51 protein-coding genes and 1 pseudogene (1 of these 52 only partly in view) are annotated in these 55866 nt (G+C 73.5%); 22 read left to right on the plus strand and 30 right to left on the minus strand.

Going from position 1 to position 55866, the window contains the following annotated elements; translation table 11 throughout:
* Positions 1-247 precede the first annotated feature (247 nt).
* From prfB to Q1V71_RS20045, 4 genes and pseudogenes are all read right to left on the minus strand, one after another.
* Positions 248-1369 carry a peptide chain release factor 2 gene (gene prfB, locus Q1V71_RS10215; protein ID WP_300643488.1) on the minus strand — a complete coding sequence of 374 codons (1122 nt, stop codon included), beginning with the start codon at positions 1367-1369 and terminating at the stop codon, positions 248-250.
* Between the two features lie 34 nt (positions 1370-1403).
* Positions 1404-1847: a CAP domain-containing protein gene (locus tag Q1V71_RS10220; RefSeq protein ID WP_300643490.1), complete on the minus strand. Its 444-nt coding sequence runs from the start codon at positions 1845-1847 to the stop codon at positions 1404-1406.
* A 250-nt stretch (positions 1848-2097) separates the two neighbouring features.
* Positions 2098-3432, minus strand: a complete 1335-nt coding sequence (locus Q1V71_RS10225; RefSeq protein WP_300643492.1) for a cation:proton antiporter — start codon at positions 3430-3432, stop codon at positions 2098-2100.
* A gap of 103 nt (positions 3433-3535) precedes the next feature.
* Positions 3536-3697: pseudogene (locus Q1V71_RS20045) on the minus strand (DUF4394 domain-containing protein); the annotation flags it as partial.
* A gap of 99 nt (positions 3698-3796) precedes the next feature.
* Between Q1V71_RS20045 and Q1V71_RS10230 the strand changes: the two are divergent.
* Both Q1V71_RS10230 and Q1V71_RS10235 read left to right on the plus strand, forming a co-directional pair.
* Positions 3797-4891, plus strand: coding sequence for an LLM class flavin-dependent oxidoreductase (locus Q1V71_RS10230; protein ID WP_300643494.1), 1095 nt, complete (start codon positions 3797-3799; stop codon positions 4889-4891).
* A gap of 108 nt (positions 4892-4999) precedes the next feature.
* Positions 5000-5167 (plus strand): hypothetical protein, encoded by a 168-nt coding sequence (locus Q1V71_RS10235; protein WP_300643496.1) that lies wholly within the window; start codon positions 5000-5002, stop codon positions 5165-5167.
* 43 nt (positions 5168-5210) lie between these two features.
* Here the strand turns inward: Q1V71_RS10235 and Q1V71_RS10240 are convergent, their stop codons facing one another.
* Entirely contained in the window at positions 5211-6062 is an 852-nt protein-coding gene (locus Q1V71_RS10240) for a hypothetical protein (RefSeq protein WP_300643498.1), read from the minus strand.
* 190 nt (positions 6063-6252) lie between these two features.
* Here Q1V71_RS10240 and Q1V71_RS10245 point away from each other — a divergent pair, with 190 nt between their 5' ends.
* The 7 genes from Q1V71_RS10245 (at position 6253) to Q1V71_RS10275 (ending at position 11198) form a co-directional block, all read left to right on the plus strand.
* A complete protein-coding gene (locus tag Q1V71_RS10245; protein ID WP_300643500.1) occupies positions 6253-7578 on the plus strand; it encodes a CpaF family protein in 1326 nt (441 codons plus the stop codon).
* Positions 7578-8441 (plus strand): type II secretion system F family protein, encoded by an 864-nt coding sequence (locus tag Q1V71_RS10250; protein WP_300643501.1) that lies wholly within the window; start codon positions 7578-7580, stop codon positions 8439-8441. The genes Q1V71_RS10245 and Q1V71_RS10250 overlap by 1 nt, the downstream gene beginning before the upstream one ends.
* Positions 8438-9382, plus strand: a complete 945-nt coding sequence (locus tag Q1V71_RS10255; protein WP_300643503.1) for a type II secretion system F family protein — start codon at positions 8438-8440, stop codon at positions 9380-9382. The genes Q1V71_RS10250 and Q1V71_RS10255 overlap by 4 nt, the downstream gene beginning before the upstream one ends.
* A 40-nt stretch (positions 9383-9422) precedes the next feature.
* Positions 9423-9617, plus strand: a complete 195-nt coding sequence (locus Q1V71_RS10260) for a hypothetical protein (protein ID WP_300643505.1) — start codon at positions 9423-9425, stop codon at positions 9615-9617.
* Positions 9617-10015, plus strand: coding sequence for a TadE/TadG family type IV pilus assembly protein (locus tag Q1V71_RS10265; protein WP_300643507.1), 399 nt, complete (start codon positions 9617-9619; stop codon positions 10013-10015). The genes Q1V71_RS10260 and Q1V71_RS10265 overlap by 1 nt, the downstream gene beginning before the upstream one ends.
* Positions 10012-10614, plus strand: coding sequence for a hypothetical protein (locus tag Q1V71_RS10270; protein WP_300643509.1), 603 nt, complete (start codon positions 10012-10014; stop codon positions 10612-10614). The genes Q1V71_RS10265 and Q1V71_RS10270 overlap by 4 nt, the downstream gene beginning before the upstream one ends.
* A 62-nt stretch (positions 10615-10676) precedes the next feature.
* On the plus strand, positions 10677-11198 hold the full coding sequence (locus tag Q1V71_RS10275) for a Tad domain-containing protein (RefSeq protein WP_300643511.1): 522 nt from the start codon (positions 10677-10679) through the stop codon (positions 11196-11198).
* A 68-nt stretch (positions 11199-11266) separates the two neighbouring features.
* On the opposite strand, the gene Q1V71_RS10280 is transcribed toward Q1V71_RS10275, so the two are convergent.
* From Q1V71_RS10280 to Q1V71_RS10295, 4 genes are all read right to left on the minus strand, one after another.
* Positions 11267-12397, minus strand: coding sequence for a hypothetical protein (locus Q1V71_RS10280; RefSeq protein ID WP_300643513.1), 1131 nt, complete (start codon positions 12395-12397; stop codon positions 11267-11269).
* A 195-nt stretch (positions 12398-12592) separates the two neighbouring features.
* Positions 12593-13777, minus strand: coding sequence for a zinc-dependent alcohol dehydrogenase (locus tag Q1V71_RS10285; RefSeq protein ID WP_300643515.1), 1185 nt, complete (start codon positions 13775-13777; stop codon positions 12593-12595).
* Entirely contained in the window at positions 13774-14814 is a 1041-nt protein-coding gene (locus tag Q1V71_RS10290) for an SDR family oxidoreductase (protein WP_300643517.1), read from the minus strand. Before Q1V71_RS10290 ends, Q1V71_RS10285 begins: the two co-directional genes overlap by 4 nt.
* A gap of 163 nt (positions 14815-14977) precedes the next feature.
* Positions 14978-15916 (minus strand): oxygenase MpaB family protein, encoded by a 939-nt coding sequence (locus Q1V71_RS10295; RefSeq protein ID WP_300643519.1) that lies wholly within the window; start codon positions 15914-15916, stop codon positions 14978-14980.
* Between the two features lie 46 nt (positions 15917-15962).
* Here Q1V71_RS10295 and Q1V71_RS10300 point away from each other — a divergent pair, with 46 nt between their 5' ends.
* The gene (locus Q1V71_RS10300) at positions 15963-16598 is read left to right on the plus strand and encodes a TetR/AcrR family transcriptional regulator (RefSeq protein ID WP_300643521.1); all 636 of its coding nucleotides are present in this window, start codon (positions 15963-15965) and stop codon (positions 16596-16598) included.
* On the opposite strand, the gene Q1V71_RS10305 is transcribed toward Q1V71_RS10300, so the two are convergent.
* The 4 genes from Q1V71_RS10305 to ligD (Q1V71_RS10320) all read right to left on the minus strand — a co-directional run bounded on the left by Q1V71_RS10305 (position 16573) and on the right by ligD (Q1V71_RS10320) (position 19852).
* Complete coding sequence (locus Q1V71_RS10305) at positions 16573-17262, minus strand: response regulator transcription factor (RefSeq protein WP_300643523.1); 690 nt, start codon at positions 17260-17262, stop codon at positions 16573-16575. The genes Q1V71_RS10300 and Q1V71_RS10305 overlap by 26 nt on opposite strands.
* 126 nt (positions 17263-17388) lie before the next feature.
* Positions 17389-17877 (minus strand): hypothetical protein, encoded by a 489-nt coding sequence (locus tag Q1V71_RS10310; RefSeq protein WP_300643525.1) that lies wholly within the window; start codon positions 17875-17877, stop codon positions 17389-17391.
* A 137-nt stretch (positions 17878-18014) separates the two neighbouring features.
* Positions 18015-18920 carry a non-homologous end-joining DNA ligase gene (gene ligD, locus Q1V71_RS10315; RefSeq protein ID WP_300643526.1) on the minus strand — a complete coding sequence of 302 codons (906 nt, stop codon included), beginning with the start codon at positions 18918-18920 and terminating at the stop codon, positions 18015-18017.
* On the minus strand, positions 18917-19852 hold the full coding sequence (gene ligD, locus Q1V71_RS10320; protein WP_300643528.1) for a non-homologous end-joining DNA ligase: 936 nt from the start codon (positions 19850-19852) through the stop codon (positions 18917-18919). The genes ligD (Q1V71_RS10315) and ligD (Q1V71_RS10320) overlap by 4 nt, the downstream gene beginning before the upstream one ends.
* A 67-nt stretch (positions 19853-19919) precedes the next feature.
* Between ligD (Q1V71_RS10320) and Q1V71_RS10325 the strand changes: the two genes are divergently transcribed.
* Positions 19920-20879, plus strand: coding sequence for a Ku protein (locus Q1V71_RS10325; RefSeq protein ID WP_300643530.1), 960 nt, complete (start codon positions 19920-19922; stop codon positions 20877-20879).
* Positions 20880-20889: 10 nt separating this feature from the next.
* Here Q1V71_RS10325 and Q1V71_RS10330 read toward each other — a convergent pair whose 3' ends face one another.
* Positions 20890-21759: an SDR family NAD(P)-dependent oxidoreductase gene (locus Q1V71_RS10330; RefSeq protein WP_300643532.1), complete on the minus strand. Its 870-nt coding sequence runs from the start codon at positions 21757-21759 to the stop codon at positions 20890-20892.
* A gap of 210 nt (positions 21760-21969) precedes the next feature.
* Here Q1V71_RS10330 and Q1V71_RS10335 point away from each other — a divergent pair, with 210 nt between their 5' ends.
* Genes Q1V71_RS10335 through Q1V71_RS10350 form a run of 4 tightly spaced genes read left to right on the plus strand, consistent with a single transcriptional unit; the run spans position 21970 to position 25092 of the window.
* Positions 21970-22389 (plus strand): lycopene cyclase domain-containing protein, encoded by a 420-nt coding sequence (locus Q1V71_RS10335; RefSeq protein WP_300643534.1) that lies wholly within the window; start codon positions 21970-21972, stop codon positions 22387-22389.
* Entirely contained in the window at positions 22389-22763 is a 375-nt protein-coding gene (locus Q1V71_RS10340; RefSeq protein ID WP_300643536.1) for a lycopene cyclase domain-containing protein, read from the plus strand. The genes Q1V71_RS10335 and Q1V71_RS10340 overlap by 1 nt, the downstream gene beginning before the upstream one ends.
* Positions 22760-23491 (plus strand): class I SAM-dependent methyltransferase, encoded by a 732-nt coding sequence (locus Q1V71_RS10345; RefSeq protein ID WP_300643538.1) that lies wholly within the window; start codon positions 22760-22762, stop codon positions 23489-23491. Before Q1V71_RS10340 ends, Q1V71_RS10345 begins: the two co-directional genes overlap by 4 nt.
* A complete protein-coding gene (locus tag Q1V71_RS10350) occupies positions 23488-25092 on the plus strand; it encodes an FAD-dependent oxidoreductase (RefSeq protein ID WP_300643539.1) in 1605 nt (534 codons plus the stop codon). The genes Q1V71_RS10345 and Q1V71_RS10350 overlap by 4 nt, the downstream gene beginning before the upstream one ends.
* A 9-nt stretch (positions 25093-25101) precedes the next feature.
* Here the strand turns inward: Q1V71_RS10350 and Q1V71_RS10355 are convergent, their stop codons facing one another.
* From Q1V71_RS10355 to Q1V71_RS10385, 7 genes are all read right to left on the minus strand, one after another.
* A complete protein-coding gene (locus Q1V71_RS10355; protein WP_300643541.1) occupies positions 25102-27030 on the minus strand; it encodes a DUF5914 domain-containing protein in 1929 nt (642 codons plus the stop codon).
* 1 nt (position 27031) lies between these two features.
* Positions 27032-28561 (minus strand): NAD(P)/FAD-dependent oxidoreductase, encoded by a 1530-nt coding sequence (locus Q1V71_RS10360; RefSeq protein ID WP_300643543.1) that lies wholly within the window; start codon positions 28559-28561, stop codon positions 27032-27034.
* The gene (locus Q1V71_RS10365) at positions 28558-29754 is read right to left on the minus strand and encodes a polyprenyl synthetase family protein (RefSeq protein ID WP_300643545.1); all 1197 of its coding nucleotides are present in this window, start codon (positions 29752-29754) and stop codon (positions 28558-28560) included. Before Q1V71_RS10365 ends, Q1V71_RS10360 begins: the two co-directional genes overlap by 4 nt.
* Entirely contained in the window at positions 29751-30407 is a 657-nt protein-coding gene (idi, locus tag Q1V71_RS10370) for an isopentenyl-diphosphate Delta-isomerase (protein WP_300643547.1), read from the minus strand. Before idi ends, Q1V71_RS10365 begins: the two co-directional genes overlap by 4 nt.
* Positions 30408-30521: 114 nt before the next feature.
* Entirely contained in the window at positions 30522-31595 is a 1074-nt protein-coding gene (locus Q1V71_RS10375) for an ABC transporter permease (RefSeq protein WP_300643549.1), read from the minus strand.
* Positions 31592-32491, minus strand: coding sequence for an ABC transporter ATP-binding protein (locus tag Q1V71_RS10380; RefSeq protein ID WP_300643551.1), 900 nt, complete (start codon positions 32489-32491; stop codon positions 31592-31594). Before Q1V71_RS10380 ends, Q1V71_RS10375 begins: the two co-directional genes overlap by 4 nt.
* A gap of 32 nt (positions 32492-32523) precedes the next feature.
* Positions 32524-33915, minus strand: coding sequence for an amidase (locus Q1V71_RS10385; protein ID WP_300643553.1), 1392 nt, complete (start codon positions 33913-33915; stop codon positions 32524-32526).
* 412 nt (positions 33916-34327) lie between these two features.
* Here Q1V71_RS10385 and Q1V71_RS10390 point away from each other — a divergent pair, with 412 nt between their 5' ends.
* Positions 34328-35791: an HNH endonuclease signature motif containing protein gene (locus Q1V71_RS10390; protein WP_300643555.1), complete on the plus strand. Its 1464-nt coding sequence runs from the start codon at positions 34328-34330 to the stop codon at positions 35789-35791.
* Between the two features lie 558 nt (positions 35792-36349).
* Here the strand turns inward: Q1V71_RS10390 and Q1V71_RS10395 are convergent.
* From Q1V71_RS10395 to Q1V71_RS10410, 4 genes are all read right to left on the minus strand, one after another.
* Positions 36350-38236, minus strand: coding sequence for an ABC transporter ATP-binding protein (locus tag Q1V71_RS10395; protein WP_300643557.1), 1887 nt, complete (start codon positions 38234-38236; stop codon positions 36350-36352).
* Positions 38233-40044, minus strand: coding sequence for an ABC transporter ATP-binding protein (locus Q1V71_RS10400; protein WP_300643559.1), 1812 nt, complete (start codon positions 40042-40044; stop codon positions 38233-38235). Before Q1V71_RS10400 ends, Q1V71_RS10395 begins: the two co-directional genes overlap by 4 nt.
* Positions 40045-40125: 81 nt before the next feature.
* The gene (locus tag Q1V71_RS10405; protein WP_300643561.1) at positions 40126-45000 is read right to left on the minus strand and encodes an NAD-glutamate dehydrogenase; all 4875 of its coding nucleotides are present in this window, start codon (positions 44998-45000) and stop codon (positions 40126-40128) included.
* 396 nt (positions 45001-45396) lie between these two features.
* The gene (locus tag Q1V71_RS10410; RefSeq protein WP_300643563.1) at positions 45397-46257 is read right to left on the minus strand and encodes a tryptophan 2,3-dioxygenase family protein; all 861 of its coding nucleotides are present in this window, start codon (positions 46255-46257) and stop codon (positions 45397-45399) included.
* Positions 46258-46299: 42 nt separating this feature from the next.
* Between Q1V71_RS10410 and Q1V71_RS10415 the strand changes: the two genes are divergently transcribed.
* The 3 genes from Q1V71_RS10415 to Q1V71_RS10425 all read left to right on the plus strand — a co-directional run bounded on the left by Q1V71_RS10415 (position 46300) and on the right by Q1V71_RS10425 (position 47609).
* Positions 46300-46788, plus strand: coding sequence for a DUF2505 domain-containing protein (locus Q1V71_RS10415; RefSeq protein WP_300643565.1), 489 nt, complete (start codon positions 46300-46302; stop codon positions 46786-46788).
* Complete coding sequence (locus tag Q1V71_RS10420; protein WP_300643567.1) at positions 46785-47264, plus strand: DUF2505 domain-containing protein; 480 nt, start codon at positions 46785-46787, stop codon at positions 47262-47264. The genes Q1V71_RS10415 and Q1V71_RS10420 overlap by 4 nt, the downstream gene beginning before the upstream one ends.
* A gap of 63 nt (positions 47265-47327) precedes the next feature.
* The gene (locus Q1V71_RS10425) at positions 47328-47609 is read left to right on the plus strand and encodes a hypothetical protein (RefSeq protein ID WP_300643569.1); all 282 of its coding nucleotides are present in this window, start codon (positions 47328-47330) and stop codon (positions 47607-47609) included.
* Positions 47610-47667: 58 nt separating this feature from the next.
* Here the strand turns inward: Q1V71_RS10425 and Q1V71_RS10430 are convergent, their stop codons facing one another.
* Positions 47668-47877 (minus strand): hypothetical protein, encoded by a 210-nt coding sequence (locus Q1V71_RS10430; protein ID WP_300643571.1) that lies wholly within the window; start codon positions 47875-47877, stop codon positions 47668-47670.
* Between the two features lie 132 nt (positions 47878-48009).
* Between Q1V71_RS10430 and Q1V71_RS10435 the strand changes: the two genes are divergently transcribed.
* Positions 48010-48171, plus strand: a complete 162-nt coding sequence (locus Q1V71_RS10435; protein ID WP_300643573.1) for a hypothetical protein — start codon at positions 48010-48012, stop codon at positions 48169-48171.
* 90 nt (positions 48172-48261) lie between these two features.
* On the opposite strand, the gene pruA is transcribed toward Q1V71_RS10435, so the two are convergent.
* The 4 genes from pruA to Q1V71_RS10455 form a co-directional block, all read right to left on the minus strand.
* Positions 48262-49899: an L-glutamate gamma-semialdehyde dehydrogenase gene (gene pruA, locus Q1V71_RS10440; RefSeq protein ID WP_300643575.1), complete on the minus strand. Its 1638-nt coding sequence runs from the start codon at positions 49897-49899 to the stop codon at positions 48262-48264.
* 116 nt (positions 49900-50015) lie between these two features.
* On the minus strand, positions 50016-52367 hold the full coding sequence (locus tag Q1V71_RS10445; protein ID WP_300643577.1) for a zinc ribbon domain-containing protein: 2352 nt from the start codon (positions 52365-52367) through the stop codon (positions 50016-50018).
* 139 nt (positions 52368-52506) lie between these two features.
* Positions 52507-52833, minus strand: coding sequence for a hypothetical protein (locus tag Q1V71_RS10450; RefSeq protein ID WP_300643579.1), 327 nt, complete (start codon positions 52831-52833; stop codon positions 52507-52509).
* On the minus strand, positions 52830-54377 hold the full coding sequence (locus Q1V71_RS10455; RefSeq protein ID WP_300643581.1) for a wax ester/triacylglycerol synthase family O-acyltransferase: 1548 nt from the start codon (positions 54375-54377) through the stop codon (positions 52830-52832). Before Q1V71_RS10455 ends, Q1V71_RS10450 begins: the two co-directional genes overlap by 4 nt.
* Before the next feature lie 75 nt (positions 54378-54452).
* Between Q1V71_RS10455 and Q1V71_RS10460 the strand changes: the two genes are divergently transcribed.
* Positions 54453-54908: a hypothetical protein gene (locus Q1V71_RS10460; RefSeq protein WP_300643583.1), complete on the plus strand. Its 456-nt coding sequence runs from the start codon at positions 54453-54455 to the stop codon at positions 54906-54908.
* Positions 54909-54910: 2 nt separating this feature from the next.
* On the plus strand, positions 54911-55866 hold the 5' portion of the coding sequence (locus Q1V71_RS10465) for a hypothetical protein (RefSeq protein WP_300643585.1). The gene runs 445 nt beyond the window's last position; the window shows 956 of its 1401 coding nt (coding positions 1-956); the start codon lies at positions 54911-54913; the stop codon falls past the right edge of the window.

Genomic DNA, 55866 nt, shown 5'->3' on the forward strand with positions numbered 1-55866 from the left:
ACCTCGCAGCAGCAGCCGTCAACCTCCAGCGACTTCACAACAACGCACTGACCACCTGAGCACCGCTCCGGGCACCCCCGTGCCCGCCACGTCCCAACACCCATCAGGCAAAGCCCAACAGCCACCTGCTTGAACCGGAACTCCACACAGAGCGCTGTCACCACCCGGCGCGCGCCCCGCGGGGGTCGCGAGGAGGCGCGCGGGTGCGCCCCACACGCCTGGCCCCCGTCGTACGCCGGGAGCGGGCTCAGCCCTCGGCGCCGGCCTTGTCGGCGCTGCGGCGCCAGCGGATACCGGCCTCGAGGAAGCCCTCGATCTCGCCGTCGAAGATCGGCTGCGGGTTGCCGGACTCGTAGCCGGTGCGCAGGTCCTTGACGATCTGGTAAGGGTTCAGCACGTAGTTGCGCATCTGGTCGCCCCAGCTGGCGGCGACGTCGCCCTTGAGGTCCTTCTTGAGCGCGGCCTCCTCGGCCTTCTTCTTCGCCAGCAGCTTGGCCTTGAGGACGATCATCGCGGCGGCCTTGTTCTGCAGCTGCGACTTCTCGTTCTGGCAGGACACGACGATGCCGGTGGGGATGTGCGTGAGGCGCACTGCGGAGTCGGTGGTGTTGACCGACTGGCCGCCCGGGCCGCCAGAACGGAAGACGTCGGTGCGGACCTCGTTCTCGTCGATCTCGATCTCGTCGGTCTGCTCCAGCTGGGGCACGACCTCGACGGCGGCGAAGGAGGTCTGGCGGCGGCCCTGGTTGTCGAAGGGGCTGATCCGCACGAGGCGGTGGGTGCCGACCTCGACCGAGAGCGTGCCGTAGGCGTAGGGGGCGTGGATCGCGAACTCGGCCGACTTGATGCCGGCCTCCTCGGCGTAGGAGACGTCGTAGACCTCGACGGGGTACTTGTTGCGCTCGGCCCAGCGGGTGTACATCCGCATGAGCATCTCGGCGAAGTCGGCGGCGTCGACGCCACCGGCGCCGGAGCGGATGGTCACGATCGCCTCGCGGGCGTCGTACTCGCCGTTGAGCAGGGTGCGGACCTCCAGGCTCTCGACCGCGGTCCTGATCTTGCCCAGCTCGCGCTCGGCCTCGGCCAGCGAGTCGGCGTCGCCCTCCTCGGTGCCGAGCTCGACGAGGATGCCGAGGTCCTCGATCCGACCGGAGAGCGCCTCGAAGCGCTCGACCTGGCCCTGGAGGTCGGAGAGCCGGCCGGTCACGCGAGTGGCGTTGGCCTGGTCGTCCCAGAGGTCGGGCGCGGCGACCTGCTCGCCGAGGTCGGTGATCTCGGCCTTCATCGCGTCCAGGTCGAGCACCTGCTCGATGGTGCGCATGGTCGCCTGGAGCTGCTTGATCTCGACGTCGTAATCGGGGCCTGCCACAAGCAGGCAGCCTACGACCCCGCGCCGCGGAGCCCTACTTGCGGCCGAACACCTGCGCGACGTACCAGACGCCCTCGTCGCTCTTGCGCGCCCCAACCCCGAGCTGGCGGTACCCGGGCGTGAGGATGTTGGCACGGTGGCCGGGTGAGTCCATCCAGGCCTTGATCAGGGTGCCGGCCTTGGTGAACCCGTAGGCGACGTTCTCCCCGACCATGGTGAGGCCGCACTTGTCCGTGATGGGGCCGAGGTCCTGGTGGAACATCTCGCCCTCGGTCGCCATCTTCTTGGCCTGGCGGTTGGCGAACCGGTCGATGCAGCCCTTCTTGCGCAGCTTCCCTAGGTCGTGGTCGACGCGGACCGTGTTCGTCGCCGCATGGACCGCTGACTCGAAGTCCGCGGCGGTGCGTGCAGCTGCGCCCGGCGCAGGAGCGAGCAGTGCCGTGAAGGCGAGAAGCAGGGACACCGAGACGAGACGCACGTCACCACGGTAGGTCACCGTCCGCGATCGCGCAGGTCCTCCGGCTCCCTGCGGCCAGGGACAGCACCCGGACTTCGTGGGTCGCCTTCCTGGACCCCGATGGAGCCTTGGCCGGCGTCCTGGCCCCCGCCGGTGGCCGGTCCGTCGTCGGTGACCTGGCCGGGGGTGATTCCCTTGCCGGCAGCGCCGCTCTGCTCCTGCCGGGCTTCGCGGACGTCTCGTGCGGACCCGCGGCCTTGAAGAACCTCCCCTACTCCGCACCCTGGCCGTTGTCACCGGGGTCGGCACCTGTCGGCCCGGCTCGAAGGCACTCCAGCCGCGCCATCACCGGTCCGGCAAGCGCGCCGTGCACGACGACGGAGAGCACGATGGTGAACCCGACCGTCGACCAGAGCCAGTCGTCCTGGAACGCCTCGACCTCGCCGCCGGCGTAGGCCAGGTAGTAGACCGACCCGACGCCGCGGACCCCGAAGAACGCCGTGGCGATCCGCTCCCCCGGCAGCAACCGGCCGGGTTCCTCCCCGGCCGGTCGCACGCTGAGCGCCAGCCACGCCGCCGTCGGACGCAGCACCGCGATCAGGGCCACCCCTACCAGGACGCCGCGCCAGTCCAGGGCCTCGAGCAGTCCGCGCGTGAGCGCGATGCCGAGCACCAGCAGCACGAAGAGGGTCAGCAGCCGCTCCAGCCGCTCCACGACCTCGTGCATGTCGCGGTGGTAGGAGTGCCGCCGCTCCGCGGCCCGGATCGTCATGGCGCAGACGAAGACGGAAAGGAACCCGTAGCCCTGGGCGACCTCCCCGACGCCGTACGCCGTCACCAGGGCCGCCACCGCCAGCAGGGGTTCCCCGCGGTCGGCCACGCGCAGCGCGGGGTTGTCGGAGCGGAACGCGACGCGGGCCAGCAGCGCGCCGACCGCGATGCCCGCGGCGACACCGATGACGACCTTGGCGAGCAGCTCCCAGGCGACCCAGCGGGCACCCCAGTCCACGGCGCTGCCGCCGGCGAGCAGGATCGCGGCGTACACGAACGGGAACGCCAGGCCGTCGTTGAGGCCGGCCTCGGAGGTCAGGGCGAACCGCACCTCGTCGCTCTCGGTCTCGGCCTCGGTGTCCTCCTCGTCCTCGGTGACGCTGGGGCCGCCGACCTGGACGTCGGAGGCGAGCACGGGGTCGGTGGGAGCCAGCACGGCACCGAGCAGCAGCGCCACGGCCGGGGCTGCGCCGAGGGCCCAGCCGAGCAGTGCCACGGTGGTGATCGAGAGCGGCATGGCGACCCCGAGCAGCCGCCACGTCGGTGACCAGGCTCGCCAGGAGCTCCGACGGCGCAGCGACAGCGGCCGGTCGATCGCCAGTCCCACGCCCATCAGGGCGACGATCACCGTCAGCTCGGTGACGTGCTCGATCGCGGCGCGGTTGTCCTGCGGGTCGAGGGGCAGCCCGTCGGGCAGCGGGGTCAGGCCGAGCAGCATCCCCAGCCCGATGAGCAGCATCGGCGAGGTGACGGGCGCGCGGTGCAGCACCGCCGGCAGCACGACGGCGAGGATGAGGCTCAGGCCTGCGACGAGGTAAACGAGGTCTGCTGCCATGACCGGGCCAGGCTCTCCCATCCGGCTCGTCGGCCGCTTCACCCCGCCGCCCGAGCCGGTGCCGGCTCCAGGGGGTCGGGCTGGAGGGTCGCTGCGTGGGCGAGGCCCCGTCGACCTCGCTGTTGAGGGGCGCGTCCTCGGTCGTCGTACCGGTGGCGAAGGCGTAGCGCAGGTTCTGGCCGCGGTCGCCGACGATCCGCAGCGCGTCGGCTGCGGCGTCGACGTCCACACCGAAGCTGTTGCCCTCGAGCAGGGTCGTGGGCCGCCCCGCGAGGGAGACCGAGCGGTCGCTGGTGTCGAACTATGTGGTTCGACAGAGCCCTGGCCGCGGAACACCGACCAGCCCCGCCTGGTTGTGGCGGGCATGGCCACGACTCCCCCGACGCCCGTCGACCCGCCCTTCGACCCCGCCGTGCTGGGCACGCCCGAGCACCCGACGTTCGGCCTGGACACCTTCGGCGACACCGGCATGACCGCCGACGGCGGCTGGCGCTCGCAGGCCGAGGCGTTGCGCGAGGTCGTCGCCGAGGGCGTGCTGGCCGACCAGGTCGGGGTGGACTACCTCGGTCTCGGGGAGCACCACCGCGAGGACTACGCCGTCAGTGCGCCCGACGTGGTGCTCGCCGCGATCGCCGGGCAGACCGAGCGGATCCGGCTCGGCACCGGCGTGACCGTGCTCTCCTCCGACGACCCGATCCGGGTCTTCCAGCGCTTCTCCACCCTCGCGGCACTCAGCCACGGCCGCGCCGAGGCGCAGCTGGGCCGCGGCTCGTTCACCGAGTCCTTCCCGCTCTTCGGCCACGAGCTGTCGGACTACGAGGTGCTGTTCCACGAGAAGCTCGACCTCTTCGCCCACCTGCAGCAGGAGCAGCCGCTGACCTGGCGCGGCAGCATCCGCCCGCCCCTGGAGCAGCAGGAGGTCTTCCCCCGCACAGAGGCTGGGCTGCCGGCGTGGATCGCGGTGGGCGGCACGCCCCAGTCGGTGATCCGCGCGGCGGCGTACGGCTTCCCGCTGGTGCTGGCCGTCATCGGCGGCTCCCCCGCGGGCTTCGTGCAGTTCGCCGACCTCTACCGGCGCGCGCTGGAGGAGTACGGCCGGCCGCTGCTGCCCATCGGGATGCACTCCCCCGGCCACGTCGCCGCGACCGACGAGCTGGCGCGCGAGCAGATGTTCCCGCACCAGGCCGAGGCGTTCGGGAGGATCGGTCGCGAGCGCGGCTGGGGCCCCTACTCCCGCACGACCTTCGACCAGGGCGCCTCGCCCGAGGGCTCGATCTTCGTCGGCTCTCCCGAGACCGTGGCGCAGAAGATCGCCTGGGCGGTGCGCTCGCTGGGCCTCTCGCGCTTCCAGCTGAAGTACGCCGTCGGCTCGCTGCCCCACGAGCAGCGGATGGAGTCGATCCGGCTCTACGGCACCGAGGTCATCCCGCGCGTGCGGGAGCTGCTGGCCGCGGGCTGAGGCCCTGGCCCCTCCCACTCACCTCGGCCACCCGGCAGGCATGAACCGGGCAGTAGTGGGCAGCATGGCCCCCGGACGACACGGCCCCGTGTTCCAGCAGGAGGGATCATGACGACGACGGCGCGCGTGCTGGTCGTGGCCCTAGGGGCGGTCCTCGTGGCGTGGACGCTGCTCGACCTGAGGCGCGCGACCTCGACGAGCGCACGGGTGCGTGCGGTCCTGCCCCCGGTCGTCGGCGTCCTGGGCGGCCTCCTCGCGGCGATGACGCTCGACTAGCGCCGGACCGGGCACGGCCGGGCGATCCGGTAACGCGTCACGCTCACCCCTCGAGCTCGCCAGCCTGCTCCTCGGAGATCACCTCGACGAAGAAGTTGTATCCCCATTCCGAGCCCGGCACCGGGTCTCCTGCTAGCACGCCCTGCCGGGGGATGTCACGGGGCTGGGGCCGGGAACCGACCACGAGCACGTTCCACTTCTGACCTACCTGGTCCTCGGTCGGCGTCAGGGTGAGCGCGGGCTCTGCCGCCCCCTCGGTCCAGGGCAACGGGTAGTCCTCGTCCTCGTAGTAGCCCCCGAAGGTCCCGTCGGCGGCGATCCAGCGGTCGATGCCCTTCGCGAACTGCACGCCAGCGCCCCACGCCCCCTCGAAGGTCACCGTGTGGGTGCGCCCGGCCACGAGGTAGCTGGTCCCTGCGGCGTCGACGCTGTCGATGACGGCTCGGTCGGGGTGCTGCACTGGGATCGGGATGGTGTACCTCCGAGGCTCCGTGGAGCGAACCAGCTTCTTCCGCTTGAACTCGTGGACCACGAAGCGGTAGGTCCGTCCCTCCACCCACCCGAAGGTGCTGCGTGGCAGGATCGCGACGACGCCGTCGACCGGGGCCGTCTGCCTCTCACCGCCGCCGGTGACGACGGTCTTGTAGGTGTGGCCAGGACGGGTGCCCTCGACGAAGAAGAACACCACCGACCAGCCCCACAGGTACCCGGCACCTCCGCACTCGCAGGAGACACCCGGTGCGCTGATGCTGAGCGCCTTGCCCCGCTCGAGCGCTGACCGGCTGGGCTCCTCGGCGACCGACGGGACGGTCGCCGACGCCGCGGGGACAGTGAGGCCGGTGGCCAGCAGGCTGGCGGCGAGGCCGAGCAGCAGGATGCGGAGCGTGGGACGCATTGATTCTCCTGACGTGGGGGGCCGCCAGCGTCGCGGAACCCAAGGCCTGGCGGCGCCCTTCCGGCGGATCCCGGACAACCCCGAACACGAACGAGCCGGTTATCCACAGATTGAGCCCGGCCCGCCCTGGGTAGACCTGCGAGCACCTAGCCTCGACGGCACCTTCATCCATCTCGGGAACGGAGCGGCCATGGCAGTGAGCCCTGCCTCGGCGTACGCCGGTCGGCGCAGCGATGCGCGCGACGACCGCCGCGGCGCCGCCCCCGCCAGCGGCACCCACTCGACCCACGACGCGCTGGTCGAGGGGCTCGACCAGGAGCTCCGGGCCCTGGTGCGCGCCGAGGGCGTGGACCCCCAGCGCGACGCCGACGTCGTGCGCCGGCTCGCCGAGGGTGTCGTGCGCCGCCACGACGACCGCAGCCTCACCGGCGCCGTCGCCCCGCTGGCCGACCCCGGCGCGATGGTCGGTGAGCTGCTCGCCCGGGTCAGCGGCTTCGGCCCGCTCCAGCCGCTCCTCGAGGACCCCACCGTCGAGGAGATCTGGATCAACGACCCCTCCCGGGTCTTCGTCGCGCGCCGCGGCCGGCACGAGCTCACCAACCTCGTGCTCACCCGCGCCCAGGTCGACGAGCTCGTCGAGCGGATGCTCAAGTCGAGCGGCCGCCGCATCGACCTGTCCCGCCCCTTCGTCGACGCCATGCTCCCCGAGGGCCACCGGCTGCACGTGGTGCTCGAAGGCATCTCGCGCGGTTTCTCGGCGGTCAACATCCGGAAGTTCGTGCTGCGCGCAGCGCGGCTGTCCGACCTCGTCGAGCTGGGCAGCCTCACGCCCCAGGCCGCCGCCTTCCTGGAGGGTTCCGTGCGCGCCGGGCTCAACATCCTGGTCACCGGAGGAACCCAGGCCGGCAAGACCACCATGCTCAACTGCCTCGCTGCGGCCGTCCCGGGCGGCGAGCGCGTGGTCAGCGCCGAGGAGGTCTACGAGCTCCGCTTCCCGCACCCGGACCACGTGGCGCTCCAGACCCGGCAGTCAGGCCTCGAGGGCACCGGCGAGATCCGGTTGCGCGACCTGGTCAAGGAGAGCCTGCGCATGCGGCCCTCGCGCATCATCGTCGGCGAGGTGCGCGCCGAGGAGTGCCTCGACCTGGTCCTCGCGCTCAACGCCGGCCTCCCGGGCATGTGCACGCTGCACGCCAACTCCGCGCGCGAGGCGCTGGTGAAGATGTGTCTCCTGCCGCTGCTGGCCGGCGAGAACATCTCCGACCGATTCGTCGTGCCCACCGTCGCCAGCTCCGTCGACCTCGTCGTGCACCTCGGCCTCGACCCGCGCGGTCACCGGCAGGTCCAGGAGATCGTGGCCGTGCCCGGCCGGGTCGAGGGCGGTGTCATCGAGTCCGAGCCGGTCTTCGTGCGACGCGACGGCGAGCTGCGCCGCGCCCACGGCAGCCCGCCTCGACCGGAGCGCTTCGAGCGGGTCGGCCTCGACCTCCGGCTGCTCCTCGGGGAGGCCGGCTGATGGGTGCGCTGGTCGGGCTCGGCGTGGGGGTCGGGCTGCTGCTGGTCTGGTCGGCCTTCGCCGTACCCCGGGCGACGCGCTCCGGCGACGCCGAGGCCCCGCGGTCGGGACGCTGGCAGCGCACGCTGGCCGCCGCCGGGCTCGGCGGCGTGACGCCCGGCGCCCTGGCCGCCCTCTGCGCGATCAGCGGCACCTCGGCGGCGCTCGTCGTCCAGGTCGCCTCCCGCACCCCCACGGTCGCGATCGCCTTCGGGCTGATCGCCGCCTACCTCCCGGTCGCGGTCGTGCGCGGTCGCGCCGTACGCCGCCAGCGCGAGCTCGCCGAGGTCTGGCCCGACGCCGTGGACAACCTCGCCTCGGCCGTCCGCGCGGGCATGTCGCTGCCGGACGCGCTCGCCGCGCTCGGCGAGCGCGGCCCGGTCCCGCTGCGGGACGCCTTCACCGCCTTCGGGCTGGACTACCAGGTGAGCGGGCGCTTCGGCGACTGCCTCGACCGGCTCAAGGTCCGGCTGGCCGACCCGGTCGGCGACCGGGTGTGCGAGAGCCTCCGGGTGGCCCGCGACGTCGGTGGCGGTGACCTCGGCCGGCTGCTGCGCAACCTCTCGGGCTACCTCCGCGACGACGCCCGCACCCGCTCGGAGCTGGAGTCGCGGCAGGCCTGGACCGTCAACGGGGCCCGGCTCGCCGTGGCCGCACCGTGGCTGGTCCTGCTGCTGATGTCCTTCCAGACGGAGGTGATCCGCCGCTACGCCTCGGGCGCCGGGGTCGTCGTCCTCGCCGTCGGTGCCGCGCTCTGCCTGGTCGCCTACCGGTTGATGATGCGCCTGGGCCGGCTCCCCGTCGAGCAGAGGATCCTCTCGTGACCCCCGCGTGGTGGGGCGCTCTGCTCGGTGCCGCCGCCGGCGCCGGGCTGCTCCTCGTCGTGGCGCGGCTGCGGGTGATGGGTCGCGCCCAGCTCTCCGACCGGGTGCTGCCCTACGTCCGCGACCTGCCGCAGGTGGGCTCCCGGCCGACCCCTCGTCGGACCGACGGCTCACCGCTCCTCGGCGCAGCCGTCGCCGTCTACGGCCCCGTGCTCCGGACCCTCGCCGACAGCGTGGAGCGGGTCCTCGGCGGGGCGACCTCGGTGCGGCGGCGCATCGAGCGCGCTGGTCTCGACCTGACCGTCCAGGACTTCCGGGTCCAGCAGGTCGTCTGGGGGCTCGTCGGCCTCGGCACCACCGCGGCCTGGGGGCTGCTGCGCACCCTGGGCGGCAACGGCGGGGTCCTCGGTCACGCCCTCGTCTCGCTCGTCGCCTTCGCCTTCGGGGTGCTGGCCCGCGACACCCACCTGACCTCCCAGGTGCGCACCCGCGAGCGCCGGATCGTCGCGGAGTTCCCCACCATCGCCGAGCTCCTCGCCCTCTCGGTGGCCGCGGGCGAGAGCCCGGTCGGCGCCCTCGACCGGGTCGTCCAACGCTCGCGCGGCGAGCTGAGCCGCGACCTCGGCGCCGTGCTCGCCGCGATCCGCACCGGCGAGCCGGTCGGCGCCGCCTTCGACCGGCTCGCTGCCACCACCGGCGTCCCCGTCGTCGCCCGCTTCGCCCAGGGCGTCGCGGTCGCCGTCGAGCGGGGTACGCCGCTGGCCGACGTCCTCCACGCGCAGGCCGCGGACGTCCGCGAGGCCGGACGCCGGGAGCTGATCGAGACCGCCGCCCGGCGCGAGGTGCTGATGATGGTGCCCGTCGTCTTCCTCGTGCTGCCGGTGACCGTGCTCTTCGCCTTCTGGCCCGGCCTGGTCGGGCTCAGCCTCACCGCCCCCTGACTCACCCCCTCCTGCTCACGCCCTCTCGGAAGGAAGTCCCATGACCCACCTGCAGCTCTTGGTGCTGACGTTGGTCGGCGCCCTGCCCTCCGCCCGGTCCCGTGACGACCGCGGCGACGTGCCGGGCTGGGTGCTCGTGACCGTCATGACGGCCGGGCTGGTCGCGGCACTCACCACCGTCGCCCAGGACGAGCTGGCCTCCCTGCTGCGCCGGGCGCTCAACCAGGTCCAGTAGTGCCCGGCACCCGACGCCGCACCCGGTCCGAGGGCGGCGCCGCCGTCGTCGACTTCGTGCTGGTCGTCGTGGTGCTGGTGCCGCTCGTCCTCGGCGTCATGCAGGTCTCGCTGGTCCTGCTGGTGCGCAACACGCTCACCGCCGCGGCCTCCGACGGAGCGCGGTACGCCGCCACGGTCGGCCGCGGTCCTGCCGACGGTGTCGCCCGCACCCGCGAGCAGATCGCCGGGGCACTTGCGGCCCGGTTCGCCGAGGACGTCGACGCCCGGGTCGTCAGCATCGACGGCGCACCCACGGTCGTCGTGACGGTCCGCGCCTCCGTGCCCGCCCTCGGGCTCGGAGGTCCCGGCGTCGACCTGCAGGTCGACGGGCACGCCGTGCAGGAGGTCCAGCCGTGAGCCACGCCTGGTTCCCGGGTCGCAGGCGTGCCCGACGTACGGCGACTGAGGGACGCCCGGGACACGCAGGACGTCGGGCGCGCACGGGGGTCGCGACCACGGCGGGCAGCCACGACGCAGCCGGGAGGTCGGGAGGCCACCTCCGGGCCGTCCCTGCGGGGCGGCGCAGCGACGAGCAGGGCAGCGCGCTCATCGAGGTGGTGTGGCTCGGCGTCCTCCTGCTGCTGCCGATGCTGTGGATCGTGCTGAGCGTCTTCGAGGTGCAGCGCGGTGCCTTCTCGGTCGAGGCCGCAGCCCGCTCGGCTGCCCGCGCGTACGCCCTGGCCGGCGAGGACGCGTTGGGCCGCTCCCGGGCCGAGGCGGCGGCCCGCCAGGCGCTGGCCGACCAGGGCCTCGAGGACGCGCCGCTGGACGTCCGGGTCAGCTGCACCACGCCGCCCGCCTGCCACAGCGGCACCTCGGTGATCACCGTGGTAGTCGGCACCCAGGTGGATCTCCCGCTGCTGCCCGACGTGCTGGGGGCCGGGCAGCCGACGTTCGCCCTCGACGCGACGCACACCGTGCCGATCGGGCGGTTCCAGGAGGTGGAGGCACCGTGACCGCCGCCGGCCCCCGGGGTCGAGACCTGGGTCGAGGCCGGAGTCGAGGTGCGGGTCGAGGCATGAGCACGCGCAGGAGCGCGTCGTGGGGCCTCGACCCACACCTCGACCCACACCTCGAGCCGCACCTCGACCCAGCCGCCCGTCGACGCACCGACCGCGGCTCGGTAACACCGCTGATCGTCGGGTTCGCCGTGGTGCTCGCGCTCGGGATCGCGCTGGTGACCGATGCGACCGCGGCGTACCTGCAGCGATCGGGCCTGAGCACCCTGGCCGACGGCGCCGCCTTGTCGGGAGCCGACGCGGGCGCCAGCGGGCGCAGCACCTACACCCAGGGCGTGCCGGCCGACGAGTTGCCCGTGGACCTGGCGGCGGCACGCGCCGGGGTGGCGGACTACCTGCGGCAGGTGCGCGCGTTCGAGGAGTACCCCGGGCTGCGCTGGTCGGTGCGGGTCGATGCCGCGACCAGCAGTGTCTACGTCCGCCTCACCGCCCCGCTCGACCTGCCGCTCGCGATCCCGGGCGGCCCCGAGGAGGCGCTGGTCAGCGCGGAGGGCGAGGGCTCGACCTCCGTGGACGACTGAGCCCGGCCCGGCACGAGCTGGAGGTCCTGTCCGGCACCTGGTGCCGGACAGGACCTCCAGCCCGAGGGTCAGCGACCCTCCGGGACCTCGAAGGCCTGGGGTCGACCTCTGCCCAGCGTCCAGGCCAGGACGCCGTCGTCGGCTGCCACGGAGTAGAGCGTCGCGCCGTCTGGGGCGAAGGCCAGGGCCCCGGGCTCGTCGAGGTGACCGACCAGCTCGGTCACCTCCGCGCCGCCCAGGTCGGCCGCCCCGCCGCCGACGGTCCACAGCCGGACCACGGTCGTGTCGAGCGCGGTGAGCGCGAGGGTCGTGGAGTCGGGCGAGAACGCGAGGTCGTGCAGGCGGACCCCCGGCAGCCGCGCGACCTCGGTGCCGTCCGCGGCGTCCCAGACGACCGGCACGCCGTCGTCGCCCGCCCCGGCCAGCCGGCGACCGTCGGGGCTCCACGCCACCGCCGGGGAGAGACCGTTACCCAGCTCGAGGACCTCCTCGGCGGCCAGGTCGTGCACCTCGACCGGACCGCCGCCGGCGGTGGCCAGCCGGGTGCCGTCGGGGCTGAAGGCCAGCTCCTCGGGCGCGTACGACGCCGTCATGCTCGCCACGACCTCGCCCTCCTCCACCGACCAGACCAGCACCTCGGCGCCGGGGCCGGCCGCGGCGACCCGGCTGCCGTCGGGGCTGAACGCGACCGCGGTCACCGGCGACGCGTCCGTGACCTCGGCGTCCTCGAGCCCCTCGAGGGTCTGTTCGGGGCCCTCGGCCTCCAGCGGCTGGAGCACCACGGTGCCGCCGCTCACGGTGGCGACCCGCGACCAGTCCGGTGCCACGGCGACCTGGTTGCGGTCGGGGACCAGGGTCAGGGCCCCGGTCGAGGCGTCCCAGGTGCAGATGCCGTTCCAGCAGTCGGCGAGCACCCGCTCGCCGTCGGGGCTCACCGACAGCTGGTCGTCGAGCACCAGCTGGAAGGGCACGTCCTCGGCGCCGGTCCCGGTCGCCGAGCCGGTCCCGGTCGGGCCGGCCGGCTCCTCGGGGGCCTCGGAGCACCCGGCCAGCAGGCCGACCAGGAGTCCGGCGGCCACGGCACGTGGCAGCCGGGGGCGCGCCGGGGCGACACGCCGCGGAGGGGCCGCCCGCGACACGCAGCAGAGTGCTGCGGCGGCGGAGCGCATGTCGGCCGGGGACACGTGCATCTCGCTCATCGGGTCCTCCGGGGTGGGGTCGCCAGTCTGGCCGCACCCGCGGTCTACCACCGGACCCCGGTCCTCAACCGTCGACGAGCCGTGCGCGACGGCCCCGGGGTCGAGGTGCGGGTCGAGGCCCGTGGACGCGTCGGCGCGCGTCGTGGCACCACGACCCCCACCTCGACGCCACGCGCCGGTGCCCCTCTGCGGGGATCAGGGGGTGAAGACGACCTTGACCATGCCCTCCTCCTTGGCCCGGAAGTGGGCGTAGGCCTCCGGTGCCTCGTCGAGGGGCATGCGGTGCGTCGCGAACCCCTCGGTGCCCAGCGGGTCCTCGTCGTCGAGGAGCAGCGGCAGGATGTCGTCGGTCCAGCGGCGTACGTTGGCCTGGCCCATCCGCAGCTGGATCTGCTTGTCGAACATCGTCATCATCGGCATCGGGTCCAGCTGCCCGCCGTAGACGCCGGAGACCGACACGGTGCCGCCGCGGCGTACGGCGTCGATGGCCGTGTGCAGGGCGTCAAGGCGCTCGATGCCGGCGTTCTTCATCAGCGGCTTGGCCAGCGCGTCGGGCAGTAGGCCGACCATCTTGGCGGCGGTCTCGGCGACGGGGTTTCCGTGCGCCTCCATGCCGACCGCCTCGAGCACGGAGTCGGGGCCGCGGCCGCCGGTGGTGCGCGAGCGGACCTCCTCCCCGACCGAGTCGACCTCGTCGAGGTTGATCGTCTCGGCTCCGCGGGCGGCCACACGGGCCAGCCGCTCGGGCACCCGGTCGACCACGATCACCCGGTGGCCGCGGTGCATCGCGATCCGCGCGGCCATGTCGCCGATAGGTCCGGCGCCGATGACCAGCAGCGTGCCGTCCTTCGGCAGGTCGGCGTACTCGACGCCCTGCCAGGCGGTCGGCAGCACGTCGGAGAGGTAGACGAACCGGTCGTCGGAGGGCCCCTCGGGCACCTTGACCGGCAGGAAGTCGGCGAACTGCACGCGGAGGTACTCCGCCTGCCCGCCCGGCACCGCGCCGTAGAGGCTGGAGTAGCCGAGCAGCTTGGCGCCGGTGCCCTGGTCGCGGTTCTGCGTGGTCTCGCACTGGCTGTAGAGCTGCTGGTCGCACATCCAGCACGAGCCGCAGGAGATGTTGAAGGGCACGACGACCCGGTCGCCGGGCTTGAGGTTCGTGACCGCGCTGCCGACCTCCTCCACGATGCCCATCGGCTCGTGGCCGATGATGTCGCCGGGCGTCATGAACGGCGCGAGCGGCTCGTAGAGGTGCAGGTCCGAGCCGCACAGGCCGGTGGTGGTCACCTTGATGATCGCGTCGGTCGGCTCCTCGATCCGGGGGTCGGGCACCTCCTCGACCGAGACCTTCCGGGGACCCTGCCAGGTGACTGCCTTCATGTCGTGCTCCTCTCGCTCGTGCTCGTGCGCGCCACCACCGGGTCGGTGGCGGAGCGGGGGTGCGGGACGTGCTCGTCGGGGGTCGTGGCGGCCGGCGCGGCTCCGGCGAACCGGCGGCGCAGGTTGGCCAGGACGCCGGCCACGGTCGGTCCAGCGGTCCCGCGCAGGGCGTTGCCCGCGGCGCGCGGCTCCAGGACGTTGCCCGTCGTCGGGCCGGTGGGCCGGGTCAGGTCGGTGGCGATGACGCCGAAAAGCGGCCCGACCAGCCGGTCGTAGATCCAGGGCAGCGCGGTGGCGCCGAACCGGATCAGCTCGTTGGCCGGGTTCAGCTGGGCGGGCAGCCAGGCGCGGTGGGCGCGGCGCAGCAGCTGGCGGGCGGTCAGCTCCGGGGAGAAGACCGGCGGCGGGGGCCGGCCGACGAACCCGGCGTACGACGCGGCCTGCTGGTAGATCGGGGTGTCGACGCCCCCGGGCGCGGCGTAGGCGATCCGGACGCCGGGCAGGTCGCGGTTCTCGATGCGCAGGTGGGCGGCCAGGGCGCGCACGCCGTGCTTGGAGACCGCGTACGCCGCCATACCGGGCACCCGGATGTGGCCGATGACCGAGCCGACCAGGACCAGCGACCCGTGCTCCTGGCGCCGCAGCACCGGGACGACGTGACGGGCGAGGTTGGCCGAGCCGAGCAGGTTGGTGCGCAGGACCCCGTCGAAGACCTCGGCCGGCACCTGGTCGATCCGGCCGTAGGCGACGACGCCGGCGGCGTGCACCGCAAGGTCGATCCGGCCGTGCCGACGTACGACGGACTCGACCATCGCCCGGACCGCCTCGTCGTCGCCGACGTCGAGGGCATGCACGGTCACCGACCCGGCACCGTGCAAGCGGCACTCGGTCGCGACCTGCTGCAGGGTCTTCTCCGACCGGGCCACCAGGACCAGGTCGTCACCGCGCTCCGCCGCGGCCAGGGCGGTGGCGCGGCCGATGCCGCTGGAGGCACCGGTCACGAGGACGGCGGCAGGGCGGGGAGTCGGCGGAGGCATGGGGACCCGGTGCCCGGGGCTCCCGGACCGACCCCCACCTGTCGGGGGGAGGCGGCGCCCGATGCTCGAGGCAGCGCCGAGTCAGGCTCGAACCAGCGCCGAGTCAGGCTCCAACCGGCGCCGAGTCACGCTCGAACCGGCGCCGAGTCACCGGGTGGCGGCCTCAGGCGGGGGTGGCGTCGGTGGCATCGTGACGGACGGGGCAGCCGGCGACGCCGGGGACGGGGAAGGTGCCGAGCTGGGTGACGTCGTGGCCGTCGGGGTAGGAGCGGACCCAGCGCAGGTCGGCGACACCCTGCACGGTCATCCGGGCGGGGAAGACCCGCAGCATCCGGCCGCGGGCACGCAGCGCGCCACGCATCAGCTTCTCGACCCGCGGCGGGGGCGCGGCGTACCCCAGGGCCTCGCGCAGCGGCGCGTCCATGAGGGCGCGGGAGAAGATGTCGACGGCCGGACCGGCGACCTTGGGGTACCACGTCAGCATCAGCCCGAGGGTGGAGTCGGCCACCCGGCGCGAGCCCTCGTCGTACGCGAAGTGGGCGCGCTCGTAGGAGTCCATGAGGTGCGCGAACGCGTCGTAGGTCTCGGGGATGTCGGGGATGCCCATGTGCCTGCCGAGGGCGCGGTAGTAGTTCACCGAGGCGCGCAGCTCGGTCTCGGTGAAGGGCCGCTTGCCGTAGGCGTCGAGCCAACGCTTGGGCACCACCACAAAGGTCGAGAGCACGTACCGCATCTCGTGGTCGGGGATGTCGTAGGCGCGGTGCATCTGGTTGATCCGGCGGATCGCGGCCCGCGCCTCGGGGTCCTCGAACCCCTTCTCGGCGGGCACCTCGAGGAGCAGCGCGGTGTCGTCGTACCTCTTCTGGACCGCGCCGGTGAACTGGCCGGTCGCGTCAAGCAGCGCGCCGATGCCGGGCACGGCGTAGGTGCGGAAGAGCGCGAAGGAGAGCGCCTGGTTCATGTCCCAGGGGAACTCGTGGGCCACCGCGTTGCGGTAGATCTCGCGGTAGTCGGTCTCGGGGTCGAGCCGCTCGTTGGCCTTCCGCCAGTGGTCCCGCGGCACGCCGCCGAACGTCTTGCCCCGCACTCGGAACTCGCGCATGGACGACAAACTAGAGCAACCGCTCCACTCTGGCTAGGGTGCCCGCATGCGTACGCCGCTGCAGACCCGCTCGGAGTCCTCGGCCGACCGGATGCTCGCCGCGACCTTGGCGCTGCTCGACGAGGGCGGGCCGGCCGCGGTGACCGTGGCGGCGGTCGCCCGGGCCGCGGGCACCAGCAACGGCTCCCTCTACCACCGCTTCGGCGACCGGCAGGGGCTGCTGCTCGCCGCGCAGTCCCGGGTGCTGGGCACGATCGAGGCCGAGACGGCGCAGGCCTTCGCCCTGGCCGACACCGAGCCCGACGACGAGCGGGCCGTGGCCCTGCTGGCCGCGGCGGCGGTGGACCTCTTCGTGCGCCACCGCGGCGGGATGCGCGCCTTCCTCGTCGAGGTCGACTCCCCCGAGCTCGAGGCCGCCAGCACGGCCTTCACGCACCGGCTCGCTGCGACGGTGACGCAGTGGCTGCGCGGGCGCTTCGGGTGCCCGGTCCCCGACGCGGAGGCCGCGTGGCGGCTGCTCTTCGCGCTCGGCACGAGCCGGGCGCTGTTCGACGACGAGGCGGTCTCACCCGTGCCGCTCGCTCCCGAGGCCCTCGCGGGCTCGCTGGCGAAGGCGGTGCTGGCGGTGGTGCGACCCGGCAGCGCCGGAGGCCCGCTCAGGCCGGGACCGACTCCAGCCTGAACCCGACGCCGCGCACGGCGACGACCTTCTCGCCGACGCCGGCGCCCTCGAGCTTCTGCCGCAGCCGCCCGATGGTCACGTCGAGGGTCTTGGTCGAGCCGTACCAGTTCTCGTCCCACACGTCGGCCATCAGCCGGCCGCGGGAGACGACCTTGTCCCGGTTGGCGACCAGGATGCTCAGGACGTCGAACTCCTTGCCGGTGAGTGCCACCTCGGTCTGCCCGGCGTAGACCCGGCGGGCCGCGACGTCGACGTGCAGGCCGTCGGGGTCGCCGTGGGTCTCGTCGCGCCCGGGCACGTTGAGCCGGCGCAGCAGGGCGCGCACCCGCGCCTGCAGCTCGGCCAGGCCGAACGGCTTGGAGAGGTAGTCGTCGGCGCCGGTGTCGAGCCCGACCACCCGGTCGAGCTCCCCGGCGCGCGAGGTCACGATCATGATCCCGCCGGTGAAGCCGGCCTCACGAGCGCGCTTGCAGACCTCGAGCCCGTCGATGTCGGGCAGCCCGAGGTCGAGGATGACCAGCTCGGTGGGGGTGGCGGCCACGTCGTCGAGCGCGCGCTGGCCGGTGTCGACCCAGGCGACGTCGTACCCCTCGCGCTCGAGGGTGCGCACGAGGGGGAACGCGATGTCCTCCTCGTCCTCGACGACGAGCACCCGCTGAGCCATGGCCCGAACAATAGGACACCGGCCGGACGGGGACAGGGGATCTCGCAGGTCACCTGACGACTGGCCGCCCGGGCGGGCCCTTGGTCCCGAGCGGTCGGGCCGGCACGACGCGGCCGCGACCAGCGCTCAGGAGGCGGTCTCCCAGGTGTAGGACAGCTCGGCCCGGGAGGCCAGCGGCGGCGCCTCGTCGGGTAGGGAGACGGTGAAGGTGAAGGTCACCCGACTGCCCCCGGCGATCCAGCCCTGGTCGGCAGCCACGTCGCTCATGGCACCCATCGGGCCGGCGTACAACCGCACGCCCTCGCGCTCGACGACCAGCTGCAGGGCGTCCTCGACCACACCGCTGCTCGGGACCACGGTGTCGCCGTGCTCGGTCATCGACAGCCGGGTGGGCTCCGAGCCGGGGTTGCTGATCGAGATGCTGCGCTCGGCGGACTCCCCCGGCGCGAGGTCGGTGACGACCAGCGTCGCCTCGGTGCCCTCCGAGACCAGCCGCACCCCCTCGTCGGTGCCGCCGGCGTTGCTCAGCGGGATGCCGGAGAGCCACAGGACACCGCCCAGCAGCGCGGCGCCCGCGGTCGGGACGACCAGGAGTCTCACGTGGTGCGGCCTCATGTCTCCACGCTAGGGAGTCGGCTGCCCGGGGCGTGCACGTCGCCTGCACGCCCGTTCCACGGTCTGGTAACAGCCGAACCGGCGCGTCCTTCCGGAAGGATGCGCCGGCTCGAGCACCCCGGTCAGCCGCGGACCGGTCAGGCGAAGAGGTCCCCCAGGTCCGCGACCCGCTCCAGGACCTCCTCCATCCGCAGCTGTTCGAGGCCGTCGTCAGCCTCGGCGCCGGCCTCGACCTCGGCCCAGGAGACGGGGGCGGCGACCATGGGCTTCTCGCGCCCGCGCAGGGAGTACGGCGCGATCGTGGTCTTGGACGAGGCGTTCTGCGACCAGTCGAGGAACACCTTGCCGCTGCGCCGCGCCTTCGTCATGGTGGCGGTCACCAGCCGCGGGTGCTCGCCCTGCAGCTCCTCGGCGACCTCCTTGGCCATGGCGGTCGACTCCTCGCCGGCCAGCCGCGTGGGCAGCGTGGCGTAGAGGTGCAGGCCCTTGCTGCCGCTGAGCACCGGCCTCGCGGGCAGGTCCCGCTCGGCGAGCTTGTCGCGGACCAGCAGCGCGACCTGGCAGCACTCGTGCAGGGCCGCGGGCTCGCCGGGGTCGAGGTCGATGACGAGGCGGTCGGCGTTGCGGGGCCGGCCGTTGCGCCCCACCCGCCACTGGTGGACGTGCAGCTCGAGGGCGGCGAGGTTGACCAGCCACGTGAGCGTCGCGAGGTCGTCGACCACCGGGAAGACCAGCCGGTCGCCGTGCCTCGAGGAGCCGCGCGATCCGGTCGTGGGGACGGAGACCGTGCGCACCCACGACGGCGTGCCCTGCGGGACGTTCTTCTCGAAGAAGCTCTCCCCCTCGACCCCGTGCGGCCACCGGATCCGGGTCACGGCCCGGTCGGCGAGGTGCGGCAGCAGCGTCGGCGCGACCTGCGCGTAGTAGTGCAGCACCTCGCCCTTGGTCGTGCCGGTACGCGGGAAGAGCACCTTGTCGAGGTTGCTCACCGTGAGCGTGCGGCCCTCGACGTCGACCTGGATCCGTTCACCGGCGGCGCTCACGACTGCTCCGCCAGCGCGCTCGGGTCCAGGTCGGGACGCAGCCCCTGGTACGACGGCTGGCGCAGCCGCGCGTAGCCGACCCCGTGCGTGTCGACGTCGACCACCAGCACCGGCTCGACCCAGGTGGTGCCCGTCGCGTCGGCCCGCGGCACCTCGTCGGCGAACGGGCTCGACCCGCGCGTCAGGTCCGCCACGGCCTCGGCCAGCTGGCGCGAGACCTTCCCGCCGATGCCGCTGCCGACCCGGCCGCGGTAGAGCAGGCCGTCGGAGGTCGGCTCGCCCACGAGCAGGCTGGCGAGCCGGTCGGTCGTCCCCTCCTGGGGGCGCCAGCCGCCCACGACGTACGACCTGCGGTGGCGGTGGGCCAGCTTGCGCCAGTGCGGGCTGCGGGAGTCCGGCACGTAGCGGCTGTCCAGGCGCTTGCTGACCACGCCCTCCAGCCCCTGGGCGCGGGTCGCCTCCAGCAGCATCGCCCCGTCGTCGTACGCCGTCGGCACCTGCCACCCGCCCAGCTCCAGCGCGGCCAGCCGCGAGCGGCGCTCGGCGAGCGGGAGGCCCGTGAGGTCCTCGCCGTCGAGGCGGAGCAGGTCGAAGACCATGTAGGTCGCCGGGAGGGACTCGGCAAGCCGGGCTGCCGTGCGGGCGCTGCGCACGTGCATCCGGTCCTGGAGCACCCGGAAGTCGGGGAGCCCGCGGTCGTTGAGGGCGATGACCTCGCCGTCGACCAGCAGGTCGCGCGGGCGGTCACGGTCGTCCGCGACGTCCGGCCACGCGGTGGTGACCTCGTTGCCGTTGCGGCTCCAGAGCCTCGTGCGCCCGTCGAGGACCTCGGCCAGGACCCGTACGCCGTCCCACTTCACCTCGTGCGACCACTCCGACCCGACCGGCACGTGGTCGGTCTTGGTGGCGAGCATCGGACGCGGGGCGGACACCCTCGCCATCCTGCCCCAACCGGTCGAGCGATGACTTCCACCGCTCGGACGGGTCAGACTGTGCACCATGCGTGCGATCTGGAAGGGCTCGGTGTCGTTCGGGCTGGTGAGCGTCCCCGTGAAGCTCTATGCCGCGACCGAGTCCCACGACGTCTCCTTCCGGCAGGTGCACGTCAAGGACGGCGGGCGGATCAAGTACCAGCGGGTCTGCTCCCTCGACGGCGAGGAGGTGCCCTACTCCGACATCGCCAAGGGCTACGAGACCGAGGACGGCGAGATGGTCGTCCTCACCGACGACGACCTCGCCGACCTGCCGCTGACCTCCTCCCGCGAGATCGCGGTCGAGAAGTTCGTGCCCACCGAGCAGATCGACCCGATGCTGTTCGAGAAGAGCTACTACCTCGAGCCGGAGAAGAGCGGCGCCAAGCCCTACGCCCTGCTGCGCCAGGCGCTGCAGGAGGCCGACCGGATGGCGGTCGTGACCGTGGCGCTGCGCCAGAGGACGACCGTGGCGGTGCTGCGGGTGCGCGAGACCGAGGCCGGGGACGTCATCGTGCTGCAGACGATGATGTGGCCCGACGAGGTGCGGGTGCCGGACTTCTCCGTCGAGGTCGGCGAGGTCAAGGACGCCGAGGTCAAGATGGCCAGGATGCTCGTCGAGACCCTCGCCGGCGACTTCGATGCCTCCGAGTTCGAGGACGACTACGCCGGCGCCGTCGAGGCGCTGGTCAAGGCCAAGATCGAGGGCGGCGAGGTCGAGCGCACGCCCACGTCCACCAAGACCTCCGGCGAGGTCGTCGACCTGCTGGCCGCGCTGCAGCGCTCGGTCGACGCGGCCAAGAAGGGCCGCGGGGAGTCCGCGGACGAGCCGGCCGCCACCAAGAAGTCCGCCAAGAAGGCATCCGCGAAGAAGTCGTCGACCACGAAGACCGCCGCGAAGAAGACAGCGGCCAAGAAGGCGCCCGCGAAGAAGTCGACGGCCAAGAAGACCGTCGCCAAGAAGACGGCGGCCAAGAAGGCGTCGTAGCCCCCGGCGGTCAGCGCCGCGAGTCGGGGATGCGCTGGTGCAGCTGGTGCATCACGGCGTCGAGCAGCCCGGGCGCGACGAGGTTCATCGCCTCGCCGACGTAGCCGACGGGGTGCCCCCACGCGGGCGGCAGGTCCTCCATGATCCGCAGCACCTGCTGGCCGGCCTGCTCCGCGGTCATGGCGCGCTGGTTCTCGTACTCCTTGGTGGGCGCGATCATCGGCGTCTTCACCAGCCCGAAGCGCATGTTGGTGACGTGCACGCCGTCCGAGCGCGCCTCGCGGGCCAGGATCCGGCCCCAGGTGTCGATCGCGGACTTCGAGGCCAGGTAGGCGGAGAACTTGGGCGCCTTGATCTGCACGCCCCACGACACGACGTTGACCACGTGCCCGAAGCCCTGCTCCCGCATGGCGGGCAGCAGCCCCATCGTGAGCCGCACGGGCCCGAAGTAGTTGATCGCCATCGTCCGCTCCACGTCGTGGAAGCGGTCGGCGCTCTCGGACAGGGAGCGACGGATGGAGCGGCCGGCGTTGTTGACCAGGTGGTCGACCGCACCGTGCTCGGCCAGCACCTGGACCACCAGCGCGTCGACGGCCTCGCCGTCGGTCAGGTCGCAGGAGTACGTCGAGGCACGTGCGCCCAGGGCCCGCACCTGCTCCGCGACCCGCTCCAGCTCCTCGGCCCGGCGGGCGACGAGCAGCACCGTCGCACCGGCCCGCGCGGCGGCGTACGCCGTGTGCTCGCCGATGCCCGAGGAGGCCCCCGTGACCAGGACCGTGCGGCCGGCGACGGGCGACGGCGCGCCGCGCAGGCGGCGCAGCAGGCGGGCCGGGGTGGCGGTGACGGTGGCGGGGAGGGCGGAGGGGAGCAGGTCGAGCACGGGGGAATCCTCGCACCCGGTCGGGAGGGCGGCCCCGGGCGACCACGGGCGACCACGGGCCAGCGCGGGCGGGTGCTCGGCCGGGCCCACACAGCCTCACGGCGCGACCGCCAGCCCACTCCGGGTGAGGTAGGGGTGTTGTCCGCTCGGGGACGCTTGTCCGCAGAGTGTCGACGTGGGTCCCGGTGGGCCGGTGGATGAGGAGTGGGGATGGAACGCGGGGAGTACCTCGTCGTCATGGGGCTGTGTCTGCTGATCACGCTGCCCCTCGAGCTGCTGCTCGGGGCACGCGTGTGGCGGCGGCCGCGTCGGCTGCTGGTGGCGATGGCACCGCTCGTGGTGGCCTACAGCATCTGGGACATCGCGATGATCGCCGCGGGTTCCTGGTCCTACTCCGACGAGAAGCTGACCGGCATCCTGCTGCCCTTCGAGATGCCGCTGGAGGAGCTGGTCTTCTTCGTCGTGGTGCCGATCTGCGGCCTGCTGACGCTGGAGGCCGTGGGCAACGTGCTCACCGCGCTCGGCCGGCTGCGTGCGGGCGAGCCGGTCGGCCGGGTCCTGCGGGACCTGCCGCACGGCGGCGGCCCGCGCCCCGCGCCGGCAGGCAGCACCGGGGCGGAGGTGGCCTGATGGGGATCTACACCCTGACCGCGCTGGTCTCGGTCGTGGTCGTGCTCGCGATCGAGCTGCTGTGGCTGCGCACCGGCATCCTGCGCACCTGGCGCTACTGGCTTGCGATGGCCATCGTCATGGGCTTCCAGGTCCCCGTCGACGGCTGGCTCACCAAGCTGTCGGACCCGCTGGTGCTCTACAACGAGGCCGACATGACCGGCATCCGCGCCCCCTGGGACATCCCGGTGGAGGACTTCGCGTTCGGGTTCGGCATGGTGACCCTCGCGATGGTGCTGTGGGTGCACGCCGGGCGGCGCGAGGAGCGACGCGCGGGGGCCGGTTCGGGCCCCGCCACGGGCACGGCAGGACCACGACAGGAGCAGCGCGCATGACCGAGCTCGCCGGGGGCACCGTCCCCTCCGCCTTCGACCGGGTGGCGCGCAGCTACGACCTCATGGTCGCGCTCAGCCCGGGCTACCACGCCCAGCTGCGGTCCTCCGCGCGTGCGCTCGTGGAGGCGCTGCCCGACACGCCGGGCCGCCGCCCCCGGGTGGTGGACCTCGGCTGCGGGTCCGGCGCCTCGACGGCGGCCCTCGTGCGTGCGCTGGACGACGCAGGCGTGGATGCCGAGGTCGTCGGGATCGACGGGTCGGCCGGGATGCTCGACCAGGCCCGCGGCAAGGCCGCGCTGGCCCGGGTCGACTTCCGCCAGGCCGACGCCGAGCGGCTGACCGGGGCCGAGCTCGGCCCCGTGGACGGCGTGCTGGCGGCGTACCTCGTGCGCAACGTGAGCTCCCGCGACCGCCTGCTCGGCGAGGTGCTGGACGTGCTGATCGACGGCGGCGCGCTGGTGGTGCACGACTACAGCGTCCGCGAGAGCCGGGTCGCCACCTGGGCCTGGCACCTGACCTGCTGGCTGGTCGTGATCCCGCTGGGGTTCGTGACCGCGCCCGGCAGCCCGATCTACCGCTACCTGTGGCGCAGCGTCCTGGACTTCGACGGCGTCAAGGGCCTCGCCGGACGGCTGCGTGCGGTCGGGTTCACCGGCGTCGAGCACCGCTCCGCGTCGGGCTGGCAGCGCGGCCAGGTGCACACCTGGCGCGCCCGGAGGCCTCGATGAGCTCTTTCCTCCCCGCCCTCACCACGCCGTACGCCGCCGGCGGCCGCCTCCCGCGCGGCGCCTGGCGCCCGGGCCGCGACCGGCGCGCCGAGCACCAGCCCGCTCCCCCGGCCGGCCTGCGCGAGGACGGCGGGCGGCACCGGGTGGCCGTCGTCGGGGGCGGCATCGCCGGGCTCGCGGCCGCGACGGCGCTGGCCGAGCGCGGCGTGCGGGTCGAGCTGCTGGAGTCCACCCCGCGGCTCGGCGGACGGGTGGCGTCGTGGCCGGTCCAGGTCGACGGCTCGACGGTGGCGATGAGTCGCGGCTTCCACGCGTTCTTCCGGCAGTACTACAACCTGCGCTCGCTGCTGCGCCGTGCCGACCCGTCGTTGACCGCCCTGCGGGCCGTCGAGGACTACCCGCTGCTCGCGGCCGAGGGCATGCGCGACTCCTTCACCCACATCCCGCGCACGCCGCCGTGGAGCGTCATGGGCTTCGTGCTGCGCTCGCCCTCCTTCACCGCGCGCGACCTGGCCCGCGTGGACGTGGCGGAGGCGCTCGGCCTGCTCGACGTCGCCTTCCCCGACACCTTCTCCGCCCTCGACGGGCGCAGCGCCGCCGACGTGCTGGACCGGCTGCGCTTCCCCGACCGGGCGCGACACCTCGCGCTCGAGGTCTTCGCGCGCAGCTTCTTCGCCGACCCCCGGGACTTCTCCGGCGGCGAGCTGGTCGCGATGTTCCACACCTACTTCCTCGGCTCGGCCGAGGGCCTGCTCTTCGACGTCGCCGCCGACGACTTCGACACCGCGCTCTGGTCGCCGCTGGCCGCGCACCTGCAGCGGCTGGGCGCCTCCGTGGCGCTCGACTCCCCCGTGCGCGGGCTCGAGGAGCGCGGGGAGTCCGTCGTGGTCGTCACCGACGAACGCGTGCTCGAGGTCGACGCCGTCGTCGTGGCGACCGACCGCCGGCCGCTGCAGCGGCTCGTCGACGGCGCACCCTGGCTCGGCGCCTCCGACCCGGCCTGGCGCGAGCGCCTCGCCGGACTGGGCCACGCCCCACCGTTCGGCGTGTGGCGGTTGTGGCTGGACCGTCCCGCCCCGCGCGACGCCGCGCCCTTCCTCGGCACCAGCGGCTTCGGTCCCCTCGACAACATCTCCTTCCTGGAGATGCTCGAGGACGGCGCCCGCGACTGGGCCGTGCGCCACGGCGGGTCCGTCGTCGAGCTGCACGCCTACTCCCTCACCCGCGACCTCGCCGTCGACGAGGCCGCGCTGCGCGAGGTGCTCTGGCGCGAGCTGCTGCGGGTGCACCCCGAGCTCGACGGCGCCCGGGTGCTCGGCGAGGAGCTGCTCGTGCGCGAGGACTGCCCCCTGGTCGGCACCGACCCCTGGGCCACCCGCCCCGGGGTGTGTACGCCGGACCCGCGGATCGTCCTGGCCGGTGACGGCATCCGGTGCGAGCTGCCCGTCGCGCTCATGGAGCGCGCCGCCACCACCGGGTTCCAGGCCGCGGACACGTTGCTCGCCCGCTGGGACGTCGCCGGCCACGGCACCTGGAGCCCGCCCCTGCGCGGTCGGGTCCCCGGGGCCGGCGCCCTGCGTCGTACCCTCACGCGCGGCTGAGCCCTCGCGTCAGATGCCGTAGGACTCCCCGCGGGCGCGGAGCAGCCAGGAACGCTCGGCGTAGACCATGTCGTCGACCCAGAGGCGCCGGGCGGTGTGACGCATGGCCGGCTGCAACAGGGAGGAGACGGCGCGGGCGGCCTTGAAGCCGGGACGGTCGGAGTGCGCGATGGTGGCCTCGACCATCATCGTGCGCGGCTTGCCGTCGGGGCCGGGGCCGATCGGCGTCGCGTGGGTCTCCACCACGCTGCCGGCACCCTCGCCCTCGGTGATGGTCATGACGATCGTGCGGGCGTCGGGGCAGGCGAACTCCGCACGCACCGGCACGCCCCAGCGCCGGCTCAGCCGGAACGTCACGTCGACGGTCAGGACCTCGTCGTCGCTGGCGGCGTCGTCGACCTCGAGGTGGCTGAAGGCGTAGGGGTGGAACCACGAGCCGTGCCAGGGGTCGAGCCGGTTGGCGATGATGTCCCGGGGCTCGCAGGTGCCGGGCAGCTCCACGACCGCCGCCACGGAGCGGGCCAGCGGCGGGCGCGCGGTGATCCGCGGCAGGTCGGAGGGCGTCTCGCCGGGGGTGGGCACGCGGACCCAGAGCAGCACGCCGTCGTCGTGGGCGGCGTACGCCGGCCAGCCGGGCTGCCCCTCGGGGGCCAGCGCGAGGCCGTGCCAGCGGCAGTGCAGCCTGTCGCCGAACACCTCGCAGTCGGTGAGCAACGCGCCCAGGTGCGGGCACGAGCCCGGACCCGCGGCGACCCCGGTGCTGGTGCGCCACAGCACGACCTCGCGGCCGGCGACGGAGCGGGTGATGCTGGTGCTGCCGAGCGCGGTGGAGGGCCCGACGGTGTACCACCCACCGGGGTCGCGGGCCAGGGCCACGTCGAGGGCGGCCCGGATGCGGGCGGGCTTCGCGTGCTGCCACGACGGCTCGAGCTGGTCGCGGCGCGGCATCGGCTTCAGCGCGATGGGGATGCGCGGCGAGGTCTCGTGGCTCGCTCCGCTCGCACCTCGACCGGCAGGGGCGGGGGCGCTCCCGGGCGAAGCGCGCAGCGCACCGGCGGCGGTGACGCCGAGGGCCGCGCCGGCGAGGGCCGCCTTGCGCCAGGTCGGGACGACGACCCGCTCGCCGAAGACGTCGTAGCCGGCGTCCTCGATCCGGTCCAGGATGCCGGCGTACAGGCGGCGGGCGGTGCCGACGCAACGGCGCGAGGCGTCCGGGAGCAGGGCCAGGCCGCGGTCGGCCTCGGCGTACAGCTCGCGGTTGCGCTCGACCTCGAACGCCATGAGCGCGCGCCACGCGGCGTCGGCCCGGCGTCGGGCGGGGTCGGCGCCGAAGCGCTCGAGGTCCTCCTGGGGGATGTAGACCCGGCCGCGGTCGAGGTCATCGGCGACGTCGCGCAGGAAGTTGGTCAGCTGGAAGGCGTTGCCGAGCGCGCGCGCAGGCTCCTTGGCCGAGGCCGAGCTCGGCTCGAGGACGGGCAGCATCATCTCGCCGATGACCGCGGCCGAGCCCTCCATGTAGCCGAGCAGGTCCTCCCAGGTGTCGTACGTCGTGGTGGTGAGGTCCCGGGCCATCGCCCCGAAGAACCGCTCGAAGCACTCCGGGTCGATCCGGGTCTCCCGGACGGTGTGGCCGACGGCGGCCAGCACCGGGTCGGGGCTGGTGCCCTCCTCCACGGCCCGCAGGAACGCGGCCTGGAAGTCGGCCAGGGCCTGCTCGGTCGCGGCGACCTTCCCCGGGTCGGTGGCACCCGGGGCGTCGACGATGTCGTCGGCGAGGCGGCACAGCGCGTAGACCGCGTGCACGTGCCGACGGCGCTCCTTGGGCAGGATCGCCGCACCCCAGTAGTAGGTCGTGCCGTGCCGCCGCGTGAGCTCCGCGCACCGGCGGTAGCCCTCGACGAGGTCCGGTTCCACCGGGGACGTCGCGACCGCTGACACCTCAGGCCACCTCGGTACGCCGCGCCGGCCGCGGCTTCCAGGCGGGCGCAGCCGGCAGGTAGTCGGTGACCCGCTGGGCGGCCAGCTTGCCGGAGACCAGCACCATCGGGACGCCGACACCGGGGGTGGTGCCGGAGCCCGCGAAGAAGAAGCCGGGCACGCGCTTCTCGACGTTGGACGGGCGGAACGGACCGGTCTGGGCGAAGGTGTGGGCCAGCGCGAACGGCGTGCCGCGCTCCATGCCCTGGGCCTCCCAGTCGACGGGGTCCACCAGCTCCTCGGCGACGATGTCGGTCGGGTAGCCCTCGCGCTCCAGGAAGCGCTCCAGCTCCTCGCGGGTGCGGCCCCGCTGGGTCTTCCAGTCCACGACGCCGTCGAGGTTGGGCGCGGGCTCGAGGACGTAGAGGACGTGCGACCCGTCGGGGGCCAGCGAGGGGTCGCTCATCGTCGGGACCGTCACCAGGCGCGAGGGGTCCGGCATCATCCGGCCCTGCTTGATCAGGGCGTCGAAGGAGGAGTCCCAGGCGTCGGCGAAGTGGATGTTGTGGTGCCGGGTCCCCTCGGGGAGCCCGCCGCGGACGCCGACGTGCCACACGACGGCCGAGGGCGAGTACTTGCCCTTCTTCACGACCCGCGGCGGCGCGAGGTCGGGGAGCAGGCGGCGGTAGGCCACCGGCAGGTCGAGGGTGCACACGACGGCGTCGGCGGCCAGCCGCTCACCGCCCTCGGAGTCACCCTCGATGACGATGCCGGCGACGGCACCGTCGGCGCGGCGCAGCACCTCGGTGACCCGCTGGCCCAGGCGCAGCTCGACACCGGCGTCGGTGGCGGCCTTGGCCAGCGCGTGCGGGACCGCCGACATGCCGCCGTCGGGGAACCAGACGCCCTCGATGCAGTCCATGTAGGTGATGACCGCGTAGAGGGCCAGCGCCGAGGACGGCGGCAGCCCGGCGTACATCGCCTGGAAGGTGAAGAGCCGGCGCAGCCGGTCGTCGGCGAAGCGGCGCCGGACGTTGGGCCCGAGCCGCCCGAACCCGCCGAGGCCCAGCAGCTTCGCGGCGGCGGCCGGCGAGGAGACGAGGTCGAGCGGGGAGTCGAAGTTGGCGTCGATGAAGTGCGGCATCTCGACGTCGTAGAGCTTCTTCAGCCACGCGCTGAAGTCGTCGAAGGCGGCCGCGTCGGCGGGCCCGCAGACGGTGCGGATCTCCTCGCGCATCGCCTCGTGGCCGTGGCGGACCAGGATCTCGGAGCCGTCGGCGAACTTGGCGCGGTACGCCGGGTCGAGCATCCGCATGGGGAGCAGGGCGTCGAGGTCGCCACCGGCGGCGGAGACCACGTCGTCGAGCAGCCCGCGCATGGTGAGCACGGTCGGACCGGTGTCGAAGGTGTAGCCGTCACGGTCGACCCGACCGGCGCGCCCGCCCGGGGCGTCCTCGGCCTCGACCAGGACGACCTCGTGGCCCGAGCGGCTCAGGTGGCAGGCCGTCGCGAGACCGGCGAGCCCGGCCCCGATCACGACCACGCGGCTCATCGGGTCCTCCAGCACACGGTGTCGGCGACCTGGCGCAGACCCGCGACCCCGGCGGGGTGCAGCGCGGGCTCCTCGAGTGCTGCGAGGGCACTCGCGTGGCTGCGGCGTACCTGCTCCTCGGCCCGCTGGCGGACCCCGGTGCTCTCCATGATCTGTGCTGCCTCCTCGACGTCGCCGTCCTCGTGCTGCTGGTTCCTGATGCGGGCGACCACGTCCGCGGCGCGGCCGGTCGCCTCCTGCTCCGCCCACGCGAGCAGCACGGTGGCCTTGCCCGCGCGCAGGTCGTCGTGGGCGGGTTTGCCGGTGAGCTCGGGGTCGCCCCAGACGCCGAGCAGGTCGTCGCGCAGGGCGAAGGCCTCGCCGAGGTGCGCGCCGTACTCCCCCAGGGCGCCCAGCACCTCGGACCCGGCGCCGGCCGCGACCGCGCCCAGCTCGAGCGGGCGCTGGATGGTGTAGCCGCCGGACTTGGCGCGGGCCACGGCCCAGGCGCGGTCCTCGGCGTTCGCGCCGCCACCGGCGGCCGCCTCGGACAGGTCGAGGACCTGTCCGCGCACGAGCTCGACGCTGGTGCGCCACCACAGGTGCCGCACCGGCTGGGAGAGCTCGGCGACGATCGCGTCGGCCTCCATGTGGGCCAGGTCGCCGACGAGCACGGCCACGGACTCGCCGTAGCGCAGCGCGTCGTCGCGACCGCCGGCCGCGCGGTGGCAGTCGCTGGCGACCACGTGCGTGGCGGGACGGCCGCGGCGGGTGGTCGAGCCGTCCATCACGTCGTCCTGGGCGAGGCCGAAGGCGTGCAGCAGCTCCAGCGCCGCGCCGATGCGCACGGGCACCGTCGGGTCGGCGCCGGACTCCGCGCCGCCGGCGGCGAGCCAGCCCCAGTGGCACATGAGCGGCCGGAAGCGCTTGCCCGCGCCGAGCACGAGCTCGGCGAGGATGCCGGGCAGGCCCTGCTCGCCGAGCACCGGGTCGGCGTCGCCGGCCAGCGGCTCGGGGCCGGGCCCGCGGCGCCACTCCCCCGCCAGGCGGTCCAGGCGCAGCCGGAGCAGCTCCTCGACGGCAGCGAGGGCCTCGGCCCCGGTCTGCTCGGCGTGCGCGGTGGTGGGTGCGGGCGGCTCCTCACCCGTGGCCGCACCGGCCCGCGCCGAGCGCGGGCGACGCGCCGTCGGCGGGGCCAGCATCTCCGCGGTCACCGGGCGGCTCCCAGGCTGCGGGTCGCCAGCGAGCGCAGGTCGTCGCCGGCGAGCGCGCCCAGCTGGGCGACCTGCAGGACCATCCAGGGACTCAGCAGGAACGGGGAGGCCCCCGCGGTACGGCGTACGTCGGACCAGTCCAGCCAGGCGTGCTCCGCGACTTCCGAGGGGTCGGGCCGAGGCTCGGTGCCGACCGGGACGACGGTGAGGTGGACCGGGCAGATCTCGTTCTCCACGACACCCGAGGCGTCGACGGCGCGGTAGCGGAAGTCGGGCAGCACCACGTCGAGCTCGCCGACCTCGAGGCCGAGCTCCTCGGCGGTACGCCGCCGCACGGCGGCCGGCATCGGCTCGTCCGGCTGGGGGTGGCCGCAGCAGGAGTTGGTCCAGACCCCCGGCCAGGCGGTCTTGCCGGTGGCGCGGCGGGTGAGCAGCAGCCGGCCGTCGGTGTCGACGACGTACAGCGAGAACGCGAGGTGGAGCGGGGTCTCGCGGGTGTGGACGCGAATGCGAGGGGCGGTGCCGGTCGGGCGACCCTCCTCGTCGAGGAGCACTACGAGGTCGCCCGGGTGTGAGGGTGCGTCCTGCGGGGTATCCCCCTGGGCGTCGACCGGGCGGGCCGACATGGCCGCGCCGTGCGCGAGTGGGCTCATCGTGGGCTCGCTCTCTGTTCGCTACGGCTGCACGTCTGCATCGAACGTAGGCAGACGCATCCGAGGACAGGTCACCCAACAGGGTGCCTGACGGGTCAAACCGTCGCCCGAGGTCTAGACGCTGTCCCAGCGGAAGAGCTTGGCCGAGACCAGCGTGACCACGAGGGCGAACGCGGCGAGGATCCCCAGCACCGGCAGGGCGGCGGCCGGGCCCTCTCCCCGGACCATGACGTCGAGCATCCCCTCGTTGAGGTGCTTGAGCGGCATCAGGTCCGAGATGGTCTGCAACCACCGCGGCGCCCCGTCGAGGGAGAAGAAGGAACCGCTGAGGAACGCCATCGGCAGGACCATGAAGTTGGCGGCGTTGACCGCCGCCTCCGCCGTGGTGGTCAGCGCGCCGGCGAGGAGGCCGAGGGCCATGAAGCACAGCGTCCCGACCAGCACCAGCGGCACGGCCATCCACCAGGAGCCGGTGAGCGACAGCCCGAAGAACGCCATGCCGACCCCGAGGAAGATCGCGGTCTGCACCAGCGCGATGCCGAGGGTGACCACGACGCGCGCGGACACGATGGTGCGCGTGCGCACCGGCGCCAGCTGGAGGCGTCGCATCAGCTTGGTCTGCCGCCACCCCTGCAGGGTGGCGGCCGCGCCGATCGCCGCACTGGTCGCGATCGCCCAGCCCAGCAGGCCGGGGGTCACGAACTGGATCACGGTCAGCGACTCGTCCTCCACCCGCTCCACGTCGAGCGCGAACGGCACCGCCGAGCCGGCCTCCTGCGCGAGCAGGGCCACGTTGGTGCCCTCCACGAGGGCCCGCAGGGTCGCCTGCGTGACGGCGGCCTGCACCTGGTCGGTCTGCGTGTAGTGCGCCACCAGGGTGCCGCCGTCCTGGCGCAGCGCGACGTCGGCGTCACCGCTGCGCACCTGCTCCAGCGCGGTGTCGAGGTCGTCGACCCGGCGTACGTCGAAGGCCGCGTCGAACGCCTCGCGGGCCTCCGGGGACAGGGCCTCGACCAGCGCGAGGTCGCCGACCTGCACCAGCTCGGCGGCCGGCTGCCCGCGGTCGGACAGCACGCCACCGAAGAAGACCAGGAACATCAGCGGGAAGACGACCGCGAAGAACAGCGAGGCCCGGTCGCGGACGAAGCCGCGCACGATCGCCGCGGCGATGGCGGAGAAGGCCCTCATGCGCGGTAGCTCCGTCCGGTGAGCGCGAGGAAGACGTCCTCGAGGGTCCCGGTCTGCACCCGCACCCCGTCGAGGGCGCCGAGCTCCCCGAGCCGGGCCACCACGTCGGCGGGGTGCCGGGTGGTGAGCACCGTGCCGTCGGGCCCCACCTCGACCGACTCGGTGCCGGCGATGCCGCGGGCCCCGGCCTCGTCGAGTTGGCCGGGGGCCACGAGAATCCGCGCGGGAGCGTCGAGGTGGCGCACCAGCTCGGCCGGCGACCCGACCTGCAGCACCCGGCCGGAGTCCATCACCGCGACCCGGTCGCAGAGGACCTCCGCCTCGTCCATGTAGTGGGTGGTGAGCACGACGGTGCGGCCGGCCTCGTTGATGCCCGACAGCAGGTCCCAGAGGTTGCGGCGGGCCTGCGGGTCGAGGGAGGCGGTCGGCTCGTCGAGGAAGACCAGCTCGGGGTCGTGCACCAGCGCGCAGGCGATCGAGAGCCGCTGGGCCTGGCCGCCCGAGAGGTCCTCGACCCGCGCCGAGGCCTTCTCCGCGAGCCCGACCCGCTCGAGCCAGTCGTCGGCGCGCGCCGGGCTGACGTCGTACAGGGCCGCGAAGGTGCGGATCTGCTCGCGGGCGGTGAGCCGCTCGAAGAACGCCGAGGCCTGCAGCTGCACGCCGATCCGCGGGAGCACCGCCGCGTTGCGCGGCCACACCTGCTCGCCCAGCACCTCCACGGTCCCGGAGTCGGGGCGGCGCAGGCCCTCCACGACCTCCAGCAGCGTGGTCTTGCCCGCGCCGTTGGGGCCGAGCACGCCCACGAACTCCCCGTCGGCCACGTCGAGGTCCACACCGTCGACGGCGCGCACCTCTCCGTACACCTTGGTCAGGTCCCTCACCCTGATCGCAGTCACGGGCTCACCCTAGGGGCCCACGCCGGAGTCGGTCAGAGGCGCGGGAAGGACCAGGGGCACGCGGCCTCGAGCTGGGCGGAGAGGCTGAGCAGCGTGGTCTCGTCGTGCTGGCGCCCGACGAGCTGGACACCCAGGGGCAGGCCGTCCTCGGCGAGCCCGGCAGGCACGCTGGCGGCGGGGTTGCCGGCGACGTTCCACAGCGCGCAGTAGGCGATGGCCGGCATCGAGGCGAGCGCCGACCCGACCGTGCCCTTGCCGTCGAGGACACCCACGCGCGGCGGGCGGTGCGCGGTCGTCGGGGTGAGGAGGACGTCGACCTCGTCGAAGACCCGGTTGGCCTGCCGCGAGATCTCCTCGCTCTGCCGCAGCGCCCAGTCGCGCACCTTCGGGGTCACCCACGCGCCGAGCCGGCGGGTCTGCCGGGTCCGCCGCTCCAGCCGCTCGGGGTGCTCGACGGCCGCTGCCTCGTCACGGATGCCGGCGAAGAACTGCGGCACGAAGGCCAGGGTCGGGTCCGGGTACTGCGGCTCCACCCGGCGTACGTCGTGACCGAGCTCGGCCAGGAGCCGGGCGGTGTCCTCGACGGCGCGCACGTGCGCGCGGTCGGGGCGTATGCCGAGGGCGACCGGCTTGGTCGACCAGCCGATCCGCAGCCGGCCCGGGGCGGTGCGTGCCGCCTCGGTGAACGACCCGGTGTCGCCCGCGGTGTAGAGGTCGCCCGCGACGTTGCCACGGATGGCGTCGTAGAAGATCGCGCTGTCCAGGACCGTGCGGGTCAGCGGCCCAGCCGTGCCGAGCGCCCACCACAGGTGTGGGTGCGGGGCCGTCGAGACCCGGCCGCGCTGCGGCTTGAGCCCGAAGAGCCCGCACATGGCACTGGGGATGCGGATCGAGCCGCCACCGTCACCACCGAGCCCGACCGGCACCATGCCGGTCGCCACCGCCACGGCCGTCCCACCCGACGAGCCGCCGGGGGTGCGGGTGCGGTCCCACGGGTTGCGGGTCACCCCGCGCGAGGCGCCCTCGGTGTAGGGGAACGCCCCGAACTCCGGCATCGTCGTCTTGCCCACGACCACGGCCCCGGCCGCACGCAGCCGCCGCACGACCTCTGCGTCCGCTGCCACGGGCGTGCTGTTGCCCTCGCCGCCGAAGGTCGTCACCGTGCCGGCGACGTCGACCTCCTCCTTGATGACGACGGGTACGCCGTGCAGCGGGCCGCACGGCTCGCCCGCCGCCAGGGCGTTGTCGCGGGCCTCGGCCTCGGCCAGCGCCTCGGCGTCCAGCACGACCGACATCGCGTTGAGCCCCGGGTCCAGCGCCGCGATCCGGTCCAACGAGGCCCGCACGACCTCCACCGCGCTCACCTCCCCCGCGCTCGTGCGACGGGCGGTCTCGGCGGCGTCCAGCAGGTGCAGGTCGGTCATGGCGCGACCCTAGTCACCGCCGACCCGGCCCTACCGCCGGTCGAGCAGGCGAGCCGCCAGCGAGCCTTCGTCGAGACCCCGCACACCGACATGTACGGCGGTTGAGGAGGCGCGCCAGCGCCGTCTCGAAACCCCGTACGCCGACGCGCCCAGCTGTACCCCCGTGGTTGCTCCCTGGGTCACCGCCTGTGGGTCGTGGCGCGTTCGCGCCGCAGCAGGTCCTGATTGACGGAGAAGCGTGGTCGCCGTGGATGCCACCTGCGCTTCTTGGTTGAGCTTGCCTCGACGGTCGCCCTGCGCTGGGGTGCTCGCTTCGGTCGGGCTTCGAACGGTCGGCATGGTTGCTGCAGAAAAGTGGACCTGACCTGGGGAAACACTGTCTCTAGAACGTGTGTTCGACTATACTTGGACCATGTCCACCAGCTCCCTCCTCGACGCGATCCGCGGCGCCAAGCAGCGCGAGGACGACGCCGCTCGCGAGCTGCTGATCGGGGTCGCCGAGTGGGCAGACCGTCACACCACGGGTGCGTTGATGCCGGACCTCTACGGCACCTACAGCCACCCCGACGAAGAGGCCCTTCAGGTTGCTGAGGACGCGTGGGTCGCTCGGTTCGGGATGCCCGGCGCCGACACCATGCTCGACCTCGCCGGCGCCGGTGCACCCGAGGTCTCCGACTTCGCCGTCACCGAGCTCTCCACCGCCCTCGGCCGCACCCGGGAGTCCGGCCGCCTCCTCGTCGGCGACGTCGTGGAGGCCAAGCACCGGCTCCCCAAGGTGTGGGCGCGACTCGTCGCCGGGCAGGTCACCGCGTGGCGGGTACGCCGCCTGGCCCAAGCCACGCGCGGGCTGTCGGAGGAAGCCGCCCGCTTCGTCGACGCGCAGATCGCCCACGTCGTCCACACCGCCGGCCCCATCGTGGCCGACCGGCTCGTGCTGGAAGCCACCGCCCGCTTCGACCCCGAATCCACCGAGGTCGAGGAGTGCGACAAGAAGTCGCACCTGTTCTTCGACCTCGACCTCGCCTCACCCGCCACCTCGGTCGGGTCCGCGTCCGCCGTGACCGCCTACGGCCTGCTCGACCGCGCCGACGCAGAAGACCTCGAGCACGCGGTCCGCGCCCTTGCCCACCAGCTCCTGGCCGACGGCTCCACCGACACCCTCGCCGTCCGCCGCGCCAAAGCCCTCGGCTACCTCGCCCGCGGCCAAGAAACCCTCACAGGCGATGAGGCGGCCGGCGATACGCAGGAAGGTCGAGCAGCGAGGAGCGCCAGCGACGAGCGTCGTCGAGACCGCGAAACCGACACGCCCACCAGCCCCGGCACCCGCACGAATCCCCGCCGGGTCGTGGTCCTGACAGTCCACCTGAGCGACGCGGCCCTCACCGGAGCCCCCCAGATCGACCCCGTCACCGGCAAGCTCGGACTCAACCTCGCCCGCCTCGACAACCACCGCCAGCTCCTGACCGCCGACGCCGTCAGGGACTGGTGCGGCACCCCAGGCACCCAGGTCATCGTCAAGCCCGTCATCGACCTCCACGACACCGTCGCGGTCTCCTCCTACGAGGTCCCCGACCGCATCGCCACCCGGGTCAAGCTCACCCGCACCACCTGCACCTTCCCCCACTGCAACAAGCCAGCCGAGACCGCCGACCTCGACCACACCATCGAGTACTCCGACACCGGCCCGCCGGACCAGACGTCGACCGACAACCTCGCGCCCCTCTGTCGCCACGACCACCGCGCCAAGACCCACCCCTCACCAGCAGGCAGACCCTGGGCCGTCCGAGGACTCTCACCAGGCCACTGGCTCTGGACCAGCCCCCACGGCCAGCACTACCTCGTCCACCCCGACGGCACCACCTCACTCACGGCCTGACCGGCCGAGACCGCTCGCAGCCCGACCACCACCCCGGCGGCCGGGCTACCAGCACGCCGGCCTGGGCCGGTCGAGCAGGCGAGACCCTGCACCCACCGCGGCATGGTCAAGCAGGCGAGCCCCTGCACCGACCGCGGGATGGTCGAGCACGCGAGCCCCGGCACCCACCGCGGGATGGTCAAGCACGCGAGCCCCGGCACCCACCGCGGGATGGTCGAGCAGGCGAGCCCCGGCGAGCCGTCGTCGAGACCGCGCAAGCCACCGGCGCACCGCCACCGCATCGAACCGCTCCGGGACCACTCCCCCAGCGACCTCGATCTCCACGAGGCCTTCACTGGTACTCGTGCGGAGAGAGCGCGCTCGCCCCTGGACTGCCGATCTGGGCTGCCACTGCAGCAGATGCCGCTCGGCCGTGGTCGCGATCCTGCTGACGACTCAACGCGTTGCTCGCCGACCACAGGCACCTCACCCGGTCTCGACACGCTCCGCCGCGGCTTCGTCCCTCAGCCGCGGTCGCTGCTCGACCACCGACGATCACGCCCGCTGGCGCAGTCGTGATCAGGCCAGGGAGTCGACCCAGGCCTGGTGGAGGCCGGCGAAGCGGCCGCCGCCGGCGACGTCCTGGCCGGCGGCGACGAGGTCGCCGGGGGTGCCGTCCTCGACGATCCGGCCGTGCTCGAGCACCAGCACCCGGTCGGCGATCTCCACGGTGGAGAGCCGGTGGGCGATGATCACGGCCGTCCGACCGGCCAGCACCGTGCGCAGCGCGCGCTGGACCAGCCGCTCGGAGGGGATGTCGAGCGACGACGTGGCCTCGTCGAGGATCAGCACCGCCGGGTCGGCGAGGAACGCCCGCGCGAAGGCCACCAGCTGGCGCTGGCCAGCGGAGAGCCGGCCGCCGGCGTTGGCCACCACCGTGTCGTAGCCCTCGGGCATGGCGGCGATGAAGTCGTGCGCGCCGAGGGCCGTGGTGGCCTCGACGACCTCGGCCATCGTGGCCGAGGGCCGGCCGAAGCGGATGTTGTCGGCGATGGTGCCCGAGAAGAGGTAGTTCTCCTGGGTCACCATCACGACGTTGTCGCGCAGGTCGTCGCCGGCCAGCTCGCGCAGGTCGGTCCCGTCCAGCAGCACCCGGCCGGCGGTCGGGTCGTAGAAGCGGGTGGCGAGCTTGGCGATGGTCGTCTTGCCCGCACCCGTCGTGCCGACCAGGGCCAGGGTCTGCCCCGCGGGGATGGTGAGGTCGAGCCCGGGCAGCACCGGCCGCCCCTCGACGTACGAGAACCGCACGTCCTCGAAGCGCACCTCGCCGCTCGCGCGGCCGATCGGCCGCGGGGAGGTCGGCTCGGGCACGCCCGGCTCCTGCTCGAGCACACCCGCGAGCTTCTCCAGCGCCGCGGAGGCGGACTGGAAGGTGTTGTAGAACTGGCTGATCTCCATCATCGGCTCGAAGAACTGCCGCAGGTAGAGCAGGAACGCCGCCAGCACGCCGACGGTGACGTCGCCCTGGTAGGCGAGGTACCCGCCGTACAGCAGCACGGCCGCGATCGTGACGTTGCCGATCAGGCGGATGCCGGGCATGAACCAGGCGACCAGCCGGAAGGCGACCAGGTTGGCGCGACGGTACTGGTCGTTGACGTCGTCGAAGATCTCCTGGTTGCGGCCCTCGCGCCGGAACGCCTGCACCGCGCGGATGCCGCCCATGGACTCCACGAAGTGCACGATCACCAGCGCGACCTTCTCGCGGGTCACGCGGTACGACGCCGCCGAGGCCTTGCGGAACCAGTTGGTCAGCAGCGCCAGCAGCGGCAGGCACAGCAGCGCGACCAGGCCGAGCTCGAGGTCGAGGAAGAGCAGGATGCCGGCGGTGCCCACGAGCGTCAGCGCAGCCTTGACCAGCCCGTCGAAGCCGGTCTCGAGCATCTCGTAGATCGCGTCGACGTCGGAGGTCTGGCGCGAGATCACGCGCCCCGAGGTGTAGGTGTCGTGGAACTGCGGGTCGAGGGCCTGGAAGTGCCGGAACACCTTGCGCCGCAGGGCGTGCAGGACGTCCTGGCCGACCTGCCCCTGCACTACCAGGAACCGGTAGCGCGCGACCGCCTGGGTCACCGTCGCCAGCAGCACCAGCCCGACCACGGTGCCGAGCGGGGTCAGGTCTCCGTCGGTGCGGATCGGCGGGATGCCGGAGTCGATGCCGACCTTGACGAGGTAGGGGATGGAGAGCCGGGCGACGTTCTCGACGAGGACGACGAGCACGAGCAGCTTCAGCGTGCGGGAGTAGGGCGCCAGCAGCTCGCGCAGCAACCGGCGCGAGCCTCCGCCGAGCCGGCCGGCGGTGAGCCGCTCGGCGGCCTCGTCGGCGTCGACCGCGGCCTGGCCGCGCCACCCGGGAGCCTGCCCGTCCGACGCGGCACCCTCCGACGTACCCGCCTCGGTCGCGGCGCTCATGCCGAGACCTCCTCGGGCCGCTCGGCCTCCGCCGCCAGCAGCTCGCGGTACGCCGGCACGGTGGCCAGCAGGTCGCGGTGCTGCCCCACGTGGGTGATCCGGCCTCCCTGCAGCAGCGCGACCTTGTCGGCGAGCAGCACCGTCGAGGCCCGGTGCGCCACGATGATCCCGGTCGTGTCGGCCAGCACCCGGCGCAGCGCCTCCTCCACGAGCTTCTCGGTGTGCACGTCGAGGGCCGAGAGCGTGTCGTCGAGCACCAGGACCGCGGGCCGGGTCAGCACGGCCCGGGCCAGGGCCAGCCGCTGCCGCTGGCCGCCGGACAGCGCCATGCCCTGCTCGCCGATGCGGGTCTCCAGGCCCCAGGGCAGCTCGTGGACGAACTGCGCCTGCGCGATCTGCAGGGCCTCCTCGATCTCCTCCTCGGTGGCGTCGGCGCGGCCGAGCGTGAGGTTCTCCCGCGCGCTCATCGAGAAGAGCGTCGGCTCCTCGAAGGCCGTGGCGACCAGGCTGCGCAGGTGCTCCAGCCGCAGCTCGCGCACGTCGACGCCGTCGAGGGTGACCCGCCCGCCGGTGACGTCCCACAGCCGCGGGACCAGCGAGGTGAGGACGGTCTTGCCCGAGCCGGTGGCGCCGACCACCGCGACGGTCTCCCCCGGCAGCACCTCCAAGTCCACGCCGCGCAGCACCGGCTCGTCGGGGGCGTCGGGGAAGGCGAAGTCGACCGACTCCAGCCGCAGGTGCCCGCGCGGGGCGTCGACGACCCGGGTGCCACCCACGATCGAGGGCTCGGTGTCGAAGACGTCGAGGATGCGCGCGGCGGCGGTCATCGCCTCCTGGGCCATCGCGAGGATGACGCCCAGGGACGAGACCGGCCAGACCAGGCTCAGCATCAGGGTGATGAAGGCGACCAGCTCGCCGGGGGTCAGTGCCCCGGTGCCGACGCCGTAGGCCCCGAGGGCCAGCACGATGACGACAGCGACGTTGGGGATGACCTCGAGGAACGTCCAGAAGCGTGCGGAGAGCCGCACCTTCTCCATGCTCGTGGCGTGCAGCGTGGTCGAGGCCCGCTCGTAGCCGCGGGAGACGTGCTCGCTGCGTCCGAAGGACTTGATCACCCGGATGCCGACGGCGCCCTCCTCGGCGTGCGTGGCCAGGTCACCCTGCTCGTCCTGGACCCGCCGGGAGATCACGACGTAGCGCTTCTCGAAGCGCATCGAGAGCCACACGATCGGCACGGAGGCGGCGGCCACGACCACACCGAGCGGCCAGTACATCGTCAGCAGCACGACCGTCGTCGCGGTCAGCTGGACGACGTTGATGAGCAGGAACAGCAGCCCGAACCCGGCGAAGCGGCGGATCGCGGCGAGGTCGGTGGTCGCGCGGGAGAGCAGCTGGCCCGAGCCCCAGCGGCCGTGGAAGGCCATCGGCAGCTGCTGCAGGCGGTCGTAGAGGTCGTGGCGCATCGTGGTCTCGAGACCCAGCACCGCCGAGGACTGCACCCACCGGCGCACCCACACCAGCACCGCCTCGGTCACGCCCAGGAGCAGCGCGAGCCCGGCCAGCGCCCACAGCCCACCGAGGTCGCGCTCGGTGACCGGACCGTCGATGATCGCGCGGATCACCAGGGGGATGCCGATCGCCAGCGCCACCGTGCCGAGGGAGGCCAGCAGCATGACGAGCAGCGACCCGGCGTACGGCCGGAGGTAGTGGCGCAGCCGCCAGAGCGAGTGCACGCCTGCCGGCGGCTCGGCGGACGGGTCCACGTCGGGGGCCGGCCCCCCGGACGCCCGAGAAGCGTTCGTTGCCATCGTCAAGCACCCTAGGCGCGGCCACCGACGTCGGTGAAACCGATAATGAACCGGTCTCGTGGCGCAGCGCGGGTCCCGACCTCAGCCGGTGGCCAGCAGCCCCCGCACCACCCGCAGCCCGACCGAGAGCCGCGCCAGGTCGGCGGCGTCGTCGGAGCAGATGTCACCGAGCGTCCCGGACGCCCGCGCCACCTGCACCTCGTCGGCCTCCTCCCACTGCCGGATCCGCGCGTCGACGGGAGCGGAGGCGTCGGTGCCGGCCAGCACCTGCCCGGTGAGCTGGAGGTGCACGGCGTGCAGGTCGTCGCGCAGCGCCGCGCGCGCCATCGTCTGCCAGCGGTCGTGCCGCGGCAGCGCGAGGATCCGCTGCACCAGCACCGGCAGGCCGAGCCGCTCGCCGAGCGCGAAGTGCACCCGCGCGACCTCGGCGGGGTCCAGCCCGTCGCGGAGCGCGGTGTCCACCACCCCGAGCACCATGTACGCCGGCGGCAGCACCGCCACGCGTTCGGCGAGGTCCTCCGGCACGCCCTGGCCCACGAGCCGGTCGCGACGCTCCTCGAAGGCCGCGAGCTCGCGCCCGCCCATCAGCTCGGGCAGCCGCGCCATCGTCTCCTGCACGGGCCCGGAGAAGTGGTCCACGACCGCCTGGCTGTCCATCGGCGGGCGCCGGTTGGCCACGAACCACCGGCTCGCGCGCTCGACCAGCGTGCGCATCTCCAGCCGCATCCGGGTCTGCACCGCGGCGTCGAGCCGGTTGTCGTAGGAGCGCAGCTCCTCGCGCAACGGCAGCGATCCGAAGACCTCGCGGGCCACGAAGTTGGCGCCCACCAGCTCCGGTGCCGTCGCGCCGGTCTCGCCCTCGAGCCGGGTCAGGAACGTGATGCCCGCGCCGTTGACGAGGTCGTTGACGACCTGGGTCACGATGATCTCGCGGCGCAGGGGGTGGTCGGAGATGTAGCCGGCGAACCGCTCGCGCATCGCCGAGGGGAAGTAGGCCGTGAGGTCCTGCACGAGGTAGGGGTCGTCGGGCAGGTCGGAGGCGATCAGCTCGTCGGCGAGCTCGATCTTGGTCCAGGCCATGAGCACCGAGAGCTCCGGTGCCGTCAGGCCCTCCCCGCGGTCGGCGCGCAGCGTGACCGCCTTCGAGGTCGGCAGCCCCTCGACCTCGCGGTCCAGCACGCCGTCGGCCTCGAGCTGCCGCATCTGCTCCTCGTGCACGTGCAGCAGCGACGGCGCGTGGTCCAGGGCGTTGGAGAGCGCGAGGTTCTGCTCGTAGTTGTCGCGCAGCACCAGCGAGGCCACCTCGTCGGTCATCTCCGCGAGCAGCGTGTTGCGCTGCTTCTCGGTGAGGTCGCCGTCGTGCACGACCCGGTCGAGCAGGATCTTGATGTTGACCTCGTGGTCGGAGGTGTCCACGCCCGCGGAGTTGTCGATGAAGTCGGTGGCCATCCGGCCGCCGGCCCGCGCGTACTCGATCCGCCCGGCCTGGGTGAAGCCGAGGTTGCCGCCCTCGCCGATGCAGGCCGCGCGCAGCTGCACGCCGTCGACCCGGATGGGGTCATTGGCCTTGTCCCCCACGTCGGCGTGGGTCTCCTCCGCGCCCTTGACGTAGGTGCCGATGCCGCCGTTCCACAGCAGGTCGACCGGCGCGCAGAGGATCGCGCGCATCAGCTCGTTCGGGGTCATCTGCTCGACCCCGGCGTCGATGCCCAGGGCGCGGCGCACGTGGTCGTTGAGCGGGATCGACTTGCGCGAGCGCGACCACACGCCGCCGCCCTCGCTGATCAGCGAGGCGTCGTAGTCGGCCCAGGACGAGCGCGGGAGCTCGAAGAGCCGCCTGCGCTCGGCGTACGACGTCGCGGCGTCGGGATCGGGGTCGAGGAAGATGTCGCGGTGGTCGAAGGCGGCCACGAGGCGCGTGTGCTCGGAGCACAGCATGCCGTTGCCGAAGACGTCGCCGGACATGTCGCCGATGCCGACGCAGGTGAAGTCCTCGGCCTGGCAGTCGATGCCGCGCTCGCGGAAGTGCCGCTGCACCGAGACCCACGCGCCGCGGGCGGTGATGCCCATCGCCTTGTGGTCGTAGCCCACGGAGCCGCCGGAGGCGAAGGCGTCGCCGAGCCAGAAGCCGTAGTCCTTGGCCACGCCGTTGGCGATGTCGGAGAAGGTCGCGGTGCCCTTGTCCGCGGCGACCACGAGGTAGGAGTCGTCCCCGTCGTGGCGTACGACGTCGGCCGGCGGCACCGTGCGGCCCTCGACCAGGTTGTCGGTGATGTCGAGCAGCCCCGAGATGAAGGTGCGGTAGCAGGCCACGCCCTCGGCCAGCCACGCCTCGCGGTCGCTCGGGTCGGGCAGGTTCTTGGCGTAGAAGCCGCCCTTCGCGCCCACCGGCACGATGACGGTGTTCTTGACCATCTGCGCCTTGACCAGGCCCAGCACCTCGGTGCGGAAGTCGTCGCGCCGGTCGCTCCAGCGCAGCCCTCCGCGGGCGACCGCGCCGAAGCGCAGGTGCACGCCCTCGACCCGCGGGGAGTAGACGAAGATCTCGAACTTCGGCCGCGGCGAGGGCAGGTCGGGGATCGCCGAGGGCTCGAGCTTGAGGCTGAGGTAGTCCTTCGGACGGCCGTCGACGCCGGTCTGGAAGTGGTTGGTGCGCAGCGTCGCACCGATGTGGGTGAGGTAGCCGCGCAGGATGCGGTCGTGGTCGAGGGAGGCGACGTCGTCCAGCGCCGCGGCCAGCCGTTCCCGCAGCGCCGCTGTCTGCTCCTCGCGGGTCGCGTCGTCGACGCCCGGGTCGAAGCGCAGCTCGAAGCAGCGCACCAGCATCCGGGTGATGTCCTTGTTGGAGGCCAGCGCCTCCTCGATGGTGTCGACGGCGAACGGCGAGGCGCCCTGACGCATGTACTTCGCGTAGGCCCGCAGCAACATCGCCTGCCGCCACGACAGCCCGACGCCGAGGACCAGCCGGTTGAACCCGTCGGTCTCCGCGTGCCCGTCCCAGATCGCGCGGAGCGCCTCGACGAACAGCCCGCGGGCCTCCTCGGGCAGGGCGCTGCCGTAGCGCAGCCCGAACTCGTAGACGAAGGTCGGCCGCTCCAGCCCGTCGAGCTCGTAGGGCCGCTCGTCGACCACCTCCACACCCAGGCTGCTCAGCATCGGCAGCACCTCGGAGAGCGAGAGCGGGCTGCCGACGCGGAAGACCTTGAGCCGGGCCTCGCCACGCCCGGCGTCCAGGTGCTGGGTCAGGGCCAGGTCGAGACCCTCCTCGCCCGCGATGCCCTCCAGCCGACCGAGGTCGACCGCCGCGGTCCGCGCGGAGAAGTCCTCCTTGTAGGCCTCGGGGAAGGACTCGGCGTACCTGCGGCCGAGGATGGCGCCGGCCTGCTCGCCGTACTCCGAGAGCACTGCGGCCAGGAAGTCGTCGCGCCACGAGCGGGAGGCGTCGGCCAGCCGGCGCTCGAGGTCGGCGGTGTCCAGGGCACGCAGCGTCCCGGTGACGGTGGGGTCGCCCTGCTCGCGCGGCAGGTGCACCACGAAGTGCACGCGCGCGGTGGTCGACTCGTTGATCCGGACGGTGAACTCCACCGACTCCCCGCCGAGGCGTTCCAGCAGGATCTCGCTGAACTTCTCGCGGACCGCGGTGTTGTAGCGGTCCCTGGGCAGGTAGACCAGCACGCTGACGTAGCGCCCGTAGGTGTCGGCACGGGTGATCGCGCGGACCGCCCGCCGCTCCCGGGCGTGCATCGCGGTCTCGGCCATCGGCGCCAGCTCGTCGACCGTGGTGTGGAACAGCTCGTCGCGCGGGTAGCCCTCGAGGGTGTCCATCAGGGCACGGCCGGCGTAGGAGCGCGGGTCGAAGCCGCTGCGCCGCAGCACCTCGCGCGCCTTCTCGCGCAGCAGCGGGATGCGCAGCAACGACTCGGCGTACGCCGAGGACGAGAACAGGCCCAGGAAGCGACGCTCACCGGTCACCTCGCCGGCCGCGTCGAACGTCTTGACCCCGACGTAGTCGAGGTACGCCGGGCGGTGGACCGTCGCCCGGGAGTTGGCCTTCGCCAGCACCAGCAGGGTCTTCTCGCGCGCCTTGGCCTTCACCGGCTCCGGGAGCCGCGCGAACGCCTCGGACTGGTCCTGGTCGAAGCGCAGGATGCCCAGTCCCGTGCCGGGCACCGCCCGCAGCACGTCGTCGCCGTCGAGCTCCTCGAGCGTGTACTCCCGGTAGCCCAGGAACGTGAAGTGGTCCTCGGCCAGCCACTCCAGCAGCTCGGCCCCCTGACGGACCTCCTCGGCGTCGAGGCTGACCGGCGCGGCGGAGCGCAGCTCGGTGACGATGTCGAGCATCCGCTGGCGCGCGCGCGGCCAGTCCTCCACGGCCTCGCGGACGTCGCCGAGGACCCGTTGGACGTTCTCGACGATCGCCGCGGCGTCCCCGTCGGCGATCCGGTCGATCTCGACGTGCATCCACGACTCGCGCAGGGTGCCGTCGCCGGGCTCCAGCGCCCCGTCGTCGACCGGCGCCACGTGCTGCAGCGCCCCCGTGATGTCACGACGCACGTCGAAGTGCGGGTGCACCACTACGTGCACGTCGCGCAGCTGCCGCGAGAGCTCCATCGTGAGCGAGTCCACGAGGAAGGGCATGTCGTCGGTGACGACCTCCACGACGCTGTGCCCGCCGGCCGACCAGCCTTCCTCGGCCAGCGTCGGCGTCAGCACCCGCACCTTGGCCGTGCCCTGGGGCCGCTCCTCGGCCAGCCGGTAGTGGCTGGCCAGCGCACCGTAGACGTCCACGTCGGCCCGCCCCGAGACGTCCTCGGGAGCCACGTGCCGGTAGTAGGCAGCCAGCAGCGCCCCCACCTCGTCGTGCGGCGGCCCCCCGCTCCCCCTCCCGGCCCTCGCCAGCTCCGTCGCCCTCGCGACCAGGTCCTTCAGCTCACTGTCGTGCGACGTCGTTGTCACCCTCCCGACCCTAGGACCCACCTCACCCCCCGGCCAACCGCCCTCCCCCCTCGGCGCGCCCACCCACCCGAGGGCGCCGAGCCGTCGGGATGCAGGGCCCGCGACGCCCCGGGCGCGGCCACGGCGCCCGGACGGCGGGCCGCGACGCTCGGAGCGCCCGGACGGCGCGAGGCAGCCGACCGAAGGCGCCCCCGGCGGTGGGTGGCGGGGCCGGCCCCCCGCCGGGTGAGGGCCCTCCGGGGGGGGTGGTTGGCGAGGAGGGGGGGCCCCCGGGTCGGCTGCCTCGTGCCGGGAGGGCGCTCCCACCCGCGGCACGCCGGGAGGGTGCCCACCCGGCGGGACCTGGCCACCCCGGCCCCTCGTCCCGACGGCGCGGCCCCCGAGGCCACCCCCCACCTACAGGTTGCTGCGCAGCTCCCACAGCAGCGGGTAGTACTGCAGCGGCAGCCTGGACCGGAGGTACGTCGAGCCCGAGCTCCCGCCCGTGCCGGACTTCGCCCCGATCATCCGCTCCACCATCACCACGTGCCGGGCCCGCCACGACGCCGCGAGCTCGTCGTGCTGCAGCAGCGCCTCCGCGAGCGCCCAGAGGGCGGCGTACGTGTCCCGGTCGTGGGCGACGGTGCGCAGCGAGGCGGCGGCCTGCTCGTCGGTCCCGACGTCCAGGCCGGCCGAGGAGAGGGCGGCGAGGAAGGCGTCCCAAAGCGTCGGCTCCTCGAGCCGCCGGGCGAGCCGGGCCTGCTCGTCGGGGGTGAGTCCGCGGAAGCGCTCGACGTACCCCGCGTCCTTGGCGCCGGAGACGAACTCCAGCTCGCGGAACTGCACCGACTGGAATCCGCTGGCGGGTGCGAGCCGCTGGCGGAACTCCAGGAAGTCCTGCGGGGTCATCGTCTCCAGCACGTCGACCTGCTGGACGAGCGTGCGCTCGATGACGTGGACCCGCTGCAGCAGGTGCTGGGCCCACCACAGCCGCCCACCCGGTACGCCGGCGGCCATCGCGTCGCGCGCGGCCCCGACCTCGTGCAGCAGCTGCTGGAACCACAGCTCGTAGACCTGGTGGATGGTGATGAAGAGCAGCTCGTCGTGTGCGGGCGGTCCGTCCCCGCCGCCGGACTCGCAGCGCTGGGCGCCGAGCAGCGTGGGCAGCTGGAGGTAGGAGCCGTAGGTCAGCTGGGCCCCCTGCTCGCCGAAGGACACGAAGTCCTCCCGGGGGTCCTGCTGGCCATCCTCCCGAGCCGTCCGTCCGCTCTCGCTCATGTCGGCCAACCTGTCACACACCGACCCGGCATGATGTGCGCCGTGAAGTTCCGACACGAGCTGACCTACGACGCCCCGCCCGACGAGGTCTTCGCGATGCTGGCCGACCCGGCCTTCCGCGCGAGGGTCTGCGAGGAGCAGGGCGTGGTCTCCCACGACATCGACCTGAGGCCGGCCGAGGACGGCGCGGGGTTCACGCTCGTGAGCGAGCAGGTCCAGGACACCGCCGGCCTGCCCGCGATCGCGAAGAAGATCGTCGGCGACACCACGACGGCCGTCATCGAGGAGCAGTGGACCTCGCGCACCGGCGGGACAGTCTCCATCACGGCCCCCGGCAAGCCGACGACCGCCACCGGCACCGTCCGGCTCGAGGCGCGCGGCAGCGGCACCACCGAGGTCGTCGAGCTCGACGTCAAGGTCAAGGTGCCGGTCATCGGCGGCAAGCTCGAGGCCCTCATGGCCGACAACATCAAGGCGGGCCTGGAGGTCGAGCAGACCACCGGCACCGCGTGGCTGGGAGGACAGCGATGAGCAAGCGGCTCGTGCACGAGATGACCTACGACGCGCCCGCCGACCGGGTCATGGCGATGCTGGCGGACCCGGCGTTCCGCGAGGAGGTCTGCGACTACCAGCGGGTCCTGCGCCGCACCGTCACCGTCGAGCAGACGGCGTCGGGCATGGACGTGGTCATCGACCAGTTCCAGTCCGTCCAGGGCCTGCCGTCCTTCGCCACCAAGATCGTCGGCGACGAGGCGAACATCGTGCAGCGCGAGTCCTGGACCGGCACCCGTGCCGACATCGAGGTCACCATCCCCGGCAAACCCGGCGAGATGAAGGGCACCGCCGCCGTCGTCGAGAGCGGCGGGACCACCACCGAGACGGTCGACCTCACCGTCAAGGTCGGCATCCCGCTCGTCGGCGGCAAGATCGAGGGCCTCATCTCCGACCTGCTGCTCAAGGCGCTCAAGGCCGAGAACAAGGTGGGCCGGGACTACCTGTCCCGATGACTCCCCCCGGCCCGGGGGTCTGGACCGCTGTGACGCCGGTGCGCCCTGCTCGTTGAGCAGGGCGTGCCGCTCCACCGCTGGGTCCGCCTGCTGCTCGGTCTCATGGCCGTGCCGCTCGCGCTCGGCCTCGACACGGCGTACGACGCCGTCGACGGACGTCGGTTCTGCCTGGACCACGCGGTCGCGGCCACCTCGCCCGACCTGACCGAGACGCTCTGCCACACGATCGGCATCGACGGCGGCGCCCTGCCCGACCGGCTCGTTGACGTCGTGGGCCGGGCCGTCGGCGGCGCCTGGGGCCCGGTCGAGGGCGAGCTGCGCCGCGCCTGGGCCCGACTGGGTTGATGCCGAGCCGGCGCTACGTTCCGGAAGGATGCGCCGGTTCGACCCCGGACCAGCGGACTCAGTCGGTCGTGGACCTGGGGTCTGCGGGAGCGTCGGGCGTGGCGGGGTCGACCGGCGGCTGCTGCTCGGCCGCCGCGTCCTGCCGGCGGCGTACGGCGACGACGACCGCGAGGACCACGAACGGCCCGAAGGCCAACAGCAGTGTGAGGCCCTTCTCGACCGGGTGCAGGGCACCGAGGTGGAGCAGCGAGAGCAGCGCGGACGTCACTCGTCCATGGTGGACCATCCCCGCGGGCCGCAAGGACCGGGGATGCGTGACCTCGGGCACGGTGGGGCGTTGGAGGGATCGGCGGCGTGTCCGCGCCGCCCTCTCGGAACACTCTCTCGGAAGGACACTCCTGTGAAGCGACTCCTCGCCGTCACCCTCCTCGCCCCCGTGCTCGCCGTCGGCGCCTCGGTGGCCACCGCCGGCTCGGCCAGCGCTGCGGGCATCTGCATCGACTACGACATCACCGTCAACGGCACGCAGTACGCCGGGGCGCAGTGCCTGCCGCCCGCGTGACCCGAGCCTGAGCAGCACCTGCTGCACGCGACGGCCCCCGAGCACTGCTCGGGGGCCGTCGTCGTGGTCGTGGCGCAGTCGTGCGGGGGCTCAGCCCATGTAGGGGTAGCGGTAGTCCGTCGGCGGCACGAAGGTCTCCTTGATGGAGCGCGGGCTGGTCCAGCGCAGCAGGTTGACCGCCGCGCCGGCCTTGTCGTTGGTGCCCGACGCGCGACCGCCGCCGAAGGGCTGCTGGCCCACGACCGCGCCGGTCGGCTTGTCGTTGACGTAGAAGTTGCCGGCGGCGAAGCGCAGGGCGTCCCGGGTCCACGCGACCGCCGCGCGGTCCTGCGAGATGACCGCGCCGGTGAGGGCGTACGGCGACACCGACTCCAGCTGGCGCACCACCGCCTCGTAGCCCCCCTCGACCCGGTCGTCGTAGACGTGCACCGCGAGGATCGGCCCGAAGTACTCGGTCGTGAACATCTCGTCGGCCGGGTCGTCGACGACCACGATGGTGGGCCGCACGAAGTACCCGACCGAGTCGTCGACCGTGCCGCCCGCGACGACCTCGAGGCCGTCGGTGGCGTGCGCCCGCTCGATCGCCGCCTTGTGCTTGGCGAACGCCCGGGCGTCGATGACGGCGCCCATGAAGTGGGAGAAGTCGGTCGGGTCGCCCATGGAGATGGCTTCGGTCTCGGCGACCAGGTCGTCCTTCAACCGGGCCCAGAGCGAGCGCGGGACGTAGGCCCGGGAGGCGGCCGAGCACTTCTGACCCTGGAACTCGAAGGCGCCGCGGATCATCGCGGTCCGCACGACGTCGACGTCGGCGGAGGGGTGGGCGACGATGAAGTCCTTGCCGCCGGTCTCGCCCACGATCCGCGGGTAGGAGCGGTAGCCGGTGATGTTCTCCCCGACCGTGCGCCACAGGTGCTGGAAGGTCGGGGTCGAGCCGGTGAAGTGGATGCCGGCCAGGTCGCGGTGCGGCAGCGCCACCTCGGACACCGCCAGGCCGTCGCCGGGGACCATGTTGATGACGCCCGGCGGCATGCCGGCCTCGACGAGCAGCTCCATCGTCAGCGACGCGGCCAGCTGCTGGGTCGGGCTGGGCTTCCAGACCACGGTGTTGCCCATGAGCGCCGGGGCGGTGGGCAGGTTGCCGGCGATGGCGGTGAAGTTGAACGGCGTGATCGCGTAGACGAAGCCCTCGAGCGGGCGGTGGTCGGTGCGGTTCCAGATGCCCGGGCTGTTGGCGATCGGCTGGTCGGTGAGGATCTGCTTGGCGTAGTGGACGTTGAATCGCCAGAAGTCGATCAGCTCGCAGGCCGAGTCGATCTCGGCCTGGAAGGCCGTCTTGGACTGGCCCAGCACGGTCGCGGCGTTGAGCCGCTGCCGCCACGGACCGGCCAGCAGGTCGGCGGCCTTGAGCAGGATCGCGCACCGGTCGTCGAAGGGCATGTCCCGCCAGGCCGGCGCCGCCTCGAGCGCGGCGTCGACGGCGGCCTGCGCGTCGGCGGTGGTGGCGTTGCGGGTCGTCCCGAGCACGTGGGCGTGGTCGTGCGGCTGCACGACCTGGATCTCCTCGCCGCCGCCCGGGCGCCACTGCCCGCCGACGTACGCCGGGAGGTCGCGCTGCTCGGCCTCGAGCCGGGCGATCTCGCTCCGCAGGGACTCGCGCTCCGGGGTGCCGGGTGCGTAGGTCAGGTTGGGCTCGTTCGTGGGAGCCGGGGGGAAGCTGATGGCGTCCATGCCCAGCGACCCTAGCGAGCGCCCCCCCGCGGGCGCGAAAGCCGCTGGTCGCGGGCCAGGGGCACCGGGGCCGGGCCGGGCGGCGCGCCCGGCGTCGGGGCGACCTCGGTGCAGGGTCAGTGCAGCCCGTGCACCCAGCGACCCAGCTGCCGACCCCGCGCGAGCGCCGACTCCCACAGCACGCCGATCGCCAGCAGCGCGGCGCCGGCGGAGGCGAGCAGCACCCAGGCCGGGACAAAGGCCAGGAAGGGACTGCCCTGCACGAGCGCCACGAGGCCGAGCGTCAGTGCACCCAGCAGCACCGGCGCCTGGAGGGCGCGGGCGACGCCGAGGACGAGCAGCGCCATCCCGGCCAGGACGACGAGCAGCAGTCGCAGGACCTCGTCGCCGGTGACGGCGACGAGCAGCGAGGGCACGAGCGCGACCGCCAGGGCCGGCGCCGACGTGAGCATCGTGCTCGGGTGCCGGCCAGGGTCGGCGGCCCGGGCGACCCGGTGCTGGGCCACCCCCAGGACGGCGAAGGCCGCCGCGGCCGGGAGCGTGTACAGCTCGACCTGGTCGCCACCCAGCTCCCACACGAGCAGGCCGTTGCCCACGGAGACCAGGGCGGCGGCGACGTACCCGGCCTCCAGGCGACCGGGGGCGGAGGCGTACCACGCGACGGCTGCGGCCACGACCCAGCAGCCGGCCGCCTGGACCCGCCCGTCCGCGCCCTCGACCAGCAGCTGCAGGGGCGGGACCACTGCATAGCCCGCGGCGAGCAGCGCCGCGGCGTGCACCGACGACCAGCCCGGCTGAGGGTCCTGGGTGGTGCGCACCGACGCGGCGCGGGCCAGGAGGAGGGCCGCGACCGTCCAGGCGAGCCCGATCGGGACGGTCCACTCCCAGGTGCCGTGGGACACGCCCAGCAACTGGGCGACGGTGCCGCCGAGGACGACACCCGCAGCCGCGGGAGCCACCACCGGGGCACCGGCACTGTCAGCCATCGTCACGGACGGTTGGGCGACGAGCGCGCGCACCAGGTGGACCGCACAGGCCGCGGCCCACAGCGCCGGGAGCGCGATCTCGAGCGCGACGGGCACCCACGGCTCCACGACGTCCCCGCGCAGGAGGTCGGCCAGGGTGCGCGCACCTCCCTCCACGGTGGACACCACGACGGCGGCCGCCCCGGGCGCGAGCAGGCCGGCGGACCACACCAGGACCGCCCGCGCGGACCGCAGGGCCAGGACGACCAGCACCACCGAGGACACGACCGACAGCGCCGCCCAGCCGAGGTCGGGCACGTCGAGCAGGACGCTCCCCGCGGCCAGCACGCCGAGGGCGGCTCCGGCCAGGCGGGAGGCGGAGGCGGCTGTGACCCGACCGGGAGCGGTGGCGGGGGCGGGCGCCGCAGGTGCGGACCCGGCCGGCACCGTCGTCCCGGTGAGGACCCGGACCGGCACGGTGAGCAGGACCCCGCCGAGCACCAGCAGGGCGAGGGCGGCCCCGTAGCGGTCGACCAGGCCCCGGTCGAGGTCGTAGGTCGTGGCGAGCAGCAGCAGCACGGCGCCGGCGGCGACCACCAGCGCGAGCACCAGGCCCGTCACGCTGGGGAGCCGGCCCCGGCGGGCGTCCAGCACCCGGCGTACGACGGCGGCCAGGGTGACCAGCGCACCCGCGACCGCGAGCAGCCCGACGCCCCGCAGCACGTCGCCCGGGCCGGCGGCGTCCACCGCCGCGGCCCCGGCGGCGCCGAGCGCGAGCACGGCCGACGGGAGGTAGACCGAGGTCGCCCCCGTCACCGACCAGACCCGCGCTGTGAGGGCGTCGTAGCCGAGCCACACCAGCGCCAGCACTGGTCCCGCGAGCGCGACGAAGGTGGTGAAGGCGAGGTCGTCGGCCCCGGCGAGACCCAGCGACCACGCACCCAGGGCCATCAGCGCCGACACCCCGACGGCGATGACCGCCGCCGTGTGCGCCGCCGCGGGCAGCCGGTGCGTCGAGGCCGCGCGGGAGGACACGGCGGCACCGACCGTGACGCAGGTCAGGATGAGGGCCTGGCCCGCGATGCCGATCAGGCTCCACGCCACCAGCGCGAAGACCGAGACCGCCGAGAGCAGCAGCAGCGCACCGAAGCCGAGCAGCAGCTGCTGGCCGGCGGAGCGGTGCGGGGCGACGGGGTACGGCTGCGGCGCGACGGGGTACGCCGTCGGCTGCCACGGACCCGGGTGGGCTGCGCCACCGGGCGTCCCGGGCGTCCCGGGCATCCCGGGCGCCCCAGGGGCGGGCACCGGCGACGCCGGCGCGGGCACGCGCATCGAGGCCAGCAGCGACTCCGCCTCACGGCTGAGCACCGCGATCTGCTGGTTGACCTCCCACAGCCGCGCGGCGTCCTGGCCGACCAGCCGGATGCCGCACGCGGGGCAGGCGGGGGCGCCGGGCGGGACCGGCTCGTCGCACGCCGGGCAGGGGATGTCGCTGGCAGTCATGGATCGATCCTCCGAGAGCCGGGACCGGCCGGGTAGAGCACGAGTACTCATCCTGGCGGTCCGGAGGCCCACGAGCGGCGGGTCGCGGCCCCGGGTGGGTCGCTGCGCAGGGTGCCGCATGCGCTGGTGCGCGGCGGGTTCAGCCCAGGAGGTGCGGGATCTCCTGGGTGGCGAACCACGCGAGGTCGTCGTCGGGCTCGGCACCGTCCTCGGTGTCGACGTGGACGGCCGCGACGTCGCGCATCGCAGCGACCGCTCCGATGTGCGGGACCAGCGCGACGACCACGACCCGGCGCCCGCCCCCGCTCATCGCGTGGGAGGCCTCGGCGGCCTCGAGCAGCGCGGCGTACTCCGCCTCCTCGGACTCGTCGGCCGCCTCCACGGCGCCGGCGGTCGGGACCTCGCCGTCCTCGTGGAAGCGCGCGAGCAGGTCGAAGGTCGCGGGGACGTAGGCGCGCACCGTCACGGCTTCCTCCCGCCGGTGGAGCGGCCCGAGCCGCCGGTCGGCCGGGGGCTCGTCGTCCTGGCTGCCTGCTTGGCCGGCTGCTTCGACGGCTGCTTCGCCGAGGCCTTGCGGGCGGCGGGCTTGCGGCGCCCCCGCGGGACGCGCGGCCTGCTGCCGCTGGCGGTGTCGAGCAGCTCGGCGAGCGCCTCGGTGAGGCACTGGCCCAGCACGTCGGCGTCCGGCACGGCGTCGCGGTCGGCGGTGATGCCGTACGCCACGCCCCCGTCGTACGACGTGACGCCGATCGCCAGCAGGTGGTGCGGCGGCAGCGGCGGGACCGGGAAGGTCGCCTCCATCCGCGCGCCCGCGGCGTAGAGCGGGGACTGGGGACCGGGGACGTTGGTGACGCTGAGCTGCATCCCGCGACCCACCTCGGCCGCGGCGACCCGCGACCCGATGGCGTGGAAGGTCGCGGGGGCGAAGCCGGCGATGCCCGCGAGCCGGTTGGCGGCCACGCCGCGGCCGGTCTCCTTGTGCACCTTGAAGGAGTAGGAGACCTGGTGCAGTCGCACGACGGGGCTGGGCTCCCCGATCGGGAGGTCTACGAAGTGGGCGGCGATCTGGCTGCCCAGCGAGGTGGCCTCGAGCTCGGAGTCGATGACCGAGACCGGCACGACCGCGCGGATGCGGCGCAGCCCGCCGAGCGACTCGTGACGGGTCATGAGCCAGCCGCGCAGGCCCCCGGTGATGGTGGCGAGGATGACGTCGTTGACGGTGCCGCCGTGGACGTCGCGGATGGCGCGGTGGTCGGCGAGGTCGGTGAAGACGGAGATGACGCGGCGCTGCTGCCCGTGGGTGCCGACCAGCGGCCCCTCGCGGACCGAGCGGCGACCGGTCAGGCCACCGACGACGCGACCGGTCGTCTCGGCTGCGGCGTCGGCGACCCGCAGCAGGCTGGTCGCCCGGGTGCGGACGGTGTCGGCGGCCACGTGGGGGTCGCGCAGCGTGTCGCGCACCGCGCCGACGGCCAGCGTGCCCGGCGAAGGCAGCCGCCGCGGCGCCCACAGGTCGCCCCCGAGGCTCTTCGGCTCCTTGCCGACGTCGAGCAGCACCTGGCCGAGGTCGACGGTGGCGACCCCGTCGACGAGCGCCTGGTGGGACTTCGACAGCATCGCGACCCGGCCGCCCGCCAGACCCTCGACGAAGTAGACCTCCCACAGGGGCTTGGAGCGGTCGAGGGGGCGGGAGACGATCCGGGCGACCAGCTCCTGCAGCTGCTCGAGGCTGCCCGGGCGGGGCAGGGCGGAGCGGCGTACGTGGTAGCCGAGGTCGAAGTGCGGGTCGTCGACCCAGACCGGGTTGGCCAGCCGGCCCGGCACCCGCTGGATCCGCTGGCGGTAGCGCGGGACGAAGGAGATCCGGTCCTCGATCAGCTCCACGAGCCGGTCGTAGTCGAACCCGGAGTCGCCCGGGTCGAAGATCTCGACCGTGGCGTTGTGCATGGGGGTCGACGGCGTCTCCTCGGCCAGGAAGGCGAGGTCCCGCGGCCGCAGCCGCTCGCTCATCGGTGTCCCTTTCGTCGGCCCATGGAGCGCTGCCCGGTCAGGTCGCTCTCAGGTCTGCGTGAGATTCTGTCAGACATGTCCCGTTCCACCCTGCGTGTCCTGCCCCTCGTCGCCGGCCTCGTGCTGGCCCTCGGTGCCTGCGGCGCCGAGGACGACAGCAACGCCGTCGACGAGCCGCCCGCCACCGAGACCTCGGCGAGCGTCGAGGCCACTCCCTCGCAGGCTCCGAGCGAGCCGACCGAGGCGGAGACCGAGGACCCCTACGAGGGTGCGGTCGTGGTCGACATGACCTTCGAGAACGGCACCGCCTCGCCTCTGGGCGAGCGCGTCATGGCCGAGGTCGGCCAGCAGATCGTGTTCCGCGTGAGCGCCGACGAGCCCGGTGAGCTGCACGCGCACACCACCGAGGAGCTGACGCTGGAGTACGGCGTCGGCGAGACCGAGCTGACGATGGTCGTCGAGCAGCCGGGCGTGGTCGAGGTGGAGTCCCACGACCTCGACGCGATCCTCGTGCAGCTCCAGGTCTCCTGAGCATGACCCTGCTGCAGGCCGGGCCCGGCGCACTTTCCGGACTCGCCTCCTACGCGAACGCGCTGGTGCCGGGCCTGCTGCCGATGCACGGCATCGGCGGCGCGAAGGACCTGCCGATCTCCCCCGAGCTGGCGATCGCCGGCGCGGTCGCGGCGCTCACCATCTCCTTCATCGTCCTGGCCTTCGCCTGGCGGCGGCCGCGCTACGACGCCGCCGCCGACGGGCGCCCGGCCCCCGCCTGGCTCGGCTCGTTGGTCCTCTCGACCGGCTGGGCCGTGGCCATGCGGGTCCTGGGCATGGTCGTCTTCCTCTACGCCGCCTTCGCGGCCGTCTTCGGCGAGGACCTGCTCACCAACCCGTTCTTCGGGATGTTCTACGTGTGGCTGTGGGTGGGCCTGGTCTTCGCCTCGGTCCTGCTCGGCCCGGTGTGGAAGGCGATCAGCCCGGTCCGCACGATCAACCTGGCCTTCGCCAAGATCTCCGGCTCCGACCCCGACCAGGGGATCCTGCGCTACCCCACCTGGCTGGGCTACTGGCCGGCCGCGATCGGGCTCTTCGCGTTCGTGTGGCTGGAGCTGGTCTACCCCTACTCCACCGAGCTCGGCCCGGTGCGCCTGTGGTGCGCGGCGTACGTCGCGGTGATGCTGCTGGGCGGTGCGCTGTTCGGCAACGAGTTCTACGAGAAGGCCGACCCCTTCGAGGCCTACTCCACGCTCATCGGGAAGCTCTCGCCGTGGAACGTGCGCGAGGGGCGCCTGCTGGTGATGTCCCCGCTGGCCAACCTCAACACGATCGTCCCCGCCCCCGGACTGGTGGCGGTGGTGGCCGTGCTGTTCGGCAGCACCGCGTTCGACTCCTTCGAGGACTCCGCACGCTGGGTCCGCTTCGTGCAGACCAACTCCCTCATCACCGAGAACGACCTGGGCCTGCTCGCCGACAACCTGGCGCTGCTGGTCTT

This window comes from Nocardioides sp. (assembly GCF_030149505.1).
Classification (GTDB): domain Bacteria; phylum Actinomycetota; class Actinomycetes; order Propionibacteriales; family Nocardioidaceae; genus Nocardioides.

What these genes read in the sequence shown, in the direction of transcription:
- Q1V71_RS10225 (WP_300643492.1), bottom strand. Translation starts at nt 3,432, where the DNA reads ATGGCAGCAGACCTCGTTTACCTCGTCGCAGGCCTGAGCCTCATCCTC.
- Q1V71_RS10230 (WP_300643494.1), top strand. Translation starts at nt 3,797, where the DNA reads ATGGCCACGACTCCCCCGACGCCCGTCGACCCGCCCTTCGACCCCGCC.
- Q1V71_RS10235 (WP_300643496.1), top strand. Translation starts at nt 5,000, where the DNA reads ATGACGACGACGGCGCGCGTGCTGGTCGTGGCCCTAGGGGCGGTCCTC.
- Q1V71_RS10240 (WP_300643498.1), bottom strand. Translation starts at nt 6,062, where the DNA reads ATGCGTCCCACGCTCCGCATCCTGCTGCTCGGCCTCGCCGCCAGCCTG.
- Q1V71_RS10245 (WP_300643500.1), top strand. Translation starts at nt 6,253, where the DNA reads ATGGCAGTGAGCCCTGCCTCGGCGTACGCCGGTCGGCGCAGCGATGCG.
- Q1V71_RS10250 (WP_300643501.1), top strand. Translation starts at nt 7,578, where the DNA reads ATGGGTGCGCTGGTCGGGCTCGGCGTGGGGGTCGGGCTGCTGCTGGTC.
- Q1V71_RS10260 (WP_300643505.1), top strand. Translation starts at nt 9,423, where the DNA reads ATGACCCACCTGCAGCTCTTGGTGCTGACGTTGGTCGGCGCCCTGCCC.
- Q1V71_RS10275 (WP_300643511.1), top strand. Translation starts at nt 10,677, where the DNA reads ATGAGCACGCGCAGGAGCGCGTCGTGGGGCCTCGACCCACACCTCGAC.
- Q1V71_RS10280 (WP_300643513.1), bottom strand. Translation starts at nt 12,397, where the DNA reads ATGAGCGAGATGCACGTGTCCCCGGCCGACATGCGCTCCGCCGCCGCA.
- Q1V71_RS10285 (WP_300643515.1), bottom strand. Translation starts at nt 13,777, where the DNA reads ATGAAGGCAGTCACCTGGCAGGGTCCCCGGAAGGTCTCGGTCGAGGAG.
- Q1V71_RS10290 (WP_300643517.1), bottom strand. Translation starts at nt 14,814, where the DNA reads ATGCCTCCGCCGACTCCCCGCCCTGCCGCCGTCCTCGTGACCGGTGCC.
- Q1V71_RS10295 (WP_300643519.1), bottom strand. Translation starts at nt 15,916, where the DNA reads ATGCGCGAGTTCCGAGTGCGGGGCAAGACGTTCGGCGGCGTGCCGCGG.
- Q1V71_RS10300 (WP_300643521.1), top strand. Translation starts at nt 15,963, where the DNA reads ATGCGTACGCCGCTGCAGACCCGCTCGGAGTCCTCGGCCGACCGGATG.
- Q1V71_RS10305 (WP_300643523.1), bottom strand. Translation starts at nt 17,262, where the DNA reads ATGGCTCAGCGGGTGCTCGTCGTCGAGGACGAGGAGGACATCGCGTTC.
- Q1V71_RS10310 (WP_300643525.1), bottom strand. Translation starts at nt 17,877, where the DNA reads ATGAGGCCGCACCACGTGAGACTCCTGGTCGTCCCGACCGCGGGCGCC.
- Q1V71_RS10325 (WP_300643530.1), top strand. Translation starts at nt 19,920, where the DNA reads ATGCGTGCGATCTGGAAGGGCTCGGTGTCGTTCGGGCTGGTGAGCGTC.
- Q1V71_RS10335 (WP_300643534.1), top strand. Translation starts at nt 21,970, where the DNA reads ATGGAACGCGGGGAGTACCTCGTCGTCATGGGGCTGTGTCTGCTGATC.
- Q1V71_RS10340 (WP_300643536.1), top strand. Translation starts at nt 22,389, where the DNA reads ATGGGGATCTACACCCTGACCGCGCTGGTCTCGGTCGTGGTCGTGCTC.
- Q1V71_RS10345 (WP_300643538.1), top strand. Translation starts at nt 22,760, where the DNA reads ATGACCGAGCTCGCCGGGGGCACCGTCCCCTCCGCCTTCGACCGGGTG.
- Q1V71_RS10350 (WP_300643539.1), top strand. Translation starts at nt 23,488, where the DNA reads ATGAGCTCTTTCCTCCCCGCCCTCACCACGCCGTACGCCGCCGGCGGC.
- Q1V71_RS10360 (WP_300643543.1), bottom strand. Translation starts at nt 28,561, where the DNA reads ATGAGCCGCGTGGTCGTGATCGGGGCCGGGCTCGCCGGTCTCGCGACG.
- idi (WP_300643547.1), bottom strand. Translation starts at nt 30,407, where the DNA reads ATGAGCCCACTCGCGCACGGCGCGGCCATGTCGGCCCGCCCGGTCGAC.
- Q1V71_RS10375 (WP_300643549.1), bottom strand. Translation starts at nt 31,595, where the DNA reads ATGAGGGCCTTCTCCGCCATCGCCGCGGCGATCGTGCGCGGCTTCGTC.
- Q1V71_RS10385 (WP_300643553.1), bottom strand. Translation starts at nt 33,915, where the DNA reads ATGACCGACCTGCACCTGCTGGACGCCGCCGAGACCGCCCGTCGCACG.
- Q1V71_RS10390 (WP_300643555.1), top strand. Translation starts at nt 34,328, where the DNA reads ATGTCCACCAGCTCCCTCCTCGACGCGATCCGCGGCGCCAAGCAGCGC.
- Q1V71_RS10395 (WP_300643557.1), bottom strand. Translation starts at nt 38,236, where the DNA reads ATGAGCGCCGCGACCGAGGCGGGTACGTCGGAGGGTGCCGCGTCGGAC.
- Q1V71_RS10400 (WP_300643559.1), bottom strand. Translation starts at nt 40,044, where the DNA reads ATGGCAACGAACGCTTCTCGGGCGTCCGGGGGGCCGGCCCCCGACGTG.
- Q1V71_RS10410 (WP_300643563.1), bottom strand. Translation starts at nt 46,257, where the DNA reads ATGAGCGAGAGCGGACGGACGGCTCGGGAGGATGGCCAGCAGGACCCC.
- Q1V71_RS10420 (WP_300643567.1), top strand. Translation starts at nt 46,785, where the DNA reads ATGAGCAAGCGGCTCGTGCACGAGATGACCTACGACGCGCCCGCCGAC.
- pruA (WP_300643575.1), bottom strand. Translation starts at nt 49,899, where the DNA reads ATGGACGCCATCAGCTTCCCCCCGGCTCCCACGAACGAGCCCAACCTG.
- Q1V71_RS10445 (WP_300643577.1), bottom strand. Translation starts at nt 52,367, where the DNA reads ATGACTGCCAGCGACATCCCCTGCCCGGCGTGCGACGAGCCGGTCCCG.
- Q1V71_RS10455 (WP_300643581.1), bottom strand. Translation starts at nt 54,377, where the DNA reads ATGAGCGAGCGGCTGCGGCCGCGGGACCTCGCCTTCCTGGCCGAGGAG.
- Q1V71_RS10460 (WP_300643583.1), top strand. Translation starts at nt 54,453, where the DNA reads ATGTCCCGTTCCACCCTGCGTGTCCTGCCCCTCGTCGCCGGCCTCGTG.